65 protein-coding genes and 9 pseudogenes (2 of these 74 running past the window's edge) are annotated in these 53,486 nt (G+C 71.2%); 22 read left to right on the top strand and 52 right to left on the bottom strand.

Going from position 1 to position 53,486, the window contains the following annotated elements:
- From Prum_RS29065 to Prum_RS29040, 6 genes and pseudogenes are all read right to left on the bottom strand, one after another.
- Window positions 1–246, bottom strand: partial view of a flavin-containing monooxygenase gene (locus Prum_RS29065; RefSeq protein ID WP_173079375.1) — the 5' end (the start) only. 1,149 nt of this gene lie to the left of the window's left edge; only the first 246 of its 1,395 coding nucleotides appear in the window; the start codon lies at window positions 244–246; its stop codon lies off the left edge, out of view.
- Between the two features lie 199 nt (window positions 247–445).
- On the bottom strand, window positions 446–808 hold the full coding sequence (locus Prum_RS29060; RefSeq protein WP_173079374.1) for a hypothetical protein: 363 nt from the start codon (window positions 806–808) through the stop codon (window positions 446–448).
- Window positions 809–922: 114 nt separating this feature from the next.
- Complete coding sequence (locus tag Prum_RS29055) at window positions 923–1,528, bottom strand: hypothetical protein (protein WP_173079373.1); 606 nt, start codon at window positions 1,526–1,528, stop codon at window positions 923–925.
- Between the two features lie 49 nt (window positions 1,529–1,577).
- Window positions 1,578–2,255, bottom strand: coding sequence for an endonuclease/exonuclease/phosphatase family protein (locus Prum_RS29050; RefSeq protein WP_173079372.1), 678 nt, complete (start codon window positions 2,253–2,255; stop codon window positions 1,578–1,580).
- A 9-nt stretch (window positions 2,256–2,264) separates the two neighbouring features.
- The gene (locus Prum_RS29045; protein ID WP_173079371.1) at window positions 2,265–3,212 is read right to left on the bottom strand and encodes an ROK family glucokinase; all 948 of its coding nucleotides are present in this window, start codon (window positions 3,210–3,212) and stop codon (window positions 2,265–2,267) included.
- A gap of 405 nt (window positions 3,213–3,617) precedes the next feature.
- Window positions 3,618–4,055, bottom strand: a pseudogene (locus Prum_RS29040) (SRPBCC family protein); the annotation flags it as partial.
- Window positions 4,056–4,134: 79 nt separating this feature from the next.
- Between Prum_RS29040 and Prum_RS29035 the strand changes: the two are divergent.
- The 5 genes and pseudogenes from Prum_RS29035 (at window position 4,135) to Prum_RS29015 (ending at window position 11,101) form a co-directional block, all read left to right on the top strand.
- The gene (locus tag Prum_RS29035) at window positions 4,135–5,922 is read left to right on the top strand and encodes an AMP-dependent synthetase/ligase (RefSeq protein ID WP_173079370.1); all 1,788 of its coding nucleotides are present in this window, start codon (window positions 4,135–4,137) and stop codon (window positions 5,920–5,922) included.
- 86 nt (window positions 5,923–6,008) lie between these two features.
- Window positions 6,009–7,650 (top strand): annotated as a pseudogene (locus Prum_RS29030) (GAF domain-containing sensor histidine kinase).
- Between the two features lie 7 nt (window positions 7,651–7,657).
- Window positions 7,658–8,329 carry a response regulator transcription factor gene (locus tag Prum_RS29025; RefSeq protein WP_173079369.1) on the top strand — a complete coding sequence of 224 codons (672 nt, stop codon included), beginning with the start codon at window positions 7,658–7,660 and terminating at the stop codon, window positions 8,327–8,329.
- Window positions 8,330–8,529: 200 nt separating this feature from the next.
- Window positions 8,530–9,335, top strand: a pseudogene (locus Prum_RS29020) (SAM-dependent methyltransferase).
- Window positions 9,335–11,101: a putative bifunctional diguanylate cyclase/phosphodiesterase gene (locus tag Prum_RS29015; RefSeq protein ID WP_173079368.1), complete on the top strand. Its 1,767-nt coding sequence runs from the start codon at window positions 9,335–9,337 to the stop codon at window positions 11,099–11,101. Before Prum_RS29020 ends, Prum_RS29015 begins: the two are co-directional and overlap by 1 nt.
- On the opposite strand, the gene Prum_RS29010 is transcribed toward Prum_RS29015, so the two are convergent.
- The 5 genes and pseudogenes from Prum_RS29010 to Prum_RS28990 form a co-directional block, all read right to left on the bottom strand.
- On the bottom strand, window positions 11,078–12,973 hold the full coding sequence (locus Prum_RS29010) for an ABC transporter ATP-binding protein (protein ID WP_173079367.1): 1,896 nt from the start codon (window positions 12,971–12,973) through the stop codon (window positions 11,078–11,080). The two genes, Prum_RS29015 and Prum_RS29010, sit on opposite strands and share 24 nt — an antisense overlap.
- Window positions 12,974–13,014: 41 nt before the next feature.
- Window positions 13,015–14,132: pseudogene (locus Prum_RS29005) on the bottom strand (glycosyltransferase family 4 protein).
- Entirely contained in the window at window positions 14,129–15,385 is a 1,257-nt protein-coding gene (locus Prum_RS29000; RefSeq protein WP_173079366.1) for a M48 family metallopeptidase, read from the bottom strand. Before Prum_RS29000 ends, Prum_RS29005 begins: the two are co-directional and overlap by 4 nt.
- Before the next feature lie 18 nt (window positions 15,386–15,403).
- The gene (locus Prum_RS28995; RefSeq protein WP_173079365.1) at window positions 15,404–15,631 is read right to left on the bottom strand and encodes a hypothetical protein; all 228 of its coding nucleotides are present in this window, start codon (window positions 15,629–15,631) and stop codon (window positions 15,404–15,406) included.
- Between the two features lie 625 nt (window positions 15,632–16,256).
- Complete coding sequence (locus tag Prum_RS28990; protein ID WP_173079364.1) at window positions 16,257–17,663, bottom strand: NYN domain-containing protein; 1,407 nt, start codon at window positions 17,661–17,663, stop codon at window positions 16,257–16,259.
- A gap of 100 nt (window positions 17,664–17,763) precedes the next feature.
- Between Prum_RS28990 and Prum_RS28985 the strand changes: the two are divergent.
- The 6 genes and pseudogenes from Prum_RS28985 to Prum_RS28960 all read left to right on the top strand — a co-directional run bounded on the left by Prum_RS28985 (window position 17,764) and on the right by Prum_RS28960 (window position 24,074).
- Window positions 17,764–19,489, top strand: a pseudogene (locus Prum_RS28985) (DEDD exonuclease domain-containing protein).
- Between the two features lie 104 nt (window positions 19,490–19,593).
- A pseudogene (locus Prum_RS28980) lies at window positions 19,594–21,353 on the top strand (RelA/SpoT family protein).
- Between the two features lie 22 nt (window positions 21,354–21,375).
- The gene (locus tag Prum_RS28975) at window positions 21,376–21,885 is read left to right on the top strand and encodes an NUDIX hydrolase (protein ID WP_246278162.1); all 510 of its coding nucleotides are present in this window, start codon (window positions 21,376–21,378) and stop codon (window positions 21,883–21,885) included.
- Window positions 21,886–22,025: 140 nt separating this feature from the next.
- Window positions 22,026–22,838, top strand: coding sequence for a nucleotidyltransferase family protein (locus tag Prum_RS28970; RefSeq protein WP_173084278.1), 813 nt, complete (start codon window positions 22,026–22,028; stop codon window positions 22,836–22,838).
- Between the two features lie 113 nt (window positions 22,839–22,951).
- Window positions 22,952–23,239 carry an Lrp/AsnC family transcriptional regulator gene (locus tag Prum_RS28965; RefSeq protein WP_173079363.1) on the top strand — a complete coding sequence of 96 codons (288 nt, stop codon included), beginning with the start codon at window positions 22,952–22,954 and terminating at the stop codon, window positions 23,237–23,239.
- Window positions 23,229–24,074 (top strand): alpha/beta hydrolase family protein, encoded by an 846-nt coding sequence (locus tag Prum_RS28960; protein ID WP_173079362.1) that lies wholly within the window; start codon window positions 23,229–23,231, stop codon window positions 24,072–24,074. Before Prum_RS28965 ends, Prum_RS28960 begins: the two co-directional genes overlap by 11 nt.
- A gap of 46 nt (window positions 24,075–24,120) precedes the next feature.
- On the opposite strand, the gene trpD is transcribed toward Prum_RS28960, so the two are convergent.
- Genes trpD through Prum_RS28945 form a run of 3 tightly spaced genes read right to left on the bottom strand, consistent with a single transcriptional unit; the run spans window position 24,121 to window position 26,525 of the window.
- A complete protein-coding gene (gene trpD / locus Prum_RS28955) occupies window positions 24,121–25,167 on the bottom strand; it encodes an anthranilate phosphoribosyltransferase (RefSeq protein ID WP_173079361.1) in 1,047 nt (348 codons plus the stop codon).
- 25 nt (window positions 25,168–25,192) lie between these two features.
- A complete protein-coding gene (locus Prum_RS28950) occupies window positions 25,193–25,588 on the bottom strand; it encodes a hypothetical protein (protein ID WP_173079360.1) in 396 nt (131 codons plus the stop codon).
- A gap of 40 nt (window positions 25,589–25,628) precedes the next feature.
- On the bottom strand, window positions 25,629–26,525 hold the full coding sequence (locus Prum_RS28945) for a cytochrome c oxidase assembly protein (RefSeq protein ID WP_173079359.1): 897 nt from the start codon (window positions 26,523–26,525) through the stop codon (window positions 25,629–25,631).
- Window positions 26,526–26,632: 107 nt separating this feature from the next.
- Here Prum_RS28945 and ctaE point away from each other — a divergent pair, with 107 nt between their 5' ends.
- From ctaE to Prum_RS28920, 5 genes and pseudogenes are all read left to right on the top strand, one after another.
- Window positions 26,633–27,232, top strand: a complete 600-nt coding sequence (gene ctaE, locus Prum_RS28940) for an aa3-type cytochrome oxidase subunit III (RefSeq protein ID WP_218577376.1) — start codon at window positions 26,633–26,635, stop codon at window positions 27,230–27,232.
- Window positions 27,233–27,284: 52 nt separating this feature from the next.
- Window positions 27,285–28,126, top strand: a pseudogene (qcrC, locus tag Prum_RS28935) (cytochrome bc1 complex diheme cytochrome c subunit).
- Window positions 28,123–29,207: pseudogene (gene qcrA, locus Prum_RS28930) on the top strand (cytochrome bc1 complex Rieske iron-sulfur subunit). Before qcrC ends, qcrA begins: the two co-directional pseudogenes overlap by 4 nt.
- Window positions 29,204–30,832: a cytochrome bc1 complex cytochrome b subunit gene (gene qcrB / locus Prum_RS28925; protein ID WP_173079358.1), complete on the top strand. Its 1,629-nt coding sequence runs from the start codon at window positions 29,204–29,206 to the stop codon at window positions 30,830–30,832. The pseudogene qcrA and the gene qcrB overlap by 4 nt, the downstream one beginning before the upstream one ends.
- A 264-nt stretch (window positions 30,833–31,096) precedes the next feature.
- Window positions 31,097–31,936, top strand: a complete 840-nt coding sequence (locus tag Prum_RS28920; protein ID WP_173079357.1) for a site-specific integrase — start codon at window positions 31,097–31,099, stop codon at window positions 31,934–31,936.
- On the opposite strand, the gene Prum_RS28915 is transcribed toward Prum_RS28920, so the two are convergent.
- The 19 genes from Prum_RS28915 to Prum_RS28830 all read right to left on the bottom strand — a co-directional run bounded on the left by Prum_RS28915 (window position 31,933) and on the right by Prum_RS28830 (window position 40,333).
- Complete coding sequence (locus Prum_RS28915) at window positions 31,933–32,244, bottom strand: hypothetical protein (RefSeq protein WP_173079356.1); 312 nt, start codon at window positions 32,242–32,244, stop codon at window positions 31,933–31,935. The two genes, Prum_RS28920 and Prum_RS28915, sit on opposite strands and share 4 nt — an antisense overlap.
- A complete protein-coding gene (locus Prum_RS28910; protein WP_173079355.1) occupies window positions 32,241–32,942 on the bottom strand; it encodes a hypothetical protein in 702 nt (233 codons plus the stop codon). The genes Prum_RS28915 and Prum_RS28910 overlap by 4 nt, the downstream gene beginning before the upstream one ends.
- Before the next feature lie 85 nt (window positions 32,943–33,027).
- Complete coding sequence (locus Prum_RS28905; protein ID WP_173079354.1) at window positions 33,028–33,816, bottom strand: hypothetical protein; 789 nt, start codon at window positions 33,814–33,816, stop codon at window positions 33,028–33,030.
- Entirely contained in the window at window positions 33,816–34,121 is a 306-nt protein-coding gene (locus Prum_RS28900) for a hypothetical protein (RefSeq protein ID WP_173079353.1), read from the bottom strand. Before Prum_RS28900 ends, Prum_RS28905 begins: the two co-directional genes overlap by 1 nt.
- A 3-nt stretch (window positions 34,122–34,124) precedes the next feature.
- Window positions 34,125–34,271 (bottom strand): hypothetical protein, encoded by a 147-nt coding sequence (locus Prum_RS28895; RefSeq protein ID WP_173079352.1) that lies wholly within the window; start codon window positions 34,269–34,271, stop codon window positions 34,125–34,127.
- A gap of 3 nt (window positions 34,272–34,274) precedes the next feature.
- Window positions 34,275–34,952, bottom strand: a complete 678-nt coding sequence (locus tag Prum_RS28890) for a hyaluronate lyase N-terminal domain-containing protein (RefSeq protein ID WP_173079351.1) — start codon at window positions 34,950–34,952, stop codon at window positions 34,275–34,277.
- On the bottom strand, window positions 34,953–35,438 hold the full coding sequence (locus tag Prum_RS28885) for a hypothetical protein (protein WP_173079350.1): 486 nt from the start codon (window positions 35,436–35,438) through the stop codon (window positions 34,953–34,955).
- The gene (locus Prum_RS28880; RefSeq protein WP_173079349.1) at window positions 35,435–35,965 is read right to left on the bottom strand and encodes a C40 family peptidase; all 531 of its coding nucleotides are present in this window, start codon (window positions 35,963–35,965) and stop codon (window positions 35,435–35,437) included. Before Prum_RS28880 ends, Prum_RS28885 begins: the two co-directional genes overlap by 4 nt.
- The gene (locus tag Prum_RS28875) at window positions 35,962–36,528 is read right to left on the bottom strand and encodes a transglycosylase SLT domain-containing protein (protein WP_173079348.1); all 567 of its coding nucleotides are present in this window, start codon (window positions 36,526–36,528) and stop codon (window positions 35,962–35,964) included. Before Prum_RS28875 ends, Prum_RS28880 begins: the two co-directional genes overlap by 4 nt.
- Window positions 36,529–37,071, bottom strand: a complete 543-nt coding sequence (locus Prum_RS28870; protein ID WP_173079347.1) for a LysM peptidoglycan-binding domain-containing protein — start codon at window positions 37,069–37,071, stop codon at window positions 36,529–36,531.
- The gene (locus Prum_RS28865) at window positions 37,071–37,457 is read right to left on the bottom strand and encodes a hypothetical protein (RefSeq protein ID WP_173079346.1); all 387 of its coding nucleotides are present in this window, start codon (window positions 37,455–37,457) and stop codon (window positions 37,071–37,073) included. The genes Prum_RS28870 and Prum_RS28865 overlap by 1 nt, the downstream gene beginning before the upstream one ends.
- Before the next feature lie 2 nt (window positions 37,458–37,459).
- Window positions 37,460–37,600 (bottom strand): hypothetical protein, encoded by a 141-nt coding sequence (locus Prum_RS28860; protein ID WP_173079345.1) that lies wholly within the window; start codon window positions 37,598–37,600, stop codon window positions 37,460–37,462.
- Window positions 37,601–37,613: 13 nt separating this feature from the next.
- Window positions 37,614–37,871: a hypothetical protein gene (locus tag Prum_RS28855; RefSeq protein WP_173079344.1), complete on the bottom strand. Its 258-nt coding sequence runs from the start codon at window positions 37,869–37,871 to the stop codon at window positions 37,614–37,616.
- A 3-nt stretch (window positions 37,872–37,874) separates the two neighbouring features.
- A complete protein-coding gene (locus tag Prum_RS53930) occupies window positions 37,875–38,000 on the bottom strand; it encodes a hypothetical protein (RefSeq protein WP_281368997.1) in 126 nt (41 codons plus the stop codon).
- The gene (locus Prum_RS28850; protein WP_173079343.1) at window positions 37,997–38,248 is read right to left on the bottom strand and encodes a hypothetical protein; all 252 of its coding nucleotides are present in this window, start codon (window positions 38,246–38,248) and stop codon (window positions 37,997–37,999) included. The genes Prum_RS53930 and Prum_RS28850 overlap by 4 nt, the downstream gene beginning before the upstream one ends.
- Window positions 38,249–38,315: 67 nt before the next feature.
- The gene (locus Prum_RS28845; RefSeq protein WP_173079342.1) at window positions 38,316–38,549 is read right to left on the bottom strand and encodes a hypothetical protein; all 234 of its coding nucleotides are present in this window, start codon (window positions 38,547–38,549) and stop codon (window positions 38,316–38,318) included.
- Window positions 38,550–38,559: 10 nt separating this feature from the next.
- Window positions 38,560–38,973 carry a hypothetical protein gene (locus Prum_RS28840; RefSeq protein ID WP_173079341.1) on the bottom strand — a complete coding sequence of 138 codons (414 nt, stop codon included), beginning with the start codon at window positions 38,971–38,973 and terminating at the stop codon, window positions 38,560–38,562.
- Window positions 38,974–38,983: 10 nt separating this feature from the next.
- Window positions 38,984–40,174, bottom strand: a complete 1,191-nt coding sequence (locus tag Prum_RS28835) for a hypothetical protein (protein ID WP_173079340.1) — start codon at window positions 40,172–40,174, stop codon at window positions 38,984–38,986.
- A 3-nt stretch (window positions 40,175–40,177) separates the two neighbouring features.
- Window positions 40,178–40,333: a hypothetical protein gene (locus Prum_RS28830; RefSeq protein ID WP_173079339.1), complete on the bottom strand. Its 156-nt coding sequence runs from the start codon at window positions 40,331–40,333 to the stop codon at window positions 40,178–40,180.
- A 124-nt stretch (window positions 40,334–40,457) separates the two neighbouring features.
- On the opposite strand from Prum_RS28830, the gene Prum_RS28825 reads away from it, so the two are divergent.
- On the top strand, window positions 40,458–40,673 hold the full coding sequence (locus tag Prum_RS28825) for a hypothetical protein (protein ID WP_173079338.1): 216 nt from the start codon (window positions 40,458–40,460) through the stop codon (window positions 40,671–40,673).
- On the opposite strand, the gene Prum_RS28820 is transcribed toward Prum_RS28825, so the two are convergent.
- The 3 genes from Prum_RS28820 to Prum_RS28810 are packed head-to-tail and all read right to left on the bottom strand — an operon-like array spanning window position 40,670 to window position 42,554.
- Entirely contained in the window at window positions 40,670–41,449 is a 780-nt protein-coding gene (locus Prum_RS28820; RefSeq protein ID WP_173079337.1) for a hypothetical protein, read from the bottom strand. The genes Prum_RS28825 and Prum_RS28820 overlap by 4 nt on opposite strands.
- Window positions 41,446–41,787, bottom strand: coding sequence for a hypothetical protein (locus Prum_RS28815; protein ID WP_173079336.1), 342 nt, complete (start codon window positions 41,785–41,787; stop codon window positions 41,446–41,448). The genes Prum_RS28820 and Prum_RS28815 overlap by 4 nt, the downstream gene beginning before the upstream one ends.
- Window positions 41,784–42,554, bottom strand: coding sequence for a hypothetical protein (locus Prum_RS28810; protein WP_173079335.1), 771 nt, complete (start codon window positions 42,552–42,554; stop codon window positions 41,784–41,786). Before Prum_RS28810 ends, Prum_RS28815 begins: the two co-directional genes overlap by 4 nt.
- A gap of 62 nt (window positions 42,555–42,616) precedes the next feature.
- On the opposite strand from Prum_RS28810, the gene Prum_RS28805 reads away from it, so the two are divergent.
- Window positions 42,617–42,829 (top strand): hypothetical protein, encoded by a 213-nt coding sequence (locus Prum_RS28805; protein ID WP_173079334.1) that lies wholly within the window; start codon window positions 42,617–42,619, stop codon window positions 42,827–42,829.
- Here the strand turns inward: Prum_RS28805 and Prum_RS28800 are convergent, their stop codons facing one another.
- On the bottom strand, window positions 42,830–43,012 hold the full coding sequence (locus Prum_RS28800; RefSeq protein ID WP_173079333.1) for a hypothetical protein: 183 nt from the start codon (window positions 43,010–43,012) through the stop codon (window positions 42,830–42,832).
- Between the two features lie 281 nt (window positions 43,013–43,293).
- On the opposite strand from Prum_RS28800, the gene Prum_RS28795 reads away from it, so the two are divergent.
- Window positions 43,294–43,521 (top strand): winged helix-turn-helix domain-containing protein, encoded by a 228-nt coding sequence (locus tag Prum_RS28795; RefSeq protein ID WP_246278161.1) that lies wholly within the window; start codon window positions 43,294–43,296, stop codon window positions 43,519–43,521.
- Here Prum_RS28795 and Prum_RS28790 read toward each other — a convergent pair.
- The 12 genes and pseudogenes from Prum_RS28790 to Prum_RS28740 all read right to left on the bottom strand — a co-directional run bounded on the left by Prum_RS28790 (window position 43,499) and on the right by Prum_RS28740 (window position 49,594).
- Window positions 43,499–43,768 (bottom strand): class I SAM-dependent methyltransferase, encoded by a 270-nt coding sequence (locus Prum_RS28790; protein ID WP_173079331.1) that lies wholly within the window; start codon window positions 43,766–43,768, stop codon window positions 43,499–43,501. The genes Prum_RS28795 and Prum_RS28790 overlap by 23 nt on opposite strands.
- A gap of 223 nt (window positions 43,769–43,991) precedes the next feature.
- Window positions 43,992–45,179 (bottom strand): rolling circle replication-associated protein, encoded by a 1,188-nt coding sequence (locus Prum_RS28785; protein ID WP_173079330.1) that lies wholly within the window; start codon window positions 45,177–45,179, stop codon window positions 43,992–43,994.
- A 170-nt stretch (window positions 45,180–45,349) separates the two neighbouring features.
- Window positions 45,350–45,685: a hypothetical protein gene (locus Prum_RS28780; RefSeq protein WP_173079329.1), complete on the bottom strand. Its 336-nt coding sequence runs from the start codon at window positions 45,683–45,685 to the stop codon at window positions 45,350–45,352.
- Window positions 45,686–45,887: 202 nt separating this feature from the next.
- Window positions 45,888–46,163 (bottom strand): hypothetical protein, encoded by a 276-nt coding sequence (locus Prum_RS28775; RefSeq protein ID WP_173079328.1) that lies wholly within the window; start codon window positions 46,161–46,163, stop codon window positions 45,888–45,890.
- Window positions 46,163–46,573 carry a hypothetical protein gene (locus Prum_RS28770; protein ID WP_173079327.1) on the bottom strand — a complete coding sequence of 137 codons (411 nt, stop codon included), beginning with the start codon at window positions 46,571–46,573 and terminating at the stop codon, window positions 46,163–46,165. The genes Prum_RS28775 and Prum_RS28770 overlap by 1 nt, the downstream gene beginning before the upstream one ends.
- Window positions 46,573–46,770 (bottom strand): hypothetical protein, encoded by a 198-nt coding sequence (locus tag Prum_RS28765; protein ID WP_173079326.1) that lies wholly within the window; start codon window positions 46,768–46,770, stop codon window positions 46,573–46,575. Before Prum_RS28765 ends, Prum_RS28770 begins: the two co-directional genes overlap by 1 nt.
- Before the next feature lie 307 nt (window positions 46,771–47,077).
- Window positions 47,078–47,296 (bottom strand): annotated as a pseudogene (locus tag Prum_RS55805) (Acb2/Tad1 domain-containing protein); the annotation flags it as partial.
- 9 nt (window positions 47,297–47,305) lie between these two features.
- The gene (ssb, locus tag Prum_RS28760; RefSeq protein ID WP_173079325.1) at window positions 47,306–47,782 is read right to left on the bottom strand and encodes a single-stranded DNA-binding protein; all 477 of its coding nucleotides are present in this window, start codon (window positions 47,780–47,782) and stop codon (window positions 47,306–47,308) included.
- Between the two features lie 297 nt (window positions 47,783–48,079).
- Entirely contained in the window at window positions 48,080–48,529 is a 450-nt protein-coding gene (locus Prum_RS28755; RefSeq protein WP_173079324.1) for a hypothetical protein, read from the bottom strand.
- Window positions 48,526–49,050, bottom strand: a complete 525-nt coding sequence (locus Prum_RS48860; RefSeq protein WP_178132665.1) for a hypothetical protein — start codon at window positions 49,048–49,050, stop codon at window positions 48,526–48,528. Before Prum_RS48860 ends, Prum_RS28755 begins: the two co-directional genes overlap by 4 nt.
- Entirely contained in the window at window positions 49,047–49,403 is a 357-nt protein-coding gene (locus Prum_RS28745; protein WP_173079323.1) for a hypothetical protein, read from the bottom strand. The genes Prum_RS48860 and Prum_RS28745 overlap by 4 nt, the downstream gene beginning before the upstream one ends.
- On the bottom strand, window positions 49,400–49,594 hold the full coding sequence (locus tag Prum_RS28740; RefSeq protein WP_173079322.1) for a helix-turn-helix domain-containing protein: 195 nt from the start codon (window positions 49,592–49,594) through the stop codon (window positions 49,400–49,402). The genes Prum_RS28745 and Prum_RS28740 overlap by 4 nt, the downstream gene beginning before the upstream one ends.
- A gap of 416 nt (window positions 49,595–50,010) precedes the next feature.
- Between Prum_RS28740 and Prum_RS28735 the strand changes: the two genes are divergently transcribed.
- Window positions 50,011–50,205, top strand: a complete 195-nt coding sequence (locus tag Prum_RS28735) for a hypothetical protein (RefSeq protein ID WP_173079321.1) — start codon at window positions 50,011–50,013, stop codon at window positions 50,203–50,205.
- Between the two features lie 407 nt (window positions 50,206–50,612).
- Here Prum_RS28735 and Prum_RS28730 read toward each other — a convergent pair whose 3' ends face one another.
- Both Prum_RS28730 and ctaC read right to left on the bottom strand, forming a co-directional pair.
- Window positions 50,613–51,038 (bottom strand): cytochrome c oxidase subunit 4, encoded by a 426-nt coding sequence (locus Prum_RS28730; RefSeq protein WP_173079320.1) that lies wholly within the window; start codon window positions 51,036–51,038, stop codon window positions 50,613–50,615.
- Between the two features lie 10 nt (window positions 51,039–51,048).
- The gene (gene ctaC, locus Prum_RS28725) at window positions 51,049–51,951 is read right to left on the bottom strand and encodes an aa3-type cytochrome oxidase subunit II (protein ID WP_246278160.1); all 903 of its coding nucleotides are present in this window, start codon (window positions 51,949–51,951) and stop codon (window positions 51,049–51,051) included.
- A gap of 96 nt (window positions 51,952–52,047) precedes the next feature.
- On the opposite strand from ctaC, the gene Prum_RS28720 reads away from it, so the two are divergent.
- Window positions 52,048–53,157, top strand: coding sequence for a cysteine desulfurase family protein (locus tag Prum_RS28720; RefSeq protein WP_173079318.1), 1,110 nt, complete (start codon window positions 52,048–52,050; stop codon window positions 53,155–53,157).
- Complete coding sequence (locus Prum_RS28715; RefSeq protein ID WP_173079317.1) at window positions 53,154–53,372, top strand: sulfurtransferase TusA family protein; 219 nt, start codon at window positions 53,154–53,156, stop codon at window positions 53,370–53,372. Before Prum_RS28720 ends, Prum_RS28715 begins: the two co-directional genes overlap by 4 nt.
- On the opposite strand, the gene Prum_RS28710 is transcribed toward Prum_RS28715, so the two are convergent.
- On the bottom strand, window positions 53,369–53,486 hold the final stretch of the coding sequence (locus Prum_RS28710; protein WP_173079316.1) for a carbohydrate kinase family protein. 857 nt of this gene lie beyond the right edge of the window; the window shows 118 of its 975 coding nt (coding positions 858–975); its start codon lies off the right edge, out of view; its stop codon occupies window positions 53,369–53,371. The genes Prum_RS28715 and Prum_RS28710 overlap by 4 nt on opposite strands.

Genomic DNA, 53,486 nt, shown 5'->3' with positions numbered 1-53,486 from the left:
CGGCTTCGACGAGATCAGATGCGTGCTCGCGTAGACGGGACTGCGGTCGTGGCGCCAGTTCCACGCGCCCCCGACGCCGGTCTCGCGCTCGTAACAGTCGACGCCGAAGCCGTACTCCTTGAGATTTTTGATGGCGACCAGGCCGCTGGGCCCGGCGCCGATGACGCAGACGGTCTCGCCCCGGTCGTAGACCGGGCGCCCGTCCCGCCAGAGGGTAGCGCTGTCATGGTCGGTGGAGGTGGTCACCGAGGCTTCTTTCCTTGTAGGTGTGGCTGCGAAATCCTCTCGGCTGTGCGCACCCTTTGTCCACCCCCGCGCCCAAACTCCCCCGTCCGTGCGCCACGCCACCCCTGTCTTCGTCGATCAAGGGCAAACGGTCGTGCTTGGATCTCTGATCCACGACCGTTTGCCCTCGATCGACGGGAAAGTCCTTGATCGGCGCGGGCTACGCGGCGGGCTCGGGCTGGAACCACGCGCGGGACGCCTTCGTGTTGAGCAGGATCGCGTATACGACGGGCCAGGCGAGCGTCGACACCGCCGACACCAGGTCGCCGCCCATCGCCAACCGCGCGACGGCCAGCGCGACACCGACGCCGCAGAGCGCCAGCATCACCGTCCGCGCCCACCGCCGCCCGAGTTGCACCATGCGCGCCAGCAGGAGATATCCAAGGCCCAGCAGCCCGTACGCCGCGTAGACCGGAGTGCTCCACACACGCGTGAGAGCGGAGAGTACGACCAGGCCGCCGCCGATGTAGAGCAGGATGACAAAGACCTGTATCGAAGCGGGTGCCTTGCGGGTCTCGGACACCGCGCGATTCAAGCAGTACTCGCGGGCGCGGGCAATATCGGGGCCGGCATGAACGTGAAGAATTTGGGTCGCTGGGGCGACTCGAATCCTTCACGCAAATCTCGCAGTGACGACTCAGGAAAGGCGCGGGCGTGCGGGGCGCGGGCTAGCTGGCCGTGGGTGCGGGCGGAGGAGGAGGCGGAGCAGGACCACGGTCAGGGCCATCAGGGTGATGTAGAGGGGGACGCCGGCGCCCAACTGTTGGGCCATGGCGGCCAGCGGCGGGTAGTCGGCGACCGGGGGAAGCGTGGCCGAGGAGTCGCCGACCAGGTCGGTCGCGCGGTCGGCAACCCAGGTGCCGCGGCCCACGACCAGGTCGTGGGCGATCGGGCCGGGGGTGGTCACGAGGGCGAACGCGGCGCCGCCCACGGCCGCGTACACCCAGGGGACCAGGCTCGCCGACGCCGGCACCGCACGCGCCACCCACGCCGCGAACGGCATGATCAGCGCGAGCGCCGGGGTGAGTGCGACGAAGGCGAACGACGAGTCGAGCAGCCAGTGGGCGACCCAGCTGATGGCCGGGCCGCCCTCGTCGAGGTAGATCGCGTGGAACCAGAACATCGCGATCCCGCCGATGTAGCACATCGTCAACGCGGTGACGAGGAGTGCGAGGCGGGACGCCGGATCGCGGTAGAAGTCCACAAGGGACCTTAACGAGGGCGTGAACGTAGCGGGCGGCATGCCGCAACCATAGACGTTGATAAATATCTATGGCCCGGCCCCAAGGGATTCAGGTGATGACCACGTCCGCGCGTACCGGAAAGTGGTCACTCGCCCGGCGCGCCAGGGCGGTGTCGACGACCTCGTAGCCGGTGACCGTGACGCGCGGGTCGACGAAGATGGCGTCGATGCGGTTGCGCGGGTTGGCGCAGGGGAACGTCGGCGCGCCGGCCCGGTCCTGCGCCACGGCCGCGTCGGTGAGGCCGTCGGCCACCGTACGCCAGGCGGCGCCGCCGGAACCCTCGTTGAGATCGGCGCCCAGGATCACCGGCGCGTCCACCTTGGACATGGCGTCCTTCAGCTCGCGGGCCTGCGCCGGGCGCTCGTCCGGATCGGTGGACAGGTGCGCGCCGGCCACCACGAAGCGCACCGGACCGACCGAGCACGCCGCGAACGCCGCCCCGCGCATGTGCCGCCCCGGAGTCAGCGGGAAGCGCACGCACCACGCGTCGTGCACGCGTACCCGGAAGGTGGTCAGCACCAGGTTGCCCAGCGACGGCAGGCCGCCGGCCGCGACCACCATGCCGAACGAGTGCGCGAGCGCCGCGCCCTTGCCGCGCCAGCGGAAGCGGCGCGGACCCTCCTGGACGACCACGACGTCGGGTGCCAGATCCCGGACCACCTCGGCCAGCGCGGCCGTGTCGTCCCGCTGGCCGTGCACGTTGTACGACACCACGCGTAGATCCACGAGGTGACATTAACGCCGGCGGGCGAGATCTCCCGCGCCAACCACGCCGGCCGCGTTGCCCATCTCGGCGGCCTTCAGCTCGGCCACCGGGATCCGGCCGCGCTGGGCCAAGGCGTCCACATAGGAACGCCGGGTGGGGCCGAGCAGCAGCTCCCCCGCGTCGACCACACCGCCGCCCACGACAAGCACCTGCGGGTCGAGGATCTGCACCATGTCGGCGAGCGCGATGCCGAGCCACCGGCCGATCTGCGCGAACGCCTCGCGGGACACCTGGTCGCCGCTCTGCGCCGCGGCGGTGACCATCGGCCCGGTGATCTCCTCGGCGTCGCCGCCGGCCAGGTCGAGCAGCTCGCCGGCGCGGCCCGGCTCCTGGCGGGCGCCGGCGCGGGCGAACCGGACCAGGGCGTTGCCGCTGGCGTACTGCTCCAGGCAGCCGTGCCGCCCGCAGCCGCACAGGTGGCCGTCCGGGACGGAGAGCATGTGGCCGAGCTCAGCGGCGATGCCGTGGGTGCCGCGGACCAGCTCACCGCCCAGCACGATGGCCCCGCCGACGCCGGTGCCGATGGTGAACATCACCATCGAGTCCTCGGCGTGCCGGGCCGCCCCGAACTGGAACTCGGCCCAGGCCGCCGCGTTCGCGTCGTTCTCCACGATGACCGGCAGGCCGACCGCGTCGCTGACGTAGTCCCGCAGGGGCTCGTCGCGCCAGGCGATGTTGGGCGCGAAGAGCACCGTGGAGCGACTGGCGTCGATCCAACCCGCGGCCCCGATGCCCACCGCCTCGACCGGGTGCGCCGCTGCCATCTCGGCGACCGCCTCGACGATCACGTCACGGGTCTTGGCGACGTCGTCGGCCGGGGTGTCGTGGCGCGTCTGCGCCAGCACGTCACCCGCTGAGGTGACAACGCCGGCGGCCACCTTCGTGCCGCCGACGTCAACTCCGATGGTCAGCGTCACGCAGTGGTCCCCTCTCGCTACCCCGAATCACTCGGCAGAAGGACCATTATCCTTCCTGGTCGCGGCGTGCCATACGTCCTCCGAATCGTCCTGAGGACTGGACTCGGGGGCGGGCGCGGGCACCGAGAGGGAGCGGAGCAGGCTCGCCAGGCCGGCGGCGAAGTCACCCGCGCCGGTGGCCACCCGCTCGGCGAACGCGGGGTCCGGGTCGCGCATGGCGGCTATCACCCGGCAGATCGGGCACACGCAGCACTCGGCGTCGCCGGTGGCGACCTTGCCGTGGGCGACCCCCGGAAGGCCGAGAAGCCCCAGCCCGGAGCGGCCGAGGACATCGCCGCGAGCACGGTCGCCACCAGGCGCTCGGCCTCCTCGCGGGCGGAGGTCGGATCGGTTGGGTTCACGATGCCCCTCAACCCGGCGCTTGAGCTGCTTCAGCGCCGTATCCATGATCATTTTCTCGGCCTTGCGCCGGAACATTCCCAGCATCCCCACCGACAGCTCCACCTCCAAGGTGTACGTCACGGTGGTGGTGCCGTCGCCGTTGTCGGCGATGTCGTACGACCCGATCTGCGCCTTCTGCATCTTGGACGGCCCGACCAGGCGCCACTCGATCCGGGAGATGTCCTCGGTGTACTCGTATGCGAGGGTGTACTCGTCGGCTATCACGCCGGCGTCCAGCACGAAGCGGACCTGGCTGGCATAGCCGTCCTCGTACTCCTCGATGACCTCGACCCGCTTCATCGCGTCGGTCCACTCGGGGTAGCTCGCGAAGTCACAGATGACCGCCGCCACGCGCTCGGGCGACGCCGCGATGACGATCGACTGGGTAGAGGAGTCCGCCATGCCCGGCAGGTTACCCCGTACAAGCGCAGCGGCCCCCGAGCCGGGTAGGTTGCGGTTAGTTTTCCGCAGGAGGAGTGCCGTGCGCGAGTTCGCCGTACCGCCGGTGGTCACCATCGGCGACACCGCCAACCTGACCGACCCGGTCTGGGACAACGCTGAGAGCGCCCCGGGCACGGTGCAGTTCGCCCGGCGTACGTCCGCCGGCTGGGTGGACGTGACCTGTGCCGAGTTCCGGGACGAGGTCGTGGCGCTGGCCCGAGGGCTGGTCGCCGCCGGCATCGAGCCGGGCGACCGGGTCGGGCTCATGAGCAAGACCCGCTACGAGTGGACGCTCGTCGACTACGCCATCTGGTCGGTCGGCGCGGTCACCGTGCCGATCTACGAGACGTCGAGCGCCGAGCAGGTGGGCTGGATCCTGTCCGACTCGGGCGCGGTGGCCTGCGTGGTGGAGACCAACACCCACGCCCTGGCCGTCGCGGGCGCCGCCCCCGACCTGGAAAAGGTCTGGCAGATCGAGGTCGGCGACCTGGACGCGCTGCGCGAGCGCGGGGCCGCCGTCGACCCGGCCGAGATCGAGCTGCGCCGCCGGGCGACGAAGGCCGACGACATCGCCACCATCATCTACACCAGTGGCACCACCGGCCGCCCCAAGGGCTGCACGCTGACCCACCGCAACATGTACGCGGACATCGCCAACGCGATCCCCGGCCTGCCCAACATCTTCCAGGAGGGCGCGTCCACGCTGCTCTTCCTGCCGCTCGCGCACTCGTTCGCCCGGCTCATCCAGATCGGCGTGGTCGCCGGCCGGGCCAAGATGGGCCACACCGCCGACATCAAGAACCTGGTGGCCGAGCTGCAGTCGTTCCGCCCGACGTTCGTGCTGTCCGTGCCGCGCGTGTTCGAGAAGGTCTACAACACCGCGAAGCAGCGCGCCCACGCCGACGGCAAGGGCAAGATCTTCGACCAGGCCGAGGAGGTCGCCGTCGCGTACAGCGAAGGGCTGGACAAGCCCGGCGGCCCCGGCCTCAGCGTGCGCCTGCAGCACGCGCTCTTCGACCGATTGGTGTACGGCAAGCTGCGCGCCGCCCTCGGCGGCCAGTGCCGCGAGGCGATCTCCGGCGGGGCGCCGCTGGGCACGCGGCTCGCGCACTTCTTCCGCGGCATCGGTGTCACGGTCTACGAGGGGTACGGGCTGACGGAGACGTCCCCGGCGGTCGCCGTCAACCTGCAGAACGGGATCCGCATCGGCACGGTCGGCCGGCCCCTGCCCGGGGTGACGGTCCGGATCGCCGACGACGGTGAGATCCTGATCAAGGGCGACCTGATCTTCGACCGGTACTGGAACAACGAGGAGGCGACCGCCGAGGTCCTCGACGAGGACCGCTGGTTCCACAGCGGCGACATCGGAGAGCTTGACGGCGACGGCTACCTGGCCATCACCGGGCGCAAGAAGGAGATCATCGTGACCGCCGGCGGCAAGAACGTCGCCCCGGCGCTGCTCGAGGACCGCCTGCGCGCCCATCCGCTGGTCAGCCAGACCGTGGTCGTCGGCGACCGGCAGCCGTTCATCGCCGCGCTCGTCACCATCGACGAGGAGGCGTGGCCGAAGTGGCTGGCGGGCGCCGGCCACCCGGAGACCGCCGCGATCGCCGACATGTGCGACGACCAGAAGCTGCGCGCCGAGATCCAGGGCGCCGTCGACGAGGCCAACAAGGCGGTGTCGCACGCGGAGGCCATCAAGGAGTTCCGGATCCTCCCGCGCGACTTCACCGAGGCGACCGGGGAGCTGACCCCCTCGCTGAAGGTCAAGCGCAACGTGGTGCACAAGACGTACGCCGCCGAGATCGCCGACATCTACGGAGACTGAGCGTGCTTGAGTACCCGACCGCCGTGCGGCCCCGCCCGCGGCCGCACGGACCGCCCCGCCCGCACCCGCTCGCGGTGGCGGCGCGGGTGGTCGTGCTCGGCCTGGTCGCGGTGCTCACCCTGATCACCACCAGGGACGTCGGCCAGCTCCAGTGGATCGGCCTGCTCGCGCTGGCCAGCGTCCCCGCGGTGGTCGCGCCCCGGCACCGCGTGCTCGGGCCGCTCGGCCGGCTCGCCGAGGTGGTCATCGTCGGGCTGGCCGCCAGCGACGTCGCCGCCGAGGCGCAGATCAAGGGCACGCTGGGCAACGGGCTGGGCGCCGAGGCCGTACTGCCGTACCTCGCGGTGCCGCTCACCGTGGCCGCGCTCTACCGGCGTACCCGGGAGGTGCTGGCCCTGCTCGGCGTCGCGGCGGCGACGCTGCTCTTCGCCGGCGCGGTCACCGAGTCCGAAGGCGAGCTGCTCATCACCGACGCCGGCTACCTGCTGGTCTGCGCCCAGTGGCTGATCCTCGCCGGGATCGGGATCACCGCCGCGGGCACGCTCCAGCGCGTGCTGCAGGCCCGCGGCGAGAGCAACAAGCCCCAGCCGTACGCCGAGGCGACCCGCCTGCTCACCCAGCTGCGCAGCGTGGCCCGCCAGCTGCCCGGGGCCACGCTCGACCCCGGCGGCATCGCCGAGCACCTGCTGGAGGACCTGCGCACGGTGGCCCCGGCCGACCGGGCGGCGGTGCTGACCGCCAGCGGCGGTGGCCGGCTCGTCGTGCTGGCCCAGTCCGGCGCCGACCGGGTCGACTGGGAGACCACCCTGGACGCCGACTCGGCGATCGCCGACGCGTGGGCGAGCCAGCAGCCGCAGACCGCCCACCGGTCGCAGGCGCGGTCACACCGCAGGGGGACGTTTCGGCCCTAGTCGTCCCTCTCGTGGCTGGCGTCCGCACTGTCGGATTGGTGACTGTCGAGGCCGACGTCGCCAACGCGTACCCCCGGCGGTCGTCGCCACGGTGACCGCCCTGACCGGTCCCGCGGCCCTACGGCTGGAGGCAGCCCTGCTCTTCGACGAGGTCCGGTCGCTCGCCACGAACGAGGAGCGGCAGCGCCTCGCGCGCGAAATCCACGATGGCGTCGCGCAGGAGTTGGTGATGGTCGGGTACGGCATCGACAACGCCCTCGCCACCCTCCCCGAGGACGCCAAGGAGACCAGCGAGGAGCTGCGCTCGCTGCGCGCCGAGGTCACCCGCGTCATTACTGAGCTGCGGCTTAGTCTTTTCGAGCTGCGCAGCGAGGTCGACCGGCACGGCGGGCTGGCGGCCGCGATCGCCGAGTACGCCCGGCAGGTCGGCGCCTCCGCCGGGCTCCGCGTGCACTACACATTGGACGAGTCGACCGCCCGGCTGCCGGCCGCCACGGAGGCCGAGTTGCTCCGCATCGCCCAGGAGGCGATCACCAACGCGCGCAAGCACGCCGGCGCCTCGAACCTGTGGGTCTCGTGTGCCGTCGATCCCCCGTACGCCCAAATTGAAGTGTCGGATGATGGTCAGGGCATCGCTGACCAGCGCCCGGACGGGAGGTATGGTCTTGCGATCATGGCCGAGAGGGCGGAACGTATCCGGGGCCGGCTGGAGATCAGGCCACGAAATCCCAGCGGCACCACGGTCGCCGTTGTGCTGGGAACCTCGCCCCGGCGCGATAGCGTGCGCGATAGCGTGACAGCACCAGAAGGGGAGTAAGCCCAGCATGACCACCAGCCCCACGCCACCGACTACGCGTACGAAGGTCCTCCTTGTCGATGACCACGACCTGATCCGGAAGGGTCTTCGGCACGCGTTCGAGCGCGACCGCCAGTTCGAGGTCGTCGGTGAGGCCGCTACGGCCGCCGAGGGGGTACGCCAGGCCGGCGCGCTGCAGCCCGACGTCGTGATCATGGACCTGCGGCTGCCCGACGGCAGCGGCCTGGAGGCGACCCGGGCGCTGCGCAAGGCCAGCTCCACCATGGGCATCGTCGTGCTGACCATGTACGCGGGCGACGACCAGCTCTTCGGGGCGTTGGAGGCGGGCGCGAGCGCGTTCGTGCCGAAGACCGCCCCGGCCGACGAGGTGGTGGCGGCCGCCCGGCACGCCGCGTCGTCGCCGAGCGCGTTCACCGCGGCCGACCTGGCCGAGGCGATGAAGCGGCGGCTGGCCCCGTCCGGGCCGCAGCTGTCCCCGCGCGAGGGCCAGGTGCTCCGGCTGCTCGCCGACGGCATGAGCGTGGCCGGCATCGCCAAGCAGCTCTTCGTCAGCGAGTCGACGGCCAAGACGCACATCTCGAAGCTCTACGAGAAGCTCGGCGCCGCCAACCGCGCCCAGGCCCTCATGACCGCCCTGCGCCTGGGCCTCCTGGAAGCGCCCGACGCCCCCAAGTTCTAACTGCAAGGAAGGGCACCTTGTTAGCGCTTTTTGCATAGCAAGGGGCCCTTCCTTGCATCTCTAAGCTCCCCGCTGGGCGTACGCTGCCGATACGGCAGCGTCTTCACTGACGGTCTAGATGGCGGGCCCTGTGACGGGCAGAATGGCGGCGACCACCCAAGGGAGCCACAAACACCCCGGACAGGACAGAGGGGACGGGTATGCGACGCCCGGACTGGGCACCGGAGACCATCGACATCGAGCGGCCCAGCGCCGCCCGGATGTACGACTACTACCTTGGTGGGTCGCACAACTTCGCGGTTGACCGCGCGGCGGCGCAGGCGATGATCTCCGTAGTGCCCGAGTCTCCGCTGATCGCGCAGGCCAACCGGGCGTTCCTGCGCCGGGCGGTGCGCTTCCTGGTCGAGGCGGGCGTGCGCCAGTTCCTGGACATCGGCTCCGGCATCCCCACGGTCGGCAACGTGCACGAGATCGCCCAGGGCCTCGCGCCCGAGTCGACCGTCGTGTACGTGGACATCGACCCCGTCGCGGTGGCGCACAGCCGGCAGATCCTGCGCGGCAACCACCAGGCCGCCGCCGTCCAGGAGGACATCCGGCGTCCCGGGCGCATTCTCGACCACCCGGACGTGCTCAAGCTCATCGACTTCAACCAGCCGGTCGCGCTGATGGTCGTCGGCGTCATGCACTTCGTGCCCGACGAGGACGGCCCGGCCGAGCTCCTCGACACGCTGCGGGCACCCCTCGTGCCCGGCAGCTACCTGGTGCTTTCCGCGGCGTCCGGCGAGGGCCGCCCCGAGCAGGAGCGGAGCGACGCGGCCGAGATCTACCGCCGCGCCGGCACCCCGCTCGCCCAGCGCGGGCGCGCCGCCATCGCCGGGTTCTTCGACGGGTACGACCTGGTCGAGCCGGGCGTGGTCTGGGTGCCCGAGTGGCGGCCGGACTCCCCCGGCAGCGGCGAAGGCGCCGAGGGGCCATCTACATCGGCGGCGTGGGTCGGCTCCGGTGATGGGCGAGCCGCACGTCACGGTTCCCGTCGCGTACGGGCCGGGCCTGGCTGTCTTCGCCCGCGCCTGGGCCAAGGCGGTCGCCGGCACCAGCTACATGCCGGTGACCCAGGCCGAGTTGGAGAGCTTCCTGGATGGCCTGACCCTCCGCCTGGTCGAGGCGCTGTACGCCGAGCCGTTCAGCCTGCGCCGCGGCTACCAGATCGGCGCCGACCTGGTCGCCGCCCACATCGCGTCCGCCGAAGGGCTGGGCCGCACGATCGAGGTCATCGACCTGCGCCTGCTGCGCGACCTGGGCCTGTCCGGCGACGACATGCGCGACCGGATGGGCCGGCTGCTCGGCACGGTCGCGATCGGGTACGCCCGCGCCCTGCGCGACCGCACCCTCGACGAGCAGGAGTCGATCCGGCGGGCCGCGATGGTCGCCCGGGAGCAGGCCGAGCAGGCGCTGCGGGAGAGCGAGGCGCGGTTCCGGCATCAGGCCACCCACGACCCGCTCACCGACCTGCCCAACCGCACCCTCTTCACGGAACGCCTCGGGGCCGCCTTCACCCGCGGCAGCTCCGCGGACCGGCGCATCGGGGTGTGCTTCCTCGACCTCGACGGCTTCAAGATGATCAACGACACGCTCGGCCACCACGTCGGCGACATGCTCCTGGTGGCGGTCGCCGACAAGCTCCGCCGCGGGGTCGGCGGCCACCTCGTCGCGCGGATGGGCGGCGACGAGTTCGTGATCCTGGTCGAGGACACCACGTGCACCGACGACGCGCTCAAGGTGGCCGACGCGGCGCTCGCCGCCATCGGCGAACCGACCACCGTGGAGGGTCAGGACCTCCGCGTCTCGGCGAGCATCGGCATCGTCGAGCGCCCGGTCGAGGGCACCACGCCGAGCGACGTGATGCGGGCCGCGGACATCACGCTGCACTGGGCCAAGACCGCCGGCAAGGGCCGCTGGGCCCTCTTCGACTCCGAACGCAACGAGCGCGAGCTCACCCGGTACGCGCTGTCGTCCGCGATGCCCGACGCGCTGGACCGGGGCGAGTTCTGCCTGGACTACCAGCCGCTCGTCTCGCTCTCCGACGGATCGCTGCTCGGCGTCGAGGCGCTCGTCCGCTGGCGCCACCCGAAGCTGGGCGTGCTGCGGCCGGACCGGTTCATCGGGCTGGCCGAGGAGACCGGCATGATCGTACGGCTGGGCGGCTGGGTGCTCGCCGAGGCGTGCCGCCAGGCCCGCCGCTGGATCGACCTGAGCCCGCAGGCGCCGTTCGTGAGCGTCAACCTCGCCGTACGGCAGGTGCGCGGGCCGGGGCTGGTCGACGAGGTCACCACGATCCTCGAACGCTACAGTCTGCCGCCCGACCGGCTCCAGCTGGAGATCACCGAGAGCGCGATGATGAACAGCGCCGACGAGTCCGTGCACAACCTGCGCTCGCTGGCCGACCTCGGGGTGCGGATCGCCATCGACGACTTCGGCACCGGGTACTCCAACCTGGCGTACCTGCGGTCGCTGCCGGTGTGCGAGCTCAAGGTGGCCGGATCGTTCGTGGAAGGGCTGCGCGCCCCGGCCGCCGACCCGGCGAGCATCACCGACGAGCGCATCCTGGCCACGCTCGTGTCGCTGGCCCACACGCTCGACCTCACGGTCACCGCCGAGGGCGTGGAGACCGCCGCGCAGGCCGACCGGCTGCGGGCCATCGGGTGCGACGCCGCGCAGGGGTGGCACTTCGGCCAGCCCAACCCGGCATCACACGTCGACGCCCTCCTCTAGCCCAGGCTGCTCCTGGTAGGCGCTGGCCTGCAGGGTGAACAGGGTCGCGTACGTGCCGCCCAGCGCCATCAGCTCGACGTGCCCGCCCTCCTCGGTCACCGCGCCGTGGTCGAGCACGTAGATGCGGTCGGCCTCGCGCACGCTGGCCAGCCGGTGGGTGATCAGCACGACGGTACGGCCGGCGGCCAGCTCACGCAGGCGCACGTAGACGTCGTGCTCGGCGCGGGCGTCCAGGTTGGCGGTCGGCTCGTCGCAGATGAGCAGCGCCGCGTCGCGGAAGAACGCCCGGCTGACCGCCAGCCGCTGCCACTGCCCGCCGGACAGGTCCGCGCCGTCGGTGAAGTGGCGGGACAGGAGTGTGTCGTACCCGCGGGTCAGCTCGACGATGAAGTCGTGCGCGTCGCCCTGCCGCGCGGCCACCTCGACGTCGGGCTGGGGCGCCGGTCGCTCGTACCGGCCGATGGTGATGTTGTCGCGCGCGGACAGCGGCCACCGGGTGGGCTCCTGCATGACGACCGCGACCTGGTCGCGGACGCTGACCGGGTCGACGCCGGCGAGGTCGACGCCGTCCCACGCGACCGCGCCGTGGTCCGGGTGGTAGAGGCCGGCGAGCAGCCGGGCGAGCGTCGACTTGCCGGAGCCGTTCTCGCCGACCAGGGCGATGGTCTCGCCGCGGCGCAGGCGCAGCGTGACGTCGCGCACCGCGGGACGATCCGCACCCGGGTACGCGAACGTGACGCCGCGCAGCTCGATCAGCTCCGGGCCGAGCGGGGCACGGGCGGCCGGCACCGGCTCGGCCCGCTCGCGGGCGAGGGCGCAGAAACCCTCGTAGTCGCTGAAGTACAGGCCCTGCTCGTAGATGTGGTTGATGGTGAACGCGAGCTGGGTGAGCTTGCCGATGCCGGTGCTGATCGCGTACGCCGCCGCGCCGCCGACGGCCAGCTCCATCCGGCCGGTGACGAGCAGCCCGATGAGCGCCGCGTACGTCATGCCGGTCGCCACGCCGCCCAGCGCCGCGCCGAACAGGTTGGTGCGCACCTGCCGCGTGGACACCTTCATGTACTCCCCGGTCGCCACGTCCAGCAGCCGGGCCACCTCGGCGAGCAGGTACCGCCGTACCGTGAAGGCTCGGACCTCCGGGGCCGGCTCGCGGTCGGCGAGCAGGTCCGACAGCATCCACTTGCGACGCCACACCGCGACCAGCCGCAGCTGCTGGCGGTAGCCCAACCGCGCCGAACGCACCGCCGCCCACCCGGTCGGCAGCACCGCCAGGACCAGCAGCGGCAGCAGCACCGGATGCAGCACCGCGAGCACGCTGCCGGCCGCGACCAGCCCCACGAGGTTGGTGCCCAGCTCGATGCCGTGGTCGACCACCCGCTGCGCCGCGTCGATGCCCCGGTCGCGGGCCCGCTGCATCGCGTCCCGCCAGTCCGGATCGTCGAACGTGGCCAGATCCACCCGCGTCGTCAGATCCAGCAGCTCCATCTCCGCGGTCTGGCTCACCTGCGGCGACAGCCGGCCCTGCGCCCCGGTCGCCACCGAGCGCAGCAGCGTGTGCAGCGCCGTCGCCCCGACCATGAGCAGCAGCGACGGTACGGCGGCGCGGATCCGGTCGGGCGTCGGGCCGGCCCGCAGCAGCCCGTCGAGCACCCCGACGACGCTGACCAGCCCGACGGCGCTGGCCACGCCCGCGGCCAGCTCGAACCCGACGACGGCCAGGGTGTTGCGCGGACTCGCCCGCCACGCCAGCCGCCATGCCTGGGCGAGCAGATGCGGTAGGCGGCGCAGCATCCGCCAAAATGTGGCATTGGCGGCTTCTGCGGTAGCCGTCAACCAGTACGGGACCTTCAGCTCGTCGTCTGCCGGTTCCATGCATTCCTTGGTACGGCAGCGCGGCCGATGGGTCTACGCGTTTATGGTGTGCCACTCAATAGAGCCGCCATCCGGTCGGCTTGCGTGTCCCAGCGCCACTCGCGCTCCACCCAGGCACGGCCGGCGGCGCCCATCCGGCTCGCCAGCTCGCGGTCGGACAGGAGCGTGGCCACCCGATCGGCGATCTGCTCGACGTCCCGCCCGCTGACGACGTACCCGGTCTCGCCCTCGCGCACAGCGTCCGGGGCGCCGCCCGAGTCGCCGGCGACCACCGGCAGCCCGGTGGCCGACGCCTCCAGGTAGACGATGCCGAGCCCCTCGACGTCGAGCCCTCGGTTGCGCGTACGGCACGGCATCGCGAACACGTCACCGGCCGCGTAGTGCGCCGGCAACTCGGCCGCCGGCACCGACCCGGTAAACACCACGCCGTCGACCGGCCCGGCCAGCCGTTCCAATGTGGACCGGTGCGGGCCGCCGCCGACGATCAGCAGGGCGGCGTCGGGCACCCGGCGCCGGACCGCCGGCATCGCCCGGATCAGCGCGTCCTGGCCCTTGCGCGGGACCAGCCGCGACACGCAGACCACCACCGGGCGGTCGGCCAGGCCGTGGCGCGCGCGGATCTCGCTGCCGTCCACCCCCGGGTGGTACGCGTCGACGTCGACACCCGGGGCCAGCCGGCGCAGATCGGTCAGCCCGTGCAGGGCGCGGTCCAGCCGTACCCGGGTGTACTCCCCAGGTAGGTGACCACGTCGGCACCGCGACCGATCCGGCGCAGCAGCCCTCGCGCGCCCGGCAGCGCCGCCCAGCCGACCTCGTGGCCGTGGGTCTGCGCCACGGCACGCTCGATGCCGGTACGCCGGCGCAGCCCGTCGGCGAGCAGGCCGAGCGGAGCGGCGGCACCGAACCAGACCGCCTCGCAGCCGTACGCCCGGGCCAGCTCGGCCGACCGTCGAGCCGCCCGTGGGGTGGGCAGGAGCACTTTTGTGGGTTCCCGGACCACCTCGAACGGCTGGTCGGCGTCGAACTTCGCCGCACCCTTCCAGGTGGACGCGTAGACCACCAGCGACGCGGGCGGCTGCCGCAGGGCCAGGTTGTGCACGAACGACTGGATGCCACCGGGGCGCGGCGGAAAGTCGTTCGTGACCAGGAGGGTGGTCATCGTGCCCCGCGGGCGTACGCGCGGGCGGCCGCCATCCGCTCCACCGTGGACGGGTGCGACGCCGAGTACAGGTACTCCCACCGGGGCGGGTCAGGGTCGCCGAGGTTCACAGTGGACAGCCGGCGCTGCATCGCCTCGAACGTCGCCGGGTCGCCGGTCAGCGTGAGCGCGTGCGCGTCCGCCCGCGCCTCCACCCGGCGGGACACCAGGCTCTGCACCGGGGACGAGAGCAGACCCACCACGCTCACCACCGCGATCATCAGCGCGAGCGCCCGCGGCTCACCCATCGAGTCGACCCCGGCGGCGCGCAGCAGCCAGCCCCACCCGCCGAGCAGGTAGAGCGCCACCACCGCGGCCGCGGCTCCCAGCGCGCCGATCAGCGTGCCGGTGAAGACGTCGCGGTCCTTGGCGTGCCCCAACTCGTGCGCGACCACGCTGGCCACCTCGGCGGGCGGCGCCTCGCGCAGCAGCGTGTCGTACACGACGATGCGGCGGGTGGGGCCCAGGCCCGAGACGTACGCGTTGACCGCCCGCGTGCGCCGGGACGCGTCCGCGACCAGCACGTCGCGGACCGGTACGCCGTCGCGCTCGGCGAGGCTCATCAGCTCGGTGCGCAGCGGACCGGGCTCCATCGGCGTGAACTTGTTGAACACCGGCTCGACGAGCACCGGCACGATGAACGACAGCAGGACGACCAGAGCGGCCGCACCCGCCGCGCCGAACGCCCACCACCACCGCGGTGCGAGCCTCGTCACCGTGTAGAAGCCGAGCAGCGCGACCGCCGCGATGACGGCGCTCACCGCGTACGACTTGAGCACGTCGACCGCCCACCCGCCCCAGGTCTGGGTGGAGAGCCCATAGCGCACCAGGATCGTGTGCCGCCACGCGGCGAACGGCAACGTGACCAGCTCGGCGACCAGCACCACGGCCAGCCCGCCGAGCACCGCGCGCGCCACCCAGTGGTCCCCGAACGGCTTGCCCACCGACGTCACCAGCTTGCTGCCGAGCGGGGTGAGGCCGAGCACCAGCGCCACCGCCAGGCCGACCAGCAGCCCGCCGTACGACCCCGGGCGCAGCGCCGAGTGGAACGCCCGCCCCCGGCTGACCTGCTGGGCTGGCAGATCGCGCAGGGCGGCGAGCTGATCGGCGCGCGGTGCGGGCGGGCGGTGCCACGGCACCAGCACCGCCGCCGCGACCAACAGCGCGACGACGAGGCCGCCCAGCGCCACGGCCGCCCAGAGCCTAGGGGTCATGCGTGCAGATCGTAGTGCTTATGCCACGTGGCGGCGCCGCCGTCCACCCGGCATGAGCCGCAGCCGCGGACGCTCCGACTCCGCGATCACCTCCACATCGAACCCGGCCCGGCCGAAAACCTCGATGGCCCGCCGCTCGTCCGCGGTGAGCTGACCGTGCTGGGGTGGCGCGTCGAGCAGGGCTGTCACCAGGCATCCGCGGCAGGCGTCACCACGGACGGCGCAACGGTCACAGTCGATCAGCATGCGTCGACCCTCCTCAAAGTGCGGCGGCACGGCCACCGTCTGTGACATAGACGCTAGAACAGGGGTACGACAAAACCCGCCCTCGCCCGCCGCACCGACCCGCAGGCGCACACCGCCGCCCCGCAGCGCCGGCCCGCGGCGCCCCGCGTCGATCAAGGACTTTTCCGTCGATCAAGGGCATACGGCCGTGGATCGGATATCAAAGCACGACCATTCGCCCTTGATCGACGCAGAAATCCTTGATCGACGCTGCGCGCCGGCGTGGCACGCAGCGCCGTCCGCGCGGCGCCGCGCGGTGCGCCGCGCGCGGTGCGGTGCGCGCGGGCGCCCGGCGCTTGGGGCGGCGCCGTGACGGCGCTCGCAGGGTGCGGGCCGCGTCGATCAAGGACTTGCCCGCCGATCAAGGGCAAACGGCCGTGGATCGGAGATCAAAGCACGACCATTCGCCCTTGATCGACGCAAAAGTCCTTGATCGGCGCGGGGCCCGCGGGTCGACGCGAGGGCCGCCGGTCGGCGCGGGCCCGCGGGTCGGCGCGAGGGCCGCGGGTCGACGCGAGGGCCGCCGGTCGGCGCGGGGCCCGCGGGTGGGCGCGAGGGGGGCGCTGGCGAGGCGGCGGCGGGGCGGTTAGGAGCGGGAGAGGCGGCGGAGGAGGGCGTCGGCGCCCAAGGGGTACGCGCCGTGCCGGCGGACGCCGTCGGCCACCTCGCGGTCGGAGGAGACCACCACGACGGGGCGGCCGGAGGGCTCGGCGCGCACCAGGCGCCGGATCAGATCGTCGGCCGTCTCGCCCTTGCGGGAGAAGAGTACGCGTACGCCACGCGGGGCGGGTGGCAGGCCGTGCACCCGCTCGGCCCCGTCGAAGACCACCGTGATCTCGTCGCCGGTCTGGGCCGCGATCCCGCCGAGCCCGGTGATCAGGCGTTTGCGCTGCTGCTCCAGGGACATCTCGCCGAACCCGCGTTTGGTGACGTTGTATCCGTCGACGACCAGGTGGGCGCGCGGCAGGGCGAGGAGCTGGTCGAGGCGGGCCGGGTCGTCGGCGTCCAGGGCGCGGGTGCTGGACACCTCGCCGGGCCGGTCGGCGAAGGCGTCCGCCACGAAGTCTGCCGGGCGCCGCTCGGCCGGGTCCAGGGCCAGCTCGCGGCGCAGCCCGACGGCGGCCTGGCCGATGGTCTCCAGGAGCAGCCACAGCCGGGCGTCGTCGACGGCACGCGCCTCCTTGGCGGTGGCCCGGGCGTTGCCGGCCAGCGCCTCGGCTTCGGCCAGCTTGGCGCGTACCCGGCGAAGCTCCGCGTCGTGGTCGGCGGTGGCCCGCGCGACCCGGCCCCGCTCGGTGGCCAGCATCTCGGTGGCCTTGCGCTCGCGCACCTGGGTCTCGCGCAGCGCGCGGGTGGCCTGCCGGGCCTCTTCGCGCAGCTGGCCCATCTCCTCGCGGACCCGGGCCAGCTCGTCGCGCAGCTTTTCGGCCTCGACCTTGGCGACGGCGCGATCGTGCTCGGCGCGGGCGGCCCGGTGCTCGGCGTCGCGCATCAGGTCGGCCACGGCGGCGCTGTCGGCCTCGGCGCGGACCGCCTCGCCGGCGGCTTCGACGAGGTCACGCCAGCCTTCCGGCCGGGCAAGGTAGGCCAGCGCGGCCACCTCGACGGGGTCGGCGGCGGCGGGGCAGATCCCCTCGATCACGGCCGCGCCCAGGTCACCGGCCTCCTCCAGGACCCGCCTGGTGATCCGCTGGCGGAAGAGGGGGTCGCCGGCGAGCTGGGTGGCGATCATGAGGCCGCCGTGCCGGGCCCGCCGGTTGGGCGCGAATTTCGCCACCCGGCGCAGCGGCGCGGGCAGCTCGTCGCCGGGAAGGCCAGGTAGGGCGGCCGCGGTCAGGGCGACGACCCGCTGACGGACCGGCTCCGGCAGCACCGGCTCGGGCTCGAACGAAGGCTCGAACGAAGGCTCGAAATCCCCAGCGTGTGACGAGTCAGTACCGTCGAGCGCCGCGTCGCCAGGCGAGCGGTCGTCGGGCGGAACAGGTACTGACATCTGTCAAGCATCCCACCACCTGCCCCATCGCCGCTCCGCTGCGCAGACGATCTTTTCCGGACGGAAACAAGTGTCATACCTGAGCCCTACTGTGCCGGGCGTGACAAGTGTGGAGTACGTCCAGGGCACCCTTGACACGCTGCTCGACGATCCTGGCGCGCTCTCCCTGCGGGACACCACCTTCGTGGTACTTGACTTGGAGACCACCGGCGGCGCCCCGACGGCGGCGGCATCACCGAGGTCGGCGCGGTCAAGGTGCGCGGCGGCGAGGAGCTCGGGGTGCTGGCCACGCTGGTCAACCCGGGTGTGCCGATCCCGCCGTTCATCACGGTGCTGACCGGCATCACCCAGGCGATGACCTACGAGGCGCCGGCGATCGAGGAGGTGCTGCCGAGCCTGCTGGAGTTTCTCCACGGGGCGGTCCTGGTGGCCCACAACGCGGCGTACGACGTGGGCTTCCTCAAGGCCGCCTGCGCCAAGCACGGCTACCGCTGGCCCGGCCCGAAGGTGCTGGACACGGTGGCCCTGGCCCGCCGGGCGCTGACCCGCGACGAGGTGCCCAACCACAAGCTCGGCACGCTCGCGACCTACTTCCACACCCCGCGCCAGCCCAGCCACCGGGCGCTCGACGACGCCCTGGCCACGGTCGACGTCCTGCACGCGCTGATCGGCCGGCTGGGCAGCCACCGGGTGCACACGCTGGGCGAAGCGGTCGAGTTCGCCAAGGCGGTCACCCCGACCCAGCGGCGCAAGCGCCACCTGGCCGAGGGGCTGCCGCACGTGCCCGGCGTCTACATTTTCCGGGCCGGCGACGGCCGGCCGCTCTACGTGGGCACCTCGGTCGACATCGCCACCCGGGTGCGCAGCTACTTCACCGCGGGCGAAAAGCGCGCCCGGATCTCCGAGATGCTCGCCGCCGCCGAGCGCGTCGAGCCGGTCGAGTGTGCCCACTCGCTGGAGGCCGAGGTGCGTGAGCTGCGCCTCATCGCCGCGCACGCGCCGCCGTACAACCGCCGGTCCAAGCACCCGGAGCGGGTCGTGTGGCTCAAGCTCACCGCCGAGGCGTACCCCCGCTTGTCGGTGGTCCGCGCGGTGGGCGAGCCGGAGGCGGCCTATCTCGGGCCGTTCCGCTCGCGGCGGTCGGCGGAGCTGGCCGCCGCCGGGGTCTACGACGCGGTGCCGCTGCGGCAGTGCACCCTGCGGCTGTCGGCACGCACGACCACGCCGGCCTGCGCGCTGGCCGAGCTGGGCCGGTGCCCGGCGCCCTGCGAGCACCGGATCTCCCTGGAGGAGTACGCGGACCGCGCGGCCACGCCGTTCCGGGAGGCGATCGTCGGCGACCCCGGGCTGCTGGTCGACCAGTTGCTGGCACGCATCCGGGTGCTGTCCGACGCGCAGCGGTACGAGGAGGCGGCCGTCGTGCGTACCCGGATGGCGGCCCTGTTGCGCGCGGCCGTGCGCATGCAGCGGCTCTCCGGCCTGACCCGCATCGCGGAGCTGGTGGCGGCGCGGCGCGCGGCCGCCGGCGGGTGGGAGCTGGCCATCGTGCGACATGGACGGTTGGCAGCGGCCGGGGTGTCACCGCCCAGGGTGCATCCCCGGCCGACGATCGACGCCCTGCGGGCCACGGCGGAGACGGTGCTGGAGCCGAGCGCCTCCACAGAGGAGTCCGAGCGGATCTTGGCGTGGCTGGAGCGACCGGAGACACGGTTGGTACAGACGTCCGCCGGATGGGCGTCCCCGTCCGTGGCGCCGCCCGGTTCCGTGACCTGCTCAATCGCGCGGAAAGCGCTTCTTCCGGTAAAGACTCGACCGAAAGCTCATGAGTAAGTAACCATTCGTACGACCGAAACTCACTTAGGCTGTTAGGCAAGTGCATTCCTGAGAGCCAACGCCCGATTTATGGGTGCCTCGTGAGGGAGGTGTCCGAGTGGACGTCGACGCCGGCCACGGCGCCGCCCTTGGACGCGCCATGCCGACACAGACGGCCGACATCCCCCTCTCCACCCGGCTCCGGTCCTATCTGTCCTGGTCATCGCCCGACGACGACCCGGTGACGACGCTGACCCGGACCCATCGTTCCATCCATCCGTACGCCGACGCGGGTGTCCTGCGCCGCGGCTACGCGATCGCCGAAAACATGCACCGGGGCCAGTTCCGCAAGAGTGGCGAGCCTTACATCACGCACCCGCTCGCGGTGGCGCAGATCTGCGCCGAGTTGGGCATGGACACCATCACCCTGGTCGCCGCGCTGCTGCACGACACCGTCGAGGACACGACGTACACGCTGCAGGCGCTCGACGGCGACTTCGGGCCGGAGGTGACCCACCTGGTCGACGGGGTCACCAAGTTCGACAAGGCGTTCTACGGCAAGGCGGCCGAGGCCGAGACGATCCGCAAAATGATCATCGCGGCCGGCAAGGACGTGCGAGTACTGATCATCAAGCTCGCCGACCGCGTGCACAACATGCGTACGCTCGACGCCCGCTCCCCGCCTCGCGGGCCCGCATCGCCCAGGCCACGCAGGAGGTGCTGGTCCCGCTCTGCGACCGGCTCGGCATCCAGGCCCTCAAGCGCGAGCTCGACGACATCGTGCTCATGCACCTGCACCCCGACGAGTTCGAGCGCATCGACGAGCACGTGCGCAACCGGCCGAACTGGGCCGGCTACCTGGAGCGGGTCGTGGCGACCTCCCGGCTGGCGCTCAAGCGCAGCAAGGTCACCGCCATCGTCGCCCCCCGGCCTCGGCACTACTACTCGATCTGGAAAGACACGGTCGCCGGCGACCACAGCGAGCCGTTCGACCTGCCGCGCATCGTGGTGGTGGTCGACGGCCCTGAGACAGATTGTTACGCGGCCCTGGGCGCGATCCACGGCCAGTGGCGGCCGGTCGCGGGGCGGTTCAAGGACTTCATCGCCTCGCCGAAAAACAACCTGTACCGCTCGCTGCACACCACCGTGATCGGCCCCGACGACCGCACGGTCGAGGTGCTGATCCGCACCGAGACGATGCACCGCGCCGCCGAGTACGGCGTCGCCGCCAATTTCCGCTTCCGCCGCCCGGCCGACCGCAACGAGTCCGCGCGTCTCGACGAGCTTTCCTGGCTGCGCCGGGTGCTCGACTGGGAGCAGGAGACCTCCGACGCGGCCCAGTTCCTCCAGTCGCTGCGCTGTGACCTGGCCGAGACGCAGATCCTGGTCTTCGCCGAGGGGCGGCAGGTGCTGCTGCCAGCCGGCGCCACCCCGGTCGACCTGGCGTACGAGCTGAGCGCGGAGACCGGCGAGGCATGCCTCGCCGCGAAGATCAACGGACGGCTCGCGCCGCTGGCCTCGGAGCTGCACGACGGCGACGTGGTCGAGGTCTTCACCGAGGCCGGCCACGGCCCGCAACGGGAGTGGCTCGACTTCGTCAAGTCGCCGCACGCCCAGATGCAGATCAACCGGTGGTTCGCCGACCACCAGGAGCCGGGCATCAGCATCGCCGACAAGGTGCGGCTGGGCCGGGCCACGATCGGTCTCGCGCTCCGTAAGCACAACCGCGGCCTCGCCAGCGAGGTGCCGCTGCGTACCCTCGCCGACGACCTCGGCTACCCCGACCTGGAGACGATGCTGGTGGCCGTGGTCGACCGCACGATCGCCCCGGACGAGGTCGTCGACAAGCTCATCGACCTGGTCGATCGCCGCGAGTGACCACCCCTCTAGCCTTGACGCCGTGAAGCCGTTGCGCGCCACCCTGTACGAGATCTTCTACCGGCTGCCGCACAGCGTGCGCCGGCGGATCGTCCGGATGATCGTGCCGAAGTACATCGTCGGCGCCGTCACCCTGGTGCGCGACTCCGAGGCGAGCGATCCCGGGCGCCTGCTCCTGCTGCGCCAGCCGCCCGGCCGCAGCTGGAGCCTGCCCGCCGGCCTGCTGCAGCGGCGCGAGGCACCCGTCGTCGGCGCCGCCCGCGAGCTGGGCGAGGAGTCCGGCATCCAGCTCGACCCCGAGGAGCTGCGGCCGGCGGTGCCCAACGCCGTCGTACACGCCAAGGGCTGGGTCGACGTCGTCTTCGAGGCGTCCGTGCCCGCCTCGACCACGACGCTGACCGTAGACGGCGCGGAGGTCTACGAGGCCGCCTGGTACCCGCTCGACGACCTGCCGCCGCTCACCCGGGCCACCGCGCGCCTGCTCGCGTACTACGGCATCGGCCCGCTCGCCGACCAGCCCGAGTTTCAGTGAGCGGGCGTGGCGGCGCGGCGGCGTCTTCCTCTCGGCGCCACGCGCCTGAGCCACCCCCGGACACCGCCGCCGAGAGGAAGGCGCCGCCTACTGGCGCCGCTACGACCGCTCACCGATCGGCACAGCTGGATCTCTGCGCCATCGTGCTCGCGGCAGGCGAGGGGCGGCGGCTGCGCCCGCTCACCGAGCACCTCCCCAAGTCGCTGTGCCCGGTCGGCAACGTGCCGCTGCTCGACCACGCCCTGGCGCGCGTCGCCCGGCTCGGCTTCGCCGATCCGGGGACGGTCGCGGTCAACGCCAGCTACCTGGGCGAACAGGTGGTCGCGCACGTCGGCGCCCGCGCGCACATCTCGGCCGAGACACACCCATTGGGTACGGCGGGAGGCGTCGGCAACCTCCGCGACTGGATCGGCGGGCGGGGCGTGCTGGTGGCCAACGCCGACGCGTACCTCGCCGGGATCGGAGCCGACGCCGCCGCCCTGATCGACGGCTGGGACGGCGAGACGGTACGCCTCTTCGGCCAGCCCGCGCCCGAGGAGACGTACGGCTTCTTCGGCCACCGCTTCGCCGGCCTGTCCCTGCTCCCCTGGCGGTACGTCCGCGACCTCCCGCCCGAGCCGGCCGAACTGGTCAAGGCGGTGTGGCGACCCGCCGAGGCCCAGGGCGCCCTGCGCGTGGTGCCGTACGTCGGGACGTACCTCGACACCGGCACGGCCCGCACGTACCTGGCGGCGAACCTGCACGCCGCCGGCACCGGGGAGTTGGTGGCGCCGGGCGCGACCGTGACCGGCACGGTGGAGCGCTCGGTGGTCGGCGCGGGAGCCTCGGTGGCGGGCACGCTCACCCGCTCGGTCGTGTGGCCCGGCGGGTACGTCAGCCCCGACGAGCACCTGGTCGACGCCATCCGCGCCGGCCGCGACCTGACGGTGCCGGCTGCTGGGGACGCGCCCTAGCCCCAAAGGGCAGCCGTATGCCCGCCACGGCAGGTATACGGGACCCCTTCTCAGAATTCACGCCCAAGAGGGCTGCCCTTTTGAGGCGAGCGCGGGCCGCTAAGGTGGGACGCGTGATCACCGCGATCGTATTGATCGACTGCGCCACCGACTCCATTCCCGAGGTGGCCGAGACCCTGGCCGCTCTGCCCGGTGTCAGCGAGGTCTACTCGGTCGCCGGCCATGTCGACCTGATCGCGATCGTGCGCGTACGCGAGTACGAGCAGATCGCCGAGGTCATCGCCGGCTCAATCTCCAAGACACCCGGCGTGATCAACACCGAGTCCCATATCGCGTTCCGCGCGTACTCGCAGCACGACCTGGAGGGCGCGTTCGCGATCGGCCTAGATGATGCCGACTGAGGACTTCGTCCAGGAGTACGTCGACCGCGGCACCGACCGCATCGGCATGCAGATCTATCCCGAGCCCGACGGTGTGACCGACGCGCCCGTCGTGGTCGTCTGGCCGGCGATGGGCGTCCGGGCGCGCTACTACCGGCCGTTCGCCGCCGCGCTGCGCGAGGCCGGCCTGGCCGTCGTCGTGGCCGACCTGCGCGGCACGGGCGCGAGCACGCCGCCGCCCAGCCGCTCCTCCGGGTACGGCTATGCCGAGCTCATCGCCGACGTCGGTGCGGTGCAGGAGGCGCTCAAGCCGCGGCTGGACGGGCGGCGCCGGATCCTGCTCGGCCACTCGCTCGGCGGGCAGGCCACGCTGCTGCATCTGGCCCTCGACGGGGAGTCCGATGTGGACGGCCTCGCCCTCGTCGCGGTCGGGTTGCCGTACTGGCGGCTCTATCCGGACCTGCTCCGGCGGCTGGTCGTCGGGCCGTACATCCAGGCGATCGCGGGCGTGTCCGCGCTGCTGCGGGTGTGGCCGGGCTGGGGCTTCGGCGGCCGGCAGGCGCGCGGCGTGATGCGCGACTGGGCGTACACGGCGCGCACCGGGCGCTTTCCGGTCGTCGAGGGCGTCGACGCCGAGGCGGCCGTACGCCAGGTCCGCACGCCGGTGCTGGCCATCAGCATCGACCACGACCAGTACACGCCGCACGAGACCCTCGACGACCTCTGCGCGAAGCTGGAGCGCGCCGAAGTGGAGCGCCACCGCGTCACGCTCCCCGGCGCCGACCACTTCACCTGGGTCCGCGCCTCCGCGACCATCGCCGCGCAGGTAGCCACGTTCGCCCGCACCCTCCCGTGATCAAGGCGTCCCTGAAGTCGTTGGAACGACTTGAGGGACGCCTTGATCACGAAGAGGTGGCTACCGCGATCCAGCGGTCGAGGGTCTTCGCGGCGGAGCCGGAGTCGATGGCCGTGGCGGCCCGCGCCAAACCCGCGCGCATCGCCTCCAGCGGATCGCCGGTCAGGCCGGCGTGGGCGGTCAGCGCGGCCGCGGCGTTGACCAGGACGGCGTCGCGGACCGGGCCGGGCTCGCCGGCCAGGAGCCGCCGCGTCACGTCGGCGTTGAACGCCGCGTCGCCGCCGCGCAGGTCGCCCGGGGCGGACCGGGCGATGCCCAGGTCGGCCGCGTCGAGCAGCATCTCGGTGACCGCGCCGCCGTGCACCGCCCACACCCGGGTCGGCGCCGCCGTGCTGAACTCGTCGAGCCCGTCCTCGCCGCGCATCACCAGCACCGAGTCGCCCCGCGCGGCGAACACCGCCGCCATCACGGGCGCCATCCGGGTGTCGAAGCACCCGACCGCGCCCGCGCGCGGCTGGGCCGGGTTGGTCAGTGGGCCGAGGAAGTTGAACACGGTCGGCACGCCCAGCTCGCGCCGCGGCACCGCCGTGTGCCGCATGCCGGGGTGGTAGCGGGCGGCGAAGCAGAAGCCGATGCCCACCTCGGTGACGCAGCGCGCCACCTGCTCCGGACCGAGGTCGAGCGGGATGCCCAGGAACTCCAGCAGGTCCGCCGCCCCGCACTTGGAGGAGGCGGCCCGGTTGCCGTGCTTCACCACGCGTACGCCCGCGCCGGCGACCACCATCGCGGTCATCGTGGAGATGTTGACGGTGTGCGCACGGTCGCCACCCGTACCCACGACGTCGACCGCGTCGGCGCGTACCTCATCGGGAAGCTCGACCCGCGCGGCGGTGGCAAGCATGGTCTCGACCAGGCCGGACAGCTCGCCCGGCGTCTCGCCCTTGGCGCGCAGCGCCATGACGAAGCCGGCGATCTGCGCCGGCGTGGCGGTGCCGGTCATGATCTCGCCCATGGCCCAGGCGGTGTCCGCGGTGGACAGGTCTTCGGCGCGCAGCAGCGCGGCGATCAGATTGGGCCAGGTCCGTTCTCCCACGGGGAGCCCTCCAGCTGTGGGGGAATCAGGCCGCGGCGCGGGAACGCAGCAGCCCGGCGACGGTCTGCCCGGTGGTGACCGGGTCGAGCGGATGCAGCAGGGTCGCTTCGACCTGTGCGTACGCCGCGAGCCAGCGGTCGGCCGCTCGGGCGATCACCACACAGGTGGGTGGCGCGTCGTCGCGGTCGTCCTTGATCTGGCGGGCGATGCCGATGCCGCCGCCGGGGGTCGCCTCGCCGTCGAGCACCATCAGGTCGACCTCGTACTCGTCGACCAGCCGCACGCACCCCGCGTAGTCGCTGGCCTCGACGAACTCCACCGTGAGGTCGGCCGCCGGCCGCGGGCCGATCGCGAGCCGCATCCGGTCACGGACCTGCGAGTCGTCGCTGTAGAGCAGGACGGTGTAAGTACGGTCGGTCATTGCGCTCCCACCTCGTAGCTGCGGCCTGATCGTACCGTCGTCATCGGGCGGCGGCGTCCCCGGCCGCCGCGGCCCGCGCCGCCTCCGCCGCCTCCTGGCGGTCCAGCTCGCGGTCGATGCGGCGAGCCTCCCGCTCCGACTGCTTGAACCACTGCATCACGAGAACGCCGAGCATCGTGATCGAGACGAGCTCGCCGCCCGCCCAGAGGATGCCCCCGGCGATCTCCTGGTCGGTCCACGGGTCCGCCCAGGACAGCCCCAGCGACGGGTAGTAGTCGCCGCCGAGCAGCGTGGTGCTCTGCATGATGGTGAGCCCCAGCACGGTGTGGAACGGCACGGAGAGCACCATCAGCAGCGCCCGCCCCGGGTACGGCCAGCGGCCGGGCAGCGGGTCCAGCCCGATCAGCGGCCAGAAGAAGAGGCACCCGGTGAGGATGAAGTGCGCGTGCACCACCTCATGCGCGAACTCGTTTTCCAGGGTCAGGCGATAGAGGCCGGTGAAGTAGAGCGCGAACGGGTTGGCGACGAAGAGGGCGTACGCCACCAGCGGGAACGTCAGCACCTTGGCGACCCGGCTGTGCACCACGGCCAGCAGTCGGCGGCGCGGGGCGCCGTGGAGCACCCGCAGGGCCAGGGTGACCGGCGCACCGAGCGCCAGGAAGATCGGCGCCACCATCGACAACACCATGTGTTGCACCATGTGCACCGACAGCAGCGTCGTGTCGTACGCGTGCAGGCCGCTGACCGTCACCACCGCGATCGAGCCCAGCCCGGCGACCACGAAGAGCAGCGTCCGGGACAGCGGCCACTGGTCGCCGCGGGCCCGCAGCCGGTGCACGCCGTACAGGTAGAGGGCGGCCGCAACGACCAGCAGCACCGCGATCCAGCCGTCCAGGCGGGTCTCGGTGAAGATGGCCGACACGGTGAAGGGAACCACGCTCCGAGGCTATGCCAGCCCTCCGGCAGGACCGCCATCGGGCCACGACACCCCGTCGTAGTGGACCCCGACGCAGCGTCGTACTACGAGGTGGCGATAATGACGGCGTGACTGCGGCCTCAGCCATTGACAAGAGCCGGATCCACTCGCTGACGCGGCCAAACATGGTCAGCGTCGGGACGATCGTGTGGCTCTCCAGCGAACTGATGTTCTTCGCGGCCCTGTTCGCGATGTACTTCTCCATCCGCGCCGCCGCCCCTGAGCAGTGGGAGCATCACACCGAGGCTCTCAACCTGCCATACGCGACGACGTTCACGCTGATCCTGGTCGCCTCCTCGGTGACCTGCCAGTTCGGCGTCTTCGCGGCGGAGAAGGGCGACGTGCACTCGCTGCGCCGCTGGTTCACCCTCACGTTCGTGATGGGCCTGATCTTCGTGCTCGGGCAGGCCAACGAGTACCGCAACCTGGTCCACGACGGCGTCAAGATCAACGCTGACGGGTACGGGTCGATGTTCTACCTGACCACGGGCTTCCACGGCCTGCACGTCACGGGCGGCCTCATCGCGTTCTTGATCTTCATGGCCCGTACGACCATGGGTCGGTTCACGCCCGCGCAGGCGACCTCGGCGATCGTCGTGTCGTACTACTGGCACTTCGTCGACATCGTCTGGATCGCCCTCTTCTCGATGATCTACCTGCTCCAGTAATCGCGTCACGTTTGGCTCGCTCAGCTCGTCTTACCGGCATGAAGGACTTGGCATGACTTCTGACACCCCCGGCGGCTTGCTCGCGCGGCTGCGCCGCAGGCCATCGCTGCCGCGCAGCAAGGCGCGCCGGCGCCTGGGCACCGTGGTCCGGCTCACGATCGCGCTGACCCTGGCCGGCGGCGCGTACACCGTGTTCGCTCCGGGCCTGTCGGCCGACGACACGCCGCCGCTGTCCACCGCCGCGCAAGAGGGCAAGGCGCTGTTCGACCAGAGCTGCATCTCCTGCCACGGCCGCAACGCGCAGGGTGTGGAGGGGCGCGGGCCCAGCCTGATCGGTGTCGGGGCGGCAGCCGTCGAGTTCCAGGTCAGCACCGGCCGCATGCCGATGGCCCGCCAGGAGGCGCAGGCCCCCGCAAGCCGGCCGTGTTCAACGACGACCAGACCCGCCAGCTCGCCCAGTACGTCCAGGAGTTGGGTGGCGGCCCGCAGGTGCCGGACGGTGACCTGCGCTCGCCGGCGGGCGACGACGAGGCCATCGCCCGCGGCGGCAACCTCTTCCGGGTCAACTGCTCGTCCTGCCACGCCTTCTCCGGCGGCGGCGGCGCCCTCTCGTCGGGCAAGTACGCCCCGCCGCTGAGCGAGGCCACCGACCGCGAGCTCTACGCCGCGATGCTGACCGGTCCGCAGAACATGCCGGTGTTCGGCGACAACCAGCTCACCCCGGACCAGAAGAAGGAGATCATCGCGTACGTCCAGGAGGCGCTGAAGCAGGACAAGGACCCGGGTGGTTGGGGTCTGGGCCGCTTCGGTCCGGTGACCGAGGGGCTCGCGATCTTCCTGGTCGGCATCGTCGCACTGATTTTCGCTGCCCTCTGGATTGCGGGGAAGTCATGAGCACCGACACCCACTCGCACGTCGAGCCGGAAGAGGTCGACATCGACGACCCCCGGCTGAGCCGGTTCGAGATCGTCCGCGAGGGCGCGCGCCGCGACGGGGTCGAGATCGTCCACTACGAGGACCCGTTCCCCGTGAAGGGGACCAAGGCCGAGCGCCGGATGGTCCGCGTCGTCATGGCGTTCTTCCTGCTCACCGGCCTGGCCGCGACGGCGTTCCTGGTGGTCTACATCTGGTGGCCCTGGGAGTACGAGCTCGGCGCCAACAACACCAAGCTCTACACGCCCCTGCTGGGTCTCACCCTGGGCATCGCGCTGCTGGGCATCGGCTTCGGCATCCTGACCTGGGGCAAGCGGCTGCTGCCCAAGGAGGTGGCGATCCAGGACCGGCACGACGGGCCGTCCGACCGGGTGCAGCGCAAGCTCACCGGCCAGACCATGGTGTACATCCTCGACGAGCTGGGGATCAAGCGCCGCAAGACGCTCGGCCTCGCGGCGCTCCTCGGGCTGGCCCCGGTGGGCGCGGTCGCCGCGGCCCCGCTGATCGGTGGCCTGATCAAGAGCCCGACGAAGGACGCGATCCTCTTCCGCACCGGCTGGGACCCGGCCGGCAACGGCGGCAAGCCGGTGCGGCTGGCCCGCGAGGACGGCACGCCGATCCGCCCCGAGGACGTCAGCGTGGGCGGCCAGATGACCGTCTTCCCGGGCATCCCGGAGGGCGCCACCAACGAGCACGCCGACTCCCCACCCTGCTGATCCACCTGCGGTCGGACGACGCGGAGAAGGCCCGCGCGGACGCCAAGCCGGTCAACGTGGGCTCGCAGTGGGAGAACTTCGTGGCGTACTCGAAGATCTGCACCCACGCCGGCTGCCCGGCCAGCCTGTACGAGCAGCAGACCAACCGGCTGCTCTGCCCGTGCCACCAGTCGCAGTTCCTGATCACCGACAACGCCCGGCCGATCTTCGGACCCGCCACCCGTAGCCTGCCTCAGCTGCCCATCACGGTGGACGAGGAAGGGTTCTTTGTGGCAACGTCCGACTACAAGGTTGCTGTTGGGCCAGCATTCTGGGAGCGGCCATGAAGCGCCGAAAGGTCGACGTCAGCGCGATTCCCGCGAAGGCGGCCGGTGGTCTGGACGACCGGTTCCAGGCGGCCACCCCGCTGCGCGGCATCCTGAACAAGGTTTTCCCGGACCACTGGTCGTTCCTGCTCGGCGAGATCGCGCTGTTCTCGTTCATCGTGCTGCTGCTGACCGGCACGTTCCTGACGCTGTTCTACGACCCGTCGCTGTCCACGACGACGTACGACGGCAGCTACGCCCCGCTGCGCGGCGTGCACATGTCCCAGGCGTACGCGTCGAGCCTGGACCTGTCGTTCGACGTGCGCGGCGGCCTGATCATGCGGCAGATGCACCACTGGGCCGCACTGACGTTCATGGCCGCGATCGTGGTGCACATGTTCCGGATCTTCTTCACCGGCGCGTTCCGCAAGCCGCGTGAGACGAACTGGATCATCGGCTCGCTGCTCTTCTGGGTGGGCTTCCTGGCCGGCTTCACCGGGTACTCGCTGCCCGACGACGCGCTGTCCGGCACCGGCCTGCGGATCGCCTCGGCCATCATGCTGTCGATCCCCGTCATCGGCTCCTGGGTGACCACGGCGCTCTTCGACGGCGAGTTCCCCGGGCACGTCATCATGGGCCGGTTCTACATCACGCACGTGCTGCTCATCCCGGGTGCGCTGCTCGCCCTGATCACCGTCCACCTGGGCCTGGTCTTCAAGCAGAAGCACACCCAGTGGCCCGGCCCCGGCCGCACCGAGCACAACGTGGTCGGCGAGCGGTTCGTGCCGCGGTACACCATCAAGCAGGGCGGCTTCTTCATGATCGTCTTCGGCGTCATCGCGCTGATGGGCGGTCTGTTCCAGATCAACCCAATCTGGCTGTTCGGCCCGTACGAGGCATACACGGTCTCCGCGGGCAGCCAACCCGACTGGTACGTCATGTTCCTCGACGGCTCGACCCGACTCTTCCCCGCCTGGGAGATACGGTTCGACCTCTTCGGCTGGGGCGACGGCTACACCATCCCACCGATCTTCTGGCCGACGGTCGTGCTGCCGGGCATCCTGACGATGCTGCCACTGGCGTACCCGTTCATCGAGGCCCGGCTGACCAAGGATCACAAGGCGCACCACCTGCTGCAGCGCCCGCGTGACGTACCGGCCCGCACCTCGCTCGGCGCCATGGCGATCATGTTCTGGCTCGTCCTGACGCTCTCCGGCGGCAACGACATCCTCGCCGACAAGTTCCACATCAGCCTGAACGCGATGACCTGGGCCGGCCGGATCGGCATCCTGATCCTGCCGCCACTCGCCTACTACGTCACCTACCGGATCTGCCTCGGCCTACAGCAACACGACCGGGAAGTCCTCGTACACGGCGTGGAAACAGGCATCATCCGCCGCCTGCCGGACGGAAAGTTCATCGAGGTACACCAACCGCTCGCCCCGGTCGACAAGCACGGCCACGGCGAACTGGAGTACGCCGGCTGGGTCGTACCGAAGAAGATGAACCGACTCGGCGCCCTGGGCCCCGCCATCAAGGGCTTCTTCTTCCCGATCGAAAAACCCGCCGAGGCCCCGGTCTCCCCCGGGCACCCGCCCGTGGAGGCCGCCCCCGCCGAGCGCAAGTCGGAAGAGGTCACCCACTAGTACCGCCGTCAAAGAGGGCTCCCCCGTAGACCGGGGGAGCCCTCTTTTTTCGTTGTCCGCCCCGCGCGACACGCCGAGCCACCGGGCGTCCCTCGTCCGGGGGACGGGCCGTGGCAGCGTGAAACTACAACCGGGTACGTATTGTCAACATCAACTGAGTCAACGACCGGCCGCCGGCCGGTCGTTTTGCGTCCCCCGGTCGCGGCTTGATACAGCCATCGAGCATGATCCTTATTCACACTAAGTTATGTAACGGTTACTTGCATGAGTGCTTACATTGACGCTCACGTGACGCACCTGCGCGCCGCGGGCCGATCGACACGCACCATTATCGCGCGACAGAAGCTCTTGAAACGGGTCGACGTCGCGCTGCCGTACGGGCTCGTCCGCGCGGCGCCTGACGAGATCGAGCAGTGGCTAGCGACGCCTGGATGGGGCCGATGGACCCTGCACACCTACTACATGCACCTGTTCGGGTTCTTCACCTGGGCGACGGCCGGGCGTCGACCGATGCTGAGCTGGAATCCGATGTTGGACATCCCTAGGCCGCCAGTACCAAAGTCAATGCCGGACCCTGTTACAGACGATCAACTCGCTCGGTCCTTGCGTGCGGCGTGCCCACAACAGCGATTGATCATCATGCTCGCTGCGTACGCCGGTCTGAGAGCCTCAGAAATCGCACAGTTGGACCGGCAAGACTTCCGAATCTTGCGGATCGGCGATGTTCCTAAGAGAGCCATGGTCGTCCGCGAGGGCAAGGGAGGTAAGCGGGACGCTGTGCTGCCGGCCCACTCCAAGATCTGGGCCATGGTAAAGAACTTGCCGGACGGGCCGTTGATCCGCTCGGCCGCCGGCGGTCCGGTGGACGGTCATTGGTTGGCAGTTAGGGCACGCCGGTTCTTCGACCGTTTGAAGATGCCCGACGTGCACCTACAGCGGTTCCGGCATTGGTTCGTAACCGCCGCGCACGCCGTGGAGGAGGACGTGTTGGTGACGCAGCACCTAGCCCGGCACGAGGACCCGCGCACGACGAGCGGGTACGCGCTGGTAACACGGCAGATGTTCAGCACCGTGGAGCGATTGCCGACGTTCGACATCGACTAGGCCGGGTCCTGGGGCGGCGCCGGGGCGGTGGCCGGCGCCGGGGACATCGCGGCGAGCAGCCTTCCTTGGGCTTCGATGATCTCCATCATGCGGGTGTTGGTGCCGTTGGTCTGGTGGGCGACCTGGTTGGTCGTGGACCTGACCTCGGCGACTTGGATGGCGAGCATCGCGGTGAGCACGGGGGAGACCATGAGGGAGATCACCACGACGATGGTCTCCCGGTCGACGCCGGCGATCGCCATCACGGCGGTGACGATCATGGCGACGCCGACCAGCACGACGGCGGGCCACACGAAACGCGGGTTCATGCGCCGTCCTGCCCGGCCGCGGCCAGTAGCTCCCCCATCCGTCGTACGACGGCCTCGGCACTGAGCTGCCCGTGCTCGTGCTGCTCCAGCAGTGCGCGGAGCTGGGCGTCGCGGGCGGCGTCCGCCGCGGCGAGCGCCTCGACCCGCGCGGCCAGGGCGTCGAGCCTGCCGACGGTGCTGTTGATCCGTTCGATGATCGCGACCCGTTCGCCCTTGGTCGGACCGCCCTGCACGGTTGCGGCGCCGCTGACCAGCGCGGACAGCCGGTAGATCAGGGCCTCGCCGTCGCCGCCGTCGCGGAAGTTCATGTCGTCCTCCAGTAGGCCCCACGGCCGCCGGTCCTGCTCCGCGGCCGCGGTTTGCTTGATCGAAAAGTGCACGTGCAGGGTGTGCGCGTTGTCGCCGTCGTACGGCTCCGGCCGCCAGCCGGTGTCCTTGTCGGCGAGCTGCCGGTTCCAGATCCAGTAGTGCGCGCTGGGATGCCGCTCGAACGCGCGGATCACCTCGTCGACGTCGACGCCGTCCTTATCCATGTCCCAGGCGTCGACCGACTCCCGCGCATTCGGGTTGTGATCGCTGGGCCGTTCTTGATGCGCGGGGTCGCCGATGGTGCCGTCGCTGGTCTTGTCCCGCCGGGGCCAGCGGGTGTTGACCTCGGTGCGGAGCACGGCCAGCGATGGTGCGAGATACCAGGCCATCACGCCATCCGGGTGAGCAGGAACCGGGAGCCGGCCAGCAACGTCACCCCGGCCGCGTTGCTGACCACCTGCGCCCAGCGGTACGTCACATCACCCGAGACGCCCCCATGGTCAGGGTGGCCCGCAGGTCTCCAGCCGCGACGCCGTTGATCGTCTGGCGGGTGTCGTCAGCGCCGATGCTGCCCGCGCTGCCGGTGTCGATCGGCCCGATCGTCGTGGTGCCGCTCGTCGGTTGGGCGAAGAACGAGCGCACCATGTCGGCGCCGAGCGGGCCGGTGAAGTCGCTGCGGAGCCCTGGGGTGGGCGATGTGCACGACCAGCGCAGCCACCCGTCCAGCGCCCACACGGAGTTGGCCGGCAGGTCCGGGAACGTGAGTTGGTCGTCGTCGGCCGGGGCGATGGTGTTCGCCCGGGCGGCTGAGTCGGTCGAGCGGAACGCGGCGCGGGTCACGCCGATCCCGTCGCCGGTGAGCGCACCGGAGACGTCGATGTTGTCGACGGCGACCGGGCCGACGATCGCGATATCGGCCGGGTTGACGGTGATCCCGGCGCTGCCGAGCGCGCGCAGCACGGTCTGCATGACGTCCTCACCGATGGTGAGGGTCATTTGGGTGCCGGTGCCGCCGCCGGCGGACACGCGCAGCACATCGAGCGGCGTCATCGACTGGAGGTTGACCAGGCTCAGCCCGAACTCGCCGAGCACCCCGCCGGACAGGTCGACGTCGATCAGGTACGCCCGGGTTTCGTCGACGTAGAACAGGATCGCGGCGTCGGACAGCGGGGCAGTCAGGCCCGTCGCGAGCACGATCCGCGGGCCGGTACGCGCGCCCCAGGGGATGACCAGCCGGCGCAGCCCGGCCAGCACGGACCGCATCAGGTCCCCTCGGTGTAGAAGATCAACACCCGGCCGGCGTCGCCGGCGTTGGCGCCGGTCCACTCGACGGTCATCTCGTCGGACGCTTGCAGCTCGACGGGCGGATCGCCGCCGGCGGCGTCCGACTGAGGCACCAGCGGTGAGATCAGGAACCCGTTTTTACGCAGGTTGCAGAGCACCCCGGTGGCTTCGGTGTCCATCTCGATCGATACCTGCGTGACGGTCCAGCCCGCGGAGGAGGGGGGCCGGATCGTCACCGTGGCGGCGCCGGCGGCGTTGGCGGTTGCGCTGTAGCGGCGGTCCATCCCTCACCACCAGGTGAACGGGCGGGCCAGCCGCGGCGTGGACTGGCCGCGGCCGCCCCACGCGTCCCACAGGCAGTAGCTGCCGGCGAGGAATAGTGCGGCGCCGACCAGCACGGCGGTGGTCTGGCTCTGGAACAGGGGACGCTGCACGGGTCACCTCCCGGTGAGGTAGTAGAGGCTGGAGTCGACCGTCGCCGTGCCGATGTTGACGTTCGCGGGGAAGGTGGCCTGCCCAGCCACGAACACCGCGGGTCGGTGGCCGTTGATGGTGGGGATGTTCGCCGGCGCGGTGGCGTCGACCAAGTGCGGGCCGGTGGTGAAGTCGCTCAGGCACCCGAGGTAGTAGTTCGTCCCGGCGACGATCGGCGCGCTCACGCCAAGCGCCCCCTCGACGTAGCCGGTGCCGGCGAACGCGGCCGCCATGTCGCCGGTCATCCCGAGCCGCGCCCCTGCCTCGCTGTAGAGGGCTAGGCCGTTGGTGTTGGCGCCCGGGGTGACTCCGCCCACGCGCAGCCACGCGCCCAGGTGGGTGAGCGTGGCCGACGCGCCGGCGCGCACCAGGCTGAGCACCAGGGTCCCGGACGGCAGCGCGAACGTGCCGGCGTCGACGGCCGCGAGGGGCATGACGGCCAGGCCGAGCCCGAGCAGCTGCGCGACCGGGTCGCCGCCCCCGCCGCCGGCGCCGATCGCCGGCAGCGACGTGAACGGGGTGGCGCCGTCACCGATGCGCAGGGTGTCGGTGTCGACCTCGAAACCGGGCTCGCCGTCGGCCAGGACCGGGTTTGCTGCCGCCCACGCAGCGGCGAGCCCGCGGCGCAGCTGGACGCGCATTTACGGTGCGCCGCCGTCGATCGCGCCGATGGTCGACCCGAGGATCCCGCCGCGGGTGACCACCTGGAACGACACCCGATCGGTCGCGGTGCCGTAGATCGTCATCTGCCGGGACCCGAGGTTGACGATCCGGATCGCGCCGGCCGGTACCACCGACACGCCGACCCCGCCGGTCGGCGGGCCAGAGGCGGGCCCGGAAGCGGTGACGGTGACCTCCTCTGTGGACAGGTTGCAGATCTCGGCCGCGCCGGCGGCGACGTGCCACTGTCGGAAGATCCGCCCGTCTGCGTCCAGCGCGACGGTTTCGACGGCCAGGACGTCGTTGACGACCATGCCGTGTAGCCGGGCCATGAACTCCGTGTGCGTCTGGGCGGAGGCCCGGAACGCGTCGAGCAGCTCGCCGGCGAGGATCCGTTCGGCGTCGCCGCGGCGAGGCTTGCGCGCCGGGCCCGGCTCGGCCGGCGGCGTTCCCAGGATCGTGCTCATGGTCCCCCTCCTCGATCGGCCCGTCCGGGCCCGGTCATGCGCCACAGCCCCCAGCCGACCAGCGCGAGCCCGGCCGCCGCGACGGTGAGCTCCAGCGCGCCGGCGCGGATGCCGTCCAGCCAGTCCTGCACGGTGCCGCCCAGGGCCCCCACGGCGCCGGTGACGGGCGCGAGCGCGGTCCCTAGGCCCTGGACCCGGGCGTAGGAGGCCGGCGTGCCGTAGATGTCCTGGACGCGTACGCGGGCGCCGGCGTGCGGGGCGGCGATCATCTTCCCGCCGCCGATGACCAGGCCCACGTGGGTCGCCGGCCGCCCCCAGAACACGAGGTCGCCGGGCAACGGGTCCTTGACCGGGGGCAGCGCCGCCTGTTGCTCGCGTGCGGTGCGCGGGAGCTTGATCCCCACCCGGGCGTACACCCACTGCATCAGGCCCGAGCAGTCAAAGCTGTTCGGGCCCTCGTCGCCGAAGTTGTACGGCTTTCCGATCTCGGCGGTGGCCGCGGCGATCACGTCGTCGACCCGGCTCATGGCAGCGCCTCCACCTCGTCTGCGCGCCGGCGGATCAGGCCGCTGGACTTGGCCAGGCCGGCGACGACCAGGGCCAGGCCGAACACCACGGCGACCACCTCGACCGCGACGCCGCGGGCGCCGCCGAGCACGTCGCCGACGGTGATGTCGGCGCCGGGGATCTTGTCGACCAGGTCGCCGATCACGTCACCGACCACGCCCACGGCGCCGCTCACCTGGCCCAGAAAGTCCTTGTAGCGCCCGCTGGTGTAGACGGTCCAGGGGGTGAAGTCGGCGCCGTGCTGGGAGATCTCCCACGCGGCGCGGGCCTGCGCGCCCAGGTCGCCGGTCAGCTCCATGATGTCCCGCGCGGTGCCCTTACCCGTCTCGCTCTTGAGGGTCCGGACCTGGAAAACCCCGTAGCTGGGCCCCCAGGTGGCGTTCTGCAGCCGGGTGTCCCCGACCGCGGCGTCATCCCACCCGGACTCGCCGCCGGCGATCGCCGTCATCGTGACGGCCGCCTGTGGGGGGAACCCGGCGCCGAGCAGCGCCCGGTACACCTCGGCCGGGGTGCGCCTGGCCACTCACGACACCCGGATTTTCTGGCCGGTGCGGATCACGTTGGGGTTCTTCACCGACGGGTTCAGCTTCAGCAGGGTCGACACGCTGGTCTTGTACCGCTTCGCGATGCCGGACAACGTGCTGTTCCACGCCGTGTTGGTCTTGGTGTACTTGCCCACGGTCACGTACGCCGGCGTCTTGACTGCCGGCCTCAGGCCCGGGATCTTGCCGATCGGGCGGGTGACCGGCTGCGTGGTGATGGGCTTGGTCGGCGCCGGCTGCGTCGGGTTGGTCGGCATGTTGCCCAGCTCGTCGCGGATGCTGTTGAGGAACTCGTCCATTTGGGTCTGCAAGCTGCCGCTGTAGTTGCCGAGCCAGTTCGCGACGTCGGTGCCGGTGCTGTCGAAGGATCCGACACCGCCGACCCCGCCCGAGGTGCTCTCGTCGTCGACCGGGCCCGCGGAGTCACCGCGGCTGCGCTGGTAGAGCGTCCACGCGCCCAGCGCCGCCGCGGCGCCGAGTCCGGCCAGCGCGGGCTTGTTGCGCAGCAGGGCCTTCCAGTCCATCAGGCCCAGCCGGTGCGCAGTTGGCCGCCGAACCCGGCGAGCGGGTTGTCGTCGGTGCCGGTGCCCGGCATGCCGGGCTGGCCGGAGGGCATGGCGCCGATGCCGAGCCGCCGCGACTTGGGGTCGCGCACAGGCTTGGTCGCCGCCGCGGCGCCGGCGAAGAACTGCATCGGATCGGTGCGGCCGCCCATCCGGTTGACGCCGTAGCCGGGGTCGCCGGTGAAGCCCTTGTTCGAGCCGCCCGGGGAGTGCACGCCGACCGCCATCGGGGAGAACGGGAGGGTGGCCAGCGCCATCGACCCGGCCAGCCGCAGCGCGTGCGCGTCCGGGCCGAAGATCAGCGCGATCGTGGCCCGGCCGTTGCCCGGAATCACCTTCTTGCCCATGGCTACCGCCCTTGGAAGGTCTTGACCACAGTGGACACCGCGCCGCCGCCTGCCGTGAGCAGCCGGCCGCCCTGGGTCGCGTGGCTGACCGCGAGGTAGATGCCGATCAGCGCCGCGCCGTAGAACATGCCCTTGCGGACCATCGCCTGCCTCCCTTCACTTGCTCTGCTGGGGCTGCCCGCGCCCCTCGTTGTCTTGCGGGTTGGGGTCCCGGATGCCCGGAGGTTCGGCTACCGGGCCGCCGCTGTCGCCGGGCCTGCCCCGCTGCGGCACGCCGGCGACGTCGGGCGAGATCGCCCGGCGTGCCGCCTGCGCGACCACATTCGATCCGGCCTCGGCCGCCGCGGCGCCGCCGGGCTGCAACACCGCGTAAAACACGATCAGGGCCAGGCCGCCGGCCAGGAACCCGCCCACGGCTCAGTCCCGCTTCCCGGGCGTGGTCGGGTCGCCGGCGATACCGAGCCGGCCGAGCGCGGCGCCGCCCAACACCTGACACAGCACCCACACCCCGGCCACGACCAGCAGGGCCCCGGACGCGTTCACGGCAACCACGTCCCGTCCGGTGCCTTGTTGAAGAACTTCGCCCGCAGCACGTCCCGCACCTCCTCGGGCCCGCCGCGCAGCAGTGGCAGGCCGATCCATCCCCAGGCGAGCAGGCCGAGCAGGAACCCGGCCCCCTGGTTGACCACCTTCGGGACGGGGACCCGGCCGGAGGCGCTGGGGGGTGCCTGCCGGCCGGGTCGCTCGCCGCCGGACCCGTCCTCGGCGGGGTCCGGCTTGTCGACAGGCACGGGGGCATCCTCGGCGCCGCCGGCCGTCGCCGGCGCCTTGGTCGTCCGCCTCCGAGCCATATAAATATCAGCCCTTATCGATTGATGCGGAGAGCTTGGCCTTGCCGAGCCGCACCGACCCGGCCGCGCCGGCGGCGCCGAGCGTGACCGCCAGCACCACGCCAAACCAGAACAGCGGGTTGTTCGGGTCGAGCAGGCCACGGACACCGGACGCGAGATCGTCGGTGTAGGCCATCGGCGCCGGCTGTGTGTAGCTGGGCGCCTGCGGGGTCGACCCGTAGAGCGATGCCGCCGTGTACATCGGGCGCCCCTCAGCTAGCCGGCTTGGCAGCCTTGGCCAGCGCCGCCACGTCGGACTTCACCTTGGCCAACTCGGCCGTGAGCGTCGCGATCGCGGCGCCGGTCGGGTCGTCCGGCCAGTAGGCGACGGGCACCCACCGGGCGACGCGCAGCGCGGTCGGGTCGGGCTCACCTGGGCGTCGGGGAAGGTCGTCCAGATGTTCGCCCAGCGCCTTTTCGGCCGCCGACCGATCGGCGCACAGACGCGCGCCGCGCAGCTCCACGACGGTCTGGCCGGCCTCGTCGGGGAACCCGAGCAGGTTGACCGTGCCGTCCTTGTTCAGGCCGGTGACCGTGGCCACCAGCTCCTCCCGGCCGTCGTGCTCGTCCGGGTCGACCAGGGCGACGACCTGGCGCCCCAGCGCCGGCTTCTTCGTGGTGCTCATGCCGCCTCCTTCACGCGCCGACCGGCGCCGCGAACAGGGTCTCCTGGAAGATCTGCGCGAACCCCGACGTGGGCGAGCTGACCAGGCCGATCTGCACGCGCAGGTCCGAGGTCATGCCCTCGTCGACGACGTCCCGCAGCGCGAACTGGGACGCGAAATCCCACATGCCGATGCCCCAGTTGCCGCCCAGGTCGACCCCGGACCCCCGGAAGTTGTGCGCCCTCAGGTCGCCGCCGGCCGCGTAGCTTTCCGGGACGTCGTTGCCGCCGTACGCCCAACCGACCGTCGAGTAATTCGTGTCGTTGAGCGCGAGCGGCGCCGGCGTCGATCCGCTGTAGACGTTGAACCCCAGCCGCAGCAGCTTGCGACCGACGCCCGTACCCGGTAGCAGGGGCTCGTTGAGGCCCTGGGCCAGACCGCCCTGCCGGAACTCGGCGATCTGGTGGAACTGCGACAGGTCCGGCACCACGAACCGGCCGCCCACCTGCGGGATCGAAAACGCCACGCCGGTGACCTTGTAGGACAGCGCCGACGCGAGCGTGGCCGAGCCGCCCAGGGTGAGCAGCGCCGCCTGCGTGTTCCAGTCGATGTCGAGGGACAGGTTCGTCGCCGACGACTGGGCGTAGACCGCGCCGATCAGCGTGACCGGCTCGGCGAAGACCGGGATGAAGTACGTGACGTCCACCGTGTACGCGCCGGTAGCGGCCACGGTCGCGCCCGGGTTGAGCGAGTTGACGCCCGAGGTGCCCCAGTCGTCCGCGGGCATCTTGAGCGAGCCGGTGGTGACCGCGGTCGACCCGAACGTCGCCGCGATGCCGGTGTCGTCGATCTTCGGGTTGGTGACGTACTCCAGCGCCCGGACCATCAGGCCGCGCGCGGAGATCAGGTTCGACTGACCGTTCGCCGACAGCCGGAACGCACGCACCAGGTTGAACGGCCACTCGTGGGTCATGCTCGTGCCGGTGATGGTGCCGCCGAACGTCAGCGTGCCCTTGATCCGGACTTCGAGCATGCCCACGATGCCGGTCTGGCGCAGCTGCGTCGAGTCGGTCGAGCCGAGCCCGGCGATCGCCGTCAGGCTGCGCATCGGGAACCGCAGACGGCGCGTCGCGGCGTAGAACGCCCCCGGGTCGACGATCACCTCAGGGCTGGACACACCCTGAATCAGCGGCGCCGACGGGGTAAGGGTCGCAGCGACCATGGGTTAGTTACCTCCGTTTCCGGGACCGCAGTGGATGAACTCGGCGAAGCGCGCGAGCCCCTTGGATGGCACCTTGCGCGCGACCAGCTCCAGCCCGAAGTGGGTCAGGAGCGACACGCCACCGACCGCGGCCCAGAACAACGCCTTCCGCCCGAGCATCGCTAGCCGCCCTGGCGCTGCTTGAAGTAGTCGTAGCCGATCACCACGGCCAGCGCCACGACCACGGTGACCACGATGGACTTGCCTCTCATCGCTCACTCCCGACCTATGCGAACATCGCTATGTGAGCATGCTACGGCACGGTAACGACAACTCCCTGGTCCTGGACCAGCATGTCCACGGCGCCGCCGTCGACGGGGTCCGGCACATGTGCCCGGCCGAACGCTGCGGGAACCCCGCGAACCCGTTCTGCCCGGTATGCCTGGGCGCCGGGTCGATCACCACCGACCGCCTCGACCGGTGGCAGGCCACCGTGCTGCGCGAGGCCGGCGAGATCTAGCGGCCCGCGCCGCCCTTCGCCCAGCGGGTCGTCTCGGTCACGACGTCGAGCGGCAACGGCGGGAAGTGCACGAGCCGTAGGTCGCGCTCGTCTTCGCTGTCCGGCGGGTCCTGGTTGTCGTCGTACCGCAGATACTCGTTCGCCTTGAGCGCCTTGTTCGCCGCGTCGAACTCGTCCGGTGGCCAGCCGATCGTCTCGGCGACCCGGCGCCGGTCGTGCGGGTTCGGCAGCCGGAACCCGTAGACCAGGTCGCACTGCGCGAGCACCAGCGGGTCGATGTTCATCGGCCGCGGCCCGCACAGGATCATCGTCAGGTTGTGGTGCCGGTTGTGCATCAGGGCCCGGCGGGTGTGAGCCGGGGTCCGGTTGGCCGGCGCCAGGACGCCGACCTCGTGCACCAGCAGCGCGCAGTGCCCGGTCTTCTTCCCGTGGCTGAGCGCCAGGCCCACGACCGCGTCGTTGTCCTCCAGCGCGGTCGGCGAGCCCGGGTCGTACACGTAGCGCAGCGTCATCGGCGCCGGTCGCCCGTCCGGGCCCTCCTTGCGCAGGTGCTCCGGCCACGCGCGGGGCAGCTCGTCGACGGTGCCATGCAGTTCCTCGACGTCGGGTCCCCACGGGCCGTCGTCCGCCGCGGCGTCGATCACGATCCGGTCGTACGGGTAGGTGCGGAAGATCAGCAGGCCCATCACCGACTTGCCGGACCGCTTCTTGCCGAAACACCCCACGATCAGCCCGCGTGAGGTGTCGATGTAGCCGTGCTTGTCGAAGCTGCTCACGCTTCGGCGCGGTCCAGCTCGTCGACGTCGACGCGCACCCCGGACACCGGGTGCGGGGCGGGCAGCTTGTCGACGGGCTCGCCGCGGTGCAGCGGGTCGACATCGACCTGCGCCGGATAGTCCGCGAGCGCTTCCTTCTCCCGGGCCCGGGCCAGCCGGTCCTCGATCGACGCGAGGGTGAGCCGCCGGTCGGCGATCTGCTCGTCGAGCGCGCCGAGCTCGTCCGTGTGCTTTTCGGTCAGCTGCTGGATCAGGCCGATCCCGAGCGAGATGCACGCTACCGCCAGCATGAGATCGAACTTGGTCGAGCGGAGCGCCTGAGCGAGCCTGGGGATCATCGGATCTCCTGTTCCGGATCGGTGGGAAGGTCGGCCGGGACGCCGGGGTCGACGTCGGGGTGCGTCAGCAGGGGCCCATCGGTCAGGTACGCGCCGACCGCCGACCCGGCCGCGAGCCCGTCGACCAGGTCCTTGGACAGGAACTCGACCGGTAGGTGCCGCATCGCGATCGCGGCGAGCGGCTCGGCGATGTCGTCCAGCTGCTCCGATGTCGGCCGGCGCAGCTGCCGCCGGCGCGTCCACAGCACCAGCCCGGCGACGCCGGCCGCGACCAGGCCGAGCAGCCCGGCCACCACCCGCGCGGTCGCCGCGGCATCCGGCTTCGGGACGTCACCAGCCGAAGAGGTGCGCGTATGGGTACCCGTGCCGCCCAGTTTCCGGGGTGGCCGATCGGGCAGGCTTTCCCGGCTTGGCTCCGTCGCCGGCGCCGTCGGGTCGTCCGTCGCCTCCGGCAGCGGGGGTCCAGCCGGAGGCTCGCCGGCGGGCGGAAGCCCGGCAGCAGGCTCAGCGGGACCGGAACGTCGCTGGTATCCACCCTTGACCACCTTCCGCGGCGTCCTCTTCGCCGACGTCGACGGCGCCGGCGCGCTCTCGCCGGCGGGCGGGGTCGCCGGCGCGTCGTCCTTGATCCGCCTGGCCAGCACCACCCCGTCACAGCCCCGCCTAGGGCAGGTGCCCCGCCAGGTCGCCCGGCCCTTGGGCGCCGTCGCGTCGACCACGCGGTGACACTTCGGGCACGTCCCGCGGACCTTCAACGGCTCGGCCATGGCCTGTACCGTACGTCATATGCGCGAACGCGCATAGGTCCTGGTTGGGGGTGTCGTACCCGATGGCAACACCGGAACGATTGCGGCGCCTCGCCGCAGCGGCGCGCGAGTCACGCAAGGTCTGGGAAACCGACGTCGACGCGCGCGACGCGGAGATCGACGAGGCCGACCGGGAAGACATGCCGATCCGCGCGATCGCGCGGCACACCGGGCTGTCGGCGGGCCACGTGCAGCGGATCGTCACCGCGCAGACGGCCGCGCGGCAGGCCGGCTAGTCAGTCAATCAGCGCCTTGGACCGCAGGTACTTGATCGACCCGGCGCGCGCCTCGCAGAGCGTCGGCACCTTGCACACCGGGCACTGCCCGTCGACGGGCGCGTGGTCGTTGTAGATCGCCCACGCGTTGATGACCAGCTCTTCGACCAGCTCGGCCGCAGTCAGCTCGCGTTCCTCACCCATCGAGTGCCCTTCTCGATTCGGGGGACCGAGACGAGCGCGGTCGGGCACACGATCCGCTTGTGGCGGTGTCGAGGATCCGCGCTCGTCCCGGCGGGGAGGCCCGGCGGCAGTGTCAGGACACCGGGCATACGCAGCGCGTTGACCCCCATTGCCGAACGGAGACCGGCAGCACTGCGCGCACCCAACTTTAGTGCCATTGGTACCAGAGTCAACATTGGTATTGAACTGGAGGTAGCGACATGATCACATTGGGGTGCCGAACGGAAGCACCGGAGACACCCATGCCGATCCCGATGGGCTATCGGGAGATCGCCGCGGACCTTCGCACCCGAATCGAGGGTGGCGAATACAAGCGCGGCGAGCCCCTGCCCACGTACCGCGAACTGGCCGCGCTCTACAGCGTCGGCATCACCACCATGCAGCGAGCCATCCGAGAGTTGATGTTCGAGGGCCTGGTGGTCGGCCGTCAGGGCAAGCACCTCTACGTCACCGAGGACGCAGCTCCCTGACCACCCGGCGCACGTGCCGAAGGCTCCCGCCGGTCGCCTCGACCAGGTCCTCGACGGACATGTCCGGGTGCTCCGCGAGCAGCGCGGCCACAGCATCGGTCACGGTGCCACGTCTAGGGACAACCGTCCCTTGTGGAGAGGACATGTCCACGACTAGGCGCCCCAGCGTGATCACCGCGGCCGCCAGCTCGTCTACGTGCCGGCGCAGCACGTCGTGCTCAGCCCGAGTTATATAATTGACATCCATCATTTCCTCGCTCGGGGCCTGCCCGGTAGGGCGATCGGCTCGATATTCAGACTGATCCATCGATCACCGCGCTGACGCTGCTTGGCGAACGCGAGGGCCAGGCCCTCCCCGACGTGCGCCGCGCACCACCATGTGACCTCGGGTGGAGCCACACCGAGATTCGGATCGAACGCGAACTCCGCACGCGCCAGGCAGCCCCCGAACATGCACAGGCGTCTACCCATCAGGCCACCCGGTCACCCATCAGACCGAGCACAGTGGACCTCGCGCGGGCCTGCATCTGGGCAAGCCACCGAGCCAGCTGGGAGGCGAACGCGGCGCCGTCGTTGACGGACACCCACCCGGCGCCGCCGCGCATCCTCTCGACCCGCCGGCGTACCCGCCGATGTCGCACCTTCCCGCGCGAGGCGACCAGCTGGGCGCCGGCCAGCCCGACGACCTCGTGCGCGACGGGGATCACCCGGCCGCCCCGGACCCGCGGCGCCCGGACCTCGCGGGTGGTGCCCTGCGCGCGGGCCCACCGCCGGATCGTCCGGGCGATCAGCTGGGCGTCACGCGGGGAGACCTCGACACCGCGCACCACCCGGTCGAGGTACCGGTACCCCCAGAACCGCCCCGGGCCCATGCCCGGCGCCGTCCACGCGTCCGGGACACAGTTTTGGTACTCCTTGGCCGAGAAGCTGCCGTGCTTGGTGAAGTAGATCGCCGCGCGCTTGGGGTCTTGCAGCCGCGCGCCTTCCTGGTAGTCGACGCCGGTCCCGGCCGCCAGGTGGTTCATGTGCTCGATCGGGTCGGGGTGGTTGACGATGTCCGCCCACACCACCGACAGCCACGCCTTGAACGGCAGGCCCGAGCCGGCCGCGTCGGCGCGGGAGTGCGCGCGCCCGTGCGGCGGGACCATCAGCATGTGGAAGTGCGGCGCCCCCCGCCGCTGAAACTCGAGTTTCCAGACGCTGAGCAACTCGGTGCCCCACGCGGCCCGGTACCGCCGGTAGAACTCGTCCAGATGCCGCTTGACCGCCCTACCGTTCGGCGCCACGGTCAGCCAGTCCCCGGGGTAGGTGAGCGTCACCATCGCCGGCACAGCGGCCGGGTTGGTGAACATCGGCAAGTAGTCCAGCTCGCACAGCGCCCGGACCATGTTGGCCCTGGACTTGCGCGACCACCCGGTGATCTCCCGGCGGGGCATCGGCGCCGGCGGGAACTCCCCGGTGCGCTCCAGCTCCCCGGCAAGCTCGTCGGCCACCTTCCGCCGGCGCCGCTGCTCGCGCTCCGCGGTGCGCTCCCGGCGGGCCAGGTCGGTCCGCTTCACGCCGACCGCCCCGGGCCCGATCGTCACCCGGGCCCGCGGACCCTCATGCCCATCCCACGACGGCAGCGCCTCGTACAGCCCGGCCGCGGCTTCCAACATCTGAGACGACGGGAACCGGTGGGAAAAGCGCGTGAGCTGCTCAAACTCGCCGTCACCCGGGGACGCATCGACTTCCGTCGTCCGAAGACGCTGTGTTTTGGCACATATAACAAGCCCAGGCGCCGCGCCGGAGTGATCCACTCCCGCGCTACGCTCCGCATCCGCCGGCGTCACGTTGCGCTACCGGCGTCGCATCCGGTCCTGCGGTGTTCGGCCACCGGACCGTTGATGATGTTGGCAAGGTACTCGCCTTCCAACAGCTTGGTGAGCCAGCCGCACCGGTGAGCCACGAAGATCCCGTGGTGGTCGTCGTCCTCGTGCCACCATCCGATCGAGAACCCGGAGAGGGTGGCCAGCAAGACAGGCCAGTCCCGGCGAAGGTGGTCACGTGCTAACGCGCGCGCCGCGGCGCGTTGCTGTTCGTCCATCACGTCCCAGGCCCGGCCTTGGCCGGATCGGGCCAACAGCTCGACGGCGTCCTCGGGAAGGTTGACTTCAACGGACATGTGCCCTCCGTCCACTACACTCGGCGGTGCTCTTCACAAGGGGCGCCGCCGACCCAGACCGGGGAAGCAGACGACGGGACCGACCATTGGTCGGTCCCGTCGCCGTATCTCCCCACCGACACGAGCGACGGCTTCGCCGCCGCGCACAAGGGGCAACCGCGCTCACCATCCCGGGGGTGGCAAGATCACGGCCGCCACGGTGCTAGATGTAGACGGTCTCCCCGTTCACCTCGGTCGCGATCGGACACGAGCACGCGCCGACGTAGGTGCCCCCGCACTTCCGGCAGCACTGGCAGTACGGCGAACCACCGCACGCGCAGCAGTGGGACGGGATGGCCCAGCCCGAGCCGCCGCACGCCCAGCAGTCGGTGTAGCCGTTTTCCCCGCTGCCGTCGCACGCGCCGCATTCACTGCCGCCATCGGCGCACGTATCGCACTGCTCCTCGTCGACGTCGTCGACCGGCAGCTGCTCGGCCATCACGCATCACCGTCCGGCAGGGGCCGGTAGCGGTCCTGGGTCCGCAGCAGCAGGGCCAGCACCCCGCCGTAGACCGGGTCCTCGAACCTGGTCCGGGTCGCCGGCACGAAGGTCACTACGGTCGGCACGTCGGACGGCTGGGTGTGGAGCAGACCCGGCCGGTTGAGGCCCACCCACCCGCCGGTGTTGTCCGCGAGCATGACCCGGAACCCCCACCACCCCGGGGTGACCTCTCCGTCCCACTGGAGGTTCACGTCGACGGTGTTCAGCGGCCCGAGGCCGAGCACATTCAGGCGTATGACGTCGCTGCACCGCTCGTTGGGGTGCAGGAGGTGGATGAACGCCGGGACGAGCGGATCGCCGTCCCGGTAGACGCACACCTCGACCGGCAGGCTCAGCGACTCGGCCATCACTTACCCGCCTTGCGGGAGGCCCGACGCCGCGCCCGCTCCATGTCGGCGCCCACGCCCATCCGGTGCGCCTGGCCCATCCGCCATGCCAGCGCGTTCTCGGTCCGGCCCTCCACCTTGCCCTCGGCCCTCCAGGCCCGGTCCAGCCGGAGGACTTGGCGGATCTTGCGCCCCCGGCGCCGCTGCTCGGCGTTCACGCGCTCTCCCCGGACTTGACCACGTACGGCCGCACGAACACGGACTCCGGCTTGGCCACCGCTGCCTTACCGATCGCCGGCGCCGCGTTGCCCGCCGCGGGGCCTGGTCGGGGGTGGCCGCCGGCGGGCCGGGCGTAGCGACCGCTGAGGACCCGGAGGGGTCATCAAGGTCCCGGCCCGCCGGCGTGTCCTTGGTGCCGGCCGCCGCGGCGGGCGCGTCGTCGACGCGCTCCGGCGGCAGGGCCAGCCAGTCCCGCATCGAGCGCTGCCAGCCAGGGTCACCCGAGCCGTAGCAGGCAACCGCGGAGTTGGCCGCCCACATGGCCTCGCGCAGCGCAGCCAGCGCGAGCTTTTTCGGCTCGCACTCCGGCAGCAGCTCGTTCAGCCGGTGCGCCGTGGTGCGCATCATCGCCCGCACGTGGTCGTGCACCGGGCCGGTGACGGGGGTAGCCGGGTGGTAGCCGAATTCCTGCTCGATTGTCGACGGCTGAGTGCTCCGCCAGAAATTGAACTGCGTCGTCGTCATGGAGATCTCCTAGAAGGGTGGTTCGTCGTCGCTGAATCCGGCGCCGGCCCTCGCCGGCGGTTGGCTGGAGCCCGTCGACCACGGGTCGTCCGGCGGCACGTCGCCGGCCGAGCCCCGGGCCATCTTCTTGACCGTCGCGGTGGCGTAGGACAGGTCAGGGCCGACCGCGTCGGCGGTGACCTCCCACCCCGAGCGCATCTTCTCGGGTTCCTTGACGTCCTTCCACCGTCGCTCGGACAGAGTGCCGTCGACGATCACCCGGTGGCCCTTGGCGAGGCTGTTCGCGATGTTCTCGGCCAGCTGCTTCCACGCCGTGCATCGATAGAAGCTGGGCTCGCCGTCCTTCCACTGCCCCGAGTCCTTGTCGAAGGTCCTCGGGTTCACGGCCACGGTGAACTTGACGACGGCCGTGCCGCTGGGGGTGAACCGCAGCTCCGGATCGTCGGTCAGGTTCCCGTTGACGGTGATGGAAACGGTATTTCGCACTGCTCAGATGCCCTTTCCAGCTCAGTGTTTCCTGGGGGTACAGACAGGGGTGTTGCGCGGAGGTACTGCCGGTAGCGGCCACGACCAAGCGGCTCACGCGCCGACTCCACGACGATCGCGAACAGCCGGCCGAGCGCCTCGCGGGCGGCGCCCAGCTCCTGCGGCGTGCCGGTGAGCCAGCCCTCCAGCCCGGCCGGGGCGCGCGGCGCCGTCGACGGCATCAGCGATCGCCGCCGGACAGCATGGCCAGCCAGATCACCACGGCCAGCACGGCGAGCAGCACCGCCCGGCGGACGCTCACGACCGGCGCTCGTCGACGACCTGCGCGAGCGCCGAGAGGATGTCGCGGACCGCGGCGACGGCCTCGGCGTCGGTGATGGTGTCCGCCCGGTGAAGGTCCATGGCCCCCTGCATGAGGACCCCCGCGGCGAGGGTGGGTGGCGCCCCCGGGCCGGTGATTCCACGGATCCTCGCCGCGTACAGGTCGACGTTGGTCGCCGGGGCTGGCGCCAGCGGCGCCTTGATCGCTTGCATGGTGCGGAAGTCCCAGCCGTCCCCACAGCACTTCCCGGCCGGATCGCTGAGCGTGCGGTACGGCGCGAGGCCGGTCGTCTCGCGCAGGGTGTCGATGTAGGCGTGCTCCGCGCACACCCACACATCCCCGTCGAGCGACTTGTCGCTCTGGGTGAACAGCTCGAATCGGAAGCTCGCCGGCGCGCCGCAGCCGGGCAGGGTCAGCGGCTTCATGGCGACACTTCCTCGGCCGGGGCGTCGCTGTCGGTCGACGTTTTCAGCAGCACCTCCAGCGCCTCCGCGAGCGCCTTTTCGGCGCGCACCCCACGCATGAAGTCACCGCCGGGTCGTTTGGCTTCCTGCCACTCGATCGCCGCCGCGACCACCTCGCCGCCGGCCGGGAGAAGCGCCGCCGCGGCTTCCGGCTTGATCGACCAATGCCCGGCGTGGAACGCCTCGCGGTGCTCAGCGCTAAAGGCCGGCAGGGACTGATGGCCCTCCCCGGGGGTGTAGCGGGCGAACTGGCTCAGCCACTTGTGGGGGCTGTGGCTGCCCTGGTGGTGCCATAGCTCGGGCGGCACCTTGCCGAGCCAGCGCCGGATGATCTCCCGGCCGATGTGCTCGACCAGCTCGCCGGCGCGGTGGTCTCCGAATGGCGCCGGGTTGGCCTGCGCGACGTGCCAGGCCAGCGCGAGGAAGCTGTCCGCATACCGGCTCAGCTTGCTGTCGTCGATCTCGATCGTGATCGCCGTCATGCTGCCGACCTCCTCGGCAACGGCAGGTCCAGCGACACCCGACCGGTAACGGCCATGCCGAGCACCTCGCCGTCAGGTGGGGGCGCGTCGGCCGGCGGCGCCGCCACGTCGCGCACCCACCCCTCCTCGTCGTCGACGGCGGGCGGCCCGGCCGCGGCCCGGGCGCGGATTACCGCGGCGTCGTCCGGGGGCGGGTACGCACTGATCACCTCGTTGAACTGCGCCGGGCCTAGCTCCTCGTAGCGGGCCCAGAGCGGCAACAGGATCAGGGCATCCATGCGGTTGTCGCACCCGAACGCGTCGAGCGCCGTGATCGCCGCCCGGACGATCGGCTCCGCCCTCCCCGCGCTCATGACGCGCTCCGCAACTCGGCCGTTTCGATCGCAATGACGTCCAGTTCGCGGACCTTCATCCGGCCCGAGGGCAGCGTGATCGAGGGCAGCTTGCCCGTGCGGATCCACTCCCGAACGGTCTCCGGGGTGACATCCAAACGCTTCGCTACCTGGGAAGGTGTTAGTTTCCGATCAACCTGTGTATCACCCATGTCGGGGGAGGCTAGACCTGCCAAGAAACCTGTGTCAAGCATAGGTTCCTCGGCGATTGCTTCCGATCCTGCGTCTTGCGCTCTAACCTGTGCTGCATGACCGTGACGCAGCAACCGCCGAGTACGACCGGTTGGGTTCCGGATGACAGCGCATTTGGATCTCGCCTAGCGCTGATTCGGCAGCGCATGGGGTGGGGAAACGTTAAAGAGGCCGCATTGGCTTGCGGCCTCCCAGTTGAGTCGTGGCGCACATGGGAGCGCGACAATGTCCAGCCTCGCCGGTACACGGACGTCTGCGTCGTGATCTCGAAAAGAACCGGGTGCGACCTGGGGTGGCTTCTTGCCGGATCGCAATTGCTGGGTAGCGTGAGAACTACAACCGGGTAATTCCCGCTTCCCTAGCCGAGGAGGGCCCCGTGCGAGAAATGCACTGCGCCACCTGCCAGGCCGAGATGCCCTTCGAGAGCCTGCCGTACGACGAGGACGGGGACGAGCTGGTCTGCACCGGCTGCGGCACCGCCGTCGTGACCGCGCCCATCACCGTACGGCTCCTGATGCGCCAGCCCGCCGGCGCCGGCATCGCCCCGCAGCAACGCCGCGCCGCCGCGTAACCCCACGTCCGCGCCGATCAAGGGATTTGCCGTCGATCAAGGGCAAACGGCCGTGAAAAGAGATCAAACCACAGCCGTTTACCCTTGATCGCGGGTGTTTTCCTTGATCGACGAGGCTAGCGTCCTGGGTGAGCGGGTGAAGGGCGGGCGTGCGGCTCGTCTTACGCGAGCGGTAGACCTGGATCCTCCAAGCGCGAGCCCCAGGCGCCGTGCCAGCACCGTCGATCAAGGAATTCCACGTCGATCAAGGGCAAACGGCCGTGGATTGGAGATCAAACCACGACCGTTTGCCCTTGATCGACGCACAAGCGAAGCGCGCACAAGCGAAGCGCGCACAAGCGAGGCGCGCGCAAGCGAGCGCGCACACGAGAGGGCGCGCCAAAAGAGCGCGCCCAAGCCAGCAGGGCTCAGTGCTCGGCGGTGCGCCTTGTGCCGGTGTAGTACTCGAAGAGGAGGCCGCAGGTGGCGAACGTGACCGCGATCAACCCGACCGCCAGCAGCCACCACATCCAGAAGACCAGGCCCAGGCCGGCCACCGTCGCCGCCCCGGCCAGCCCGACCGGCCAGTAGCTACCCGGGCTGAAGAAGCCGATCTCCCCCGCGCCCTCGACGATGTCGGCGTCCGGGCGGTCCTCCGGGCGCGGGTCGATACGGCGGGACACGAACCAGAAGAACCCGCCGCACATCGTGGTCAGCAGCCCGGACAGCAGCAGCCCGATGGTGCCCACCCAGTCGATCTCGCCCATCTCGGCGTTGGTCCACCACGCGTACACGACGCAGGCGAGGTACAGGAACACCGAGACGATGCCGAAGATCCGCCATTCGGTCTTCATCGCGCTGCCCTCACTTTCCGCTGGACGGGTTGAAGTTCGCGGCGTCGCGCTTGGTGTCGAACGGCTTCGTGGTGGTCGCCAGCGGCGGCTCACCGATCGCGCTCAGCGCCTCCGGCGTCGAGGCACCGTCCCGCTTGGCCGCCAGGAACTGGTCGAACTTCTCCGGCGACACGGCACGCAGCTCGAAGTTCATCATCGAGTGGTAGGTGCCGCACAGCTCGGCGCACCGGCCGACGTACCGGCCTTCCTGCTCGATGCTCGCGACCTCGAACTCGTTGCGGATGTTGCCGGGGAAGACGTCCCGCTTGAAGAGCAGCTCCGGCACCCAGAACGAGTGGATGACGTCCTTGCTGGTCTCCTCGAAGCGGATCCGCTTGCCGGTGGGCAGCACGAGCACGGGGATCACGTCGGTGGAGCCGAGCGTGGAGGCGACCGTGTTGGCGTCCGCGCCGGTGCCGTCGCGGTAGTTGAACTGCCAGTTCCACTTGAACCCGACCACCTCGACGACCACGTCAGGGTTGGGCCGCGTCTTGTCGACGTCGGTCTGAATGACCGCCGTGTAGTAGAACAGCACGCACACGACCAGGATCGGCGCGATCGTGTACAGGAACTCCATCGGCATGTTGTACCGGGTCTGCACCGGCAGCTCGTCGCCCCGCTTGCGGTAGCGCACGATGCACCAGAAGATCAGACCCCACACCAGGGCGCCGACCGCCAGCGCGGCGATGGCCGAGCCGATCCACAGGTCGTACATCCGGTTGGCCTGCGGCGTGATCCCGCCCTGCGGCCAGCCGAAACCGTCGACCGCGCTCCCGACATCGCAGCCGGCCAGCAGGGTGACCACCGCCAGCGCACCGGCGCCAAGCCCGGCGAGCCGCCCCACTCGGCGGTTGCGCGTACCCCTAGCGATCACCTGGTCCTGCCTCCCTAGCAGTGCCGTAGCGAGCAAACGGCACATTACTCGACCATGCGTCTACTACACGCCGTGGGGGTGGGTAGCGTCGTTCGCATGCAGGCGTTCTTCGACGCGGCCGCCGGCGCGCCGCTCCATCCGGTCGCGCGGCAGGCGCTGCTCGCCGCCCTTGAGGACGGCTGGGCGGACCCCGGCAAGCTCTACACGCAGGCCCGCCGGGCACGCCAGCTTCTCGACGCGGCGCGCGCCGCGACCGCCGAGATTCTTCGGGTACGCCCCGACGAGCTCGCTTTCACCCCCAGCGGCACCGCGGCGGCACACTCGGCCGTGCTGGGGACCGCGAAGGGGCGCAGCCGCGCCGGCACGGCCGTGGTGCACTCCGCGATCGAGCACTCCGCGGTGCTCTACGCGGCCGGCGCGAGCGGCGTGAGCGTGCCGGTGGACCGCCTCGGCCGGCTGGACCTGGACGCCTGGCGGGACGCGGTCGCCCGGCCCGGGGTCGCGCTGGCCGCCCTCATCAGCGCCAGCCACGAGGTGGGCACGCTGCAGCCGGTACGCGCGGCGGCCGAGGCGTGCGCCGCCGCCGGAGTGCCGCTCTACGTGGACGCGGCGCAGTCGGTCGGTCGCGTCGACGTACCCGATGGGTGGTCTGTGCTGTCCGCGAGCGCCCGGAAGTGGGGTGGTCCGGCGGGCGTGGGCCTGCTGGTGGTGCGCAAGGGCGTGCGTTGGCTGTCGCCGTACCCGGATGGTGATCGGGAGACGTGCCGTGACCTGCCGGCGATCGTGGCGGCCGCGGCGGCCCTGCGGGCGGTGAGCGCCGATCAGGCCGCGCTGGCCGCGCGGCTGGCGCCGCTGGTGGACCGGATCCGGGCGGTGGTGGCGGCGACCGTGCCGGACGTGGAGGTGGTGGGCGACCCGGACGCGCGGCTGCCGCACCTGGTGACCTTCTCCTGCCTGTACGTGGACGGCGAGGCGCTGCTGCACGCGCTGGACCGGCGCGGCTTCGCGGTCTCCTCCGGCTCGTCCTGTACGTCGTCCACGCTGCGCCCCAGCCACGTGCTGGAGGCCATGGGCGTGCTCTCGCACGGCAACGTCCGGGTCTCCCTGCACCGGGACACGACGAAGGCGGAGGTGGACCGGTTCCTGGCGGAGCTGCCCGGCGTGGTGTCCGACCTGCGCGCCGAGGCGGGGGTGGTGGGCCTGTGAGCGAGGTGGTGCTCGACTGCCTCGGCCAGCGCTGCCCGCTCCCGGTGATCGCGCTGGCCAAGCGCCTGCCCCAGGTCGAGGTGGGCACGGTCGTGCGCGTCCTGGCCGACGACCCCGCGGCGGCGAACGACATCCCGGCGTGGTGCCGCATGCGCGCCCAGGAGTACCTGGGCTCGCCGACGCCGAACGCCTACGCGGTGCGCCGGGTGTCCTAGCCCAGGTGCGGGGCCACTTCCTTGGCGGCCTCGTCGCCGTACGAGTCGGCGAGGCGGGCCAGGAAGACGTCCCGCTGGACCAGGTACTCCTGGGTGCCCACGGTCTCCAGGACC

This window comes from Phytohabitans rumicis, assembly GCF_011764445.1.
Taxonomy (GTDB): Bacteria; Actinomycetota; Actinomycetes; order Mycobacteriales; family Micromonosporaceae; genus Phytohabitans; species Phytohabitans rumicis.
The sequence above is the reverse complement of the archived record's forward strand: the minus strand, read 5'-3'. Positions and strand labels throughout refer to the sequence as shown.

Bases quoted from the DNA above. Each gene is read 5' to 3' on its own strand.
- Prum_RS28865 (WP_173079346.1), bottom strand. From the start codon at position 37,457: ATGGGCAAGAAGGTGATTCCGGGCAACGGCCGGGCCACGATCGCGCTG.
- Prum_RS28795 (WP_246278161.1), top strand. From the start codon at position 43,294: ATGCCGATCCCGATGGGCTATCGGGAGATCGCCGCGGACCTTCGCACC.
- Prum_RS28885 (WP_173079350.1), bottom strand. From the start codon at position 35,438: ATGAGCACGATCCTGGGAACGCCGCCGGCCGAGCCGGGCCCGGCGCGC.
- Prum_RS28775 (WP_173079328.1), bottom strand. From the start codon at position 46,163: ATGGCCGAGCAGCTGCCGGTCGACGACGTCGACGAGGAGCAGTGCGAT.
- Prum_RS28920 (WP_173079357.1), top strand. From the start codon at position 31,097: ATGAGTGCTTACATTGACGCTCACGTGACGCACCTGCGCGCCGCGGGC.
- Prum_RS28730 (WP_173079320.1), bottom strand. From the start codon at position 51,038: ATGAAGACCGAATGGCGGATCTTCGGCATCGTCTCGGTGTTCCTGTAC.
- Prum_RS28815 (WP_173079336.1), bottom strand. From the start codon at position 41,787: ATGATCCCCAGGCTCGCTCAGGCGCTCCGCTCGACCAAGTTCGATCTC.
- Prum_RS28800 (WP_173079333.1), bottom strand. From the start codon at position 43,012: ATGGGTGAGGAACGCGAGCTGACTGCGGCCGAGCTGGTCGAAGAGCTG.
- Prum_RS28805 (WP_173079334.1), top strand. From the start codon at position 42,617: ATGGCAACACCGGAACGATTGCGGCGCCTCGCCGCAGCGGCGCGCGAG.
- Prum_RS29015 (WP_173079368.1), top strand. From the start codon at position 9,335: ATGGGCGAGCCGCACGTCACGGTTCCCGTCGCGTACGGGCCGGGCCTG.
- Prum_RS28780 (WP_173079329.1), bottom strand. From the start codon at position 45,685: ATGTCCGTTGAAGTCAACCTTCCCGAGGACGCCGTCGAGCTGTTGGCC.
- Prum_RS48860 (WP_178132665.1), bottom strand. From the start codon at position 49,050: ATGACGGCGATCACGATCGAGATCGACGACAGCAAGCTGAGCCGGTAT.
- Prum_RS28860 (WP_173079345.1), bottom strand. From the start codon at position 37,600: ATGGTCCGCAAGGGCATGTTCTACGGCGCGGCGCTGATCGGCATCTAC.
- qcrB (WP_173079358.1), top strand. From the start codon at position 29,204: ATGAAGCGCCGAAAGGTCGACGTCAGCGCGATTCCCGCGAAGGCGGCC.
- Prum_RS29055 (WP_173079373.1), bottom strand. From the start codon at position 1,528: ATGCCGCCCGCTACGTTCACGCCCTCGTTAAGGTCCCTTGTGGACTTC.
- Prum_RS29000 (WP_173079366.1), bottom strand. From the start codon at position 15,385: ATGACCCCTAGGCTCTGGGCGGCCGTGGCGCTGGGCGGCCTCGTCGTC.
- Prum_RS28910 (WP_173079355.1), bottom strand. From the start codon at position 32,942: ATGGCCTGGTATCTCGCACCATCGCTGGCCGTGCTCCGCACCGAGGTC.
- Prum_RS28845 (WP_173079342.1), bottom strand. From the start codon at position 38,549: ATGTACACGGCGGCATCGCTCTACGGGTCGACCCCGCAGGCGCCCAGC.
- Prum_RS28995 (WP_173079365.1), bottom strand. From the start codon at position 15,631: ATGCTGATCGACTGTGACCGTTGCGCCGTCCGTGGTGACGCCTGCCGC.
- Prum_RS28810 (WP_173079335.1), bottom strand. From the start codon at position 42,554: ATGGCCGAGCCGTTGAAGGTCCGCGGGACGTGCCCGAAGTGTCACCGC.
- Prum_RS28755 (WP_173079324.1), bottom strand. From the start codon at position 48,529: ATGAAGCCGCTGACCCTGCCCGGCTGCGGCGCGCCGGCGAGCTTCCGA.
- Prum_RS28990 (WP_173079364.1), bottom strand. From the start codon at position 17,663: ATGTCAGTACCTGTTCCGCCCGACGACCGCTCGCCTGGCGACGCGGCG.
- Prum_RS29025 (WP_173079369.1), top strand. From the start codon at position 7,658: ATGACCACCAGCCCCACGCCACCGACTACGCGTACGAAGGTCCTCCTT.
- Prum_RS28785 (WP_173079330.1), bottom strand. From the start codon at position 45,179: ATGTTGGAAGCCGCGGCCGGGCTGTACGAGGCGCTGCCGTCGTGGGAT.
- Prum_RS28835 (WP_173079340.1), bottom strand. From the start codon at position 40,174: ATGGTCGCTGCGACCCTTACCCCGTCGGCGCCGCTGATTCAGGGTGTG.
- Prum_RS28960 (WP_173079362.1), top strand. From the start codon at position 23,229: ATGCCGACTGAGGACTTCGTCCAGGAGTACGTCGACCGCGGCACCGAC.
- Prum_RS28740 (WP_173079322.1), bottom strand. From the start codon at position 49,594: ATGGGTGATACACAGGTTGATCGGAAACTAACACCTTCCCAGGTAGCG.
- Prum_RS28900 (WP_173079353.1), bottom strand. From the start codon at position 34,121: ATGGACCGCCGCTACAGCGCAACCGCCAACGCCGCCGGCGCCGCCACG.
- Prum_RS28870 (WP_173079347.1), bottom strand. From the start codon at position 37,071: ATGGACTGGAAGGCCCTGCTGCGCAACAAGCCCGCGCTGGCCGGACTC.
- Prum_RS28950 (WP_173079360.1), bottom strand. From the start codon at position 25,588: ATGACCGACCGTACTTACACCGTCCTGCTCTACAGCGACGACTCGCAG.
- Prum_RS28915 (WP_173079356.1), bottom strand. From the start codon at position 32,244: ATGAACCCGCGTTTCGTGTGGCCCGCCGTCGTGCTGGTCGGCGTCGCC.
- Prum_RS28790 (WP_173079331.1), bottom strand. From the start codon at position 43,768: ATGGATGTCAATTATATAACTCGGGCTGAGCACGACGTGCTGCGCCGG.
- Prum_RS28745 (WP_173079323.1), bottom strand. From the start codon at position 49,403: ATGAGCGCGGGGAGGGCGGAGCCGATCGTCCGGGCGGCGATCACGGCG.
- Prum_RS28840 (WP_173079341.1), bottom strand. From the start codon at position 38,973: ATGAGCACCACGAAGAAGCCGGCGCTGGGGCGCCAGGTCGTCGCCCTG.
- Prum_RS28830 (WP_173079339.1), bottom strand. From the start codon at position 40,333: ATGCTCGGGCGGAAGGCGTTGTTCTGGGCCGCGGTCGGTGGCGTGTCG.
- Prum_RS28720 (WP_173079318.1), top strand. From the start codon at position 52,048: ATGCAGGCGTTCTTCGACGCGGCCGCCGGCGCGCCGCTCCATCCGGTC.
- Prum_RS28880 (WP_173079349.1), bottom strand. From the start codon at position 35,965: ATGAGCCGGGTCGACGACGTGATCGCCGCGGCCACCGCCGAGATCGGA.
- Prum_RS28890 (WP_173079351.1), bottom strand. From the start codon at position 34,952: ATGCGCGTCCAGCTGCGCCGCGGGCTCGCCGCTGCGTGGGCGGCAGCA.
- Prum_RS28770 (WP_173079327.1), bottom strand. From the start codon at position 46,573: ATGGCCGAGTCGCTGAGCCTGCCGGTCGAGGTGTGCGTCTACCGGGAC.
- Prum_RS28905 (WP_173079354.1), bottom strand. From the start codon at position 33,816: ATGCGGTCCGTGCTGGCCGGGCTGCGCCGGCTGGTCATCCCCTGGGGC.
- Prum_RS29010 (WP_173079367.1), bottom strand. From the start codon at position 12,973: ATGGAACCGGCAGACGACGAGCTGAAGGTCCCGTACTGGTTGACGGCT.